At 71.2% G+C, this 57,092-nt stretch carries 47 protein-coding genes and 2 pseudogenes; 24 read left to right on the top strand and 25 right to left on the bottom strand.

The features are described from left to right. Window positions 1–579 (bottom strand): recombinase RecA (gene recA, locus ACGF8B_RS38355; protein WP_392747146.1); only part of this gene is annotated, 579 nt, incomplete at its 3' end. A gap of 480 nt (window positions 580–1,059) precedes the next feature. Here recA and ACGF8B_RS38350 point away from each other — a divergent pair. Further along, window positions 1,060–1,557, top strand: coding sequence for a CarD family transcriptional regulator (locus ACGF8B_RS38350; RefSeq protein ID WP_392747145.1), 498 nt, complete (start codon window positions 1,060–1,062; stop codon window positions 1,555–1,557). Window positions 1,558–1,976: 419 nt separating this feature from the next. Here the strand turns inward: ACGF8B_RS38350 and ACGF8B_RS38345 are convergent, their stop codons facing one another. Further along, window positions 1,977–3,422, bottom strand: coding sequence for an MFS transporter (locus tag ACGF8B_RS38345; RefSeq protein WP_392747143.1), 1,446 nt, complete (start codon window positions 3,420–3,422; stop codon window positions 1,977–1,979). 102 nt (window positions 3,423–3,524) lie between these two features. Between ACGF8B_RS38345 and ACGF8B_RS38340 the strand changes: the two genes are divergently transcribed. Then, window positions 3,525–4,487, top strand: coding sequence for a helix-turn-helix transcriptional regulator (locus tag ACGF8B_RS38340; RefSeq protein WP_392747142.1), 963 nt, complete (start codon window positions 3,525–3,527; stop codon window positions 4,485–4,487). Between the two features lie 361 nt (window positions 4,488–4,848). Here ACGF8B_RS38340 and ACGF8B_RS38335 read toward each other — a convergent pair whose 3' ends face one another. From ACGF8B_RS38335 to ACGF8B_RS38315, 5 genes are all read right to left on the bottom strand, one after another. Continuing rightward, window positions 4,849–5,334, bottom strand: coding sequence for a hypothetical protein (locus tag ACGF8B_RS38335; protein WP_392747140.1), 486 nt, complete (start codon window positions 5,332–5,334; stop codon window positions 4,849–4,851). Between the two features lie 215 nt (window positions 5,335–5,549). Then, window positions 5,550–6,413 carry a DUF3592 domain-containing protein gene (locus ACGF8B_RS38330; protein WP_392747138.1) on the bottom strand — a complete coding sequence of 288 codons (864 nt, stop codon included), beginning with the start codon at window positions 6,411–6,413 and terminating at the stop codon, window positions 5,550–5,552. A gap of 79 nt (window positions 6,414–6,492) precedes the next feature. After that, entirely contained in the window at window positions 6,493–7,587 is a 1,095-nt protein-coding gene (locus ACGF8B_RS38325; RefSeq protein ID WP_392747137.1) for a hypothetical protein, read from the bottom strand. Between the two features lie 1,111 nt (window positions 7,588–8,698). Beyond that, window positions 8,699–9,979, bottom strand: coding sequence for a glycosyltransferase family 39 protein (locus tag ACGF8B_RS38320; protein WP_392747135.1), 1,281 nt, complete (start codon window positions 9,977–9,979; stop codon window positions 8,699–8,701). Next, complete coding sequence (locus ACGF8B_RS38315; protein WP_392747153.1) at window positions 9,976–11,103, bottom strand: glycosyltransferase; 1,128 nt, start codon at window positions 11,101–11,103, stop codon at window positions 9,976–9,978. The genes ACGF8B_RS38320 and ACGF8B_RS38315 overlap by 4 nt, the downstream gene beginning before the upstream one ends. A gap of 176 nt (window positions 11,104–11,279) precedes the next feature. Here ACGF8B_RS38315 and ACGF8B_RS38310 point away from each other — a divergent pair, with 176 nt between their 5' ends. Then, on the top strand, window positions 11,280–11,591 hold the full coding sequence (locus ACGF8B_RS38310; protein ID WP_392747134.1) for a hypothetical protein: 312 nt from the start codon (window positions 11,280–11,282) through the stop codon (window positions 11,589–11,591). 205 nt (window positions 11,592–11,796) lie between these two features. Here the strand turns inward: ACGF8B_RS38310 and ACGF8B_RS38305 are convergent, their stop codons facing one another. Both ACGF8B_RS38305 and ACGF8B_RS38300 read right to left on the bottom strand, forming a co-directional pair. Further along, entirely contained in the window at window positions 11,797–12,303 is a 507-nt protein-coding gene (locus tag ACGF8B_RS38305) for a SigE family RNA polymerase sigma factor (RefSeq protein ID WP_392747132.1), read from the bottom strand. A gap of 272 nt (window positions 12,304–12,575) precedes the next feature. Further along, complete coding sequence (locus ACGF8B_RS38300) at window positions 12,576–12,848, bottom strand: DUF6225 family protein (RefSeq protein ID WP_392747130.1); 273 nt, start codon at window positions 12,846–12,848, stop codon at window positions 12,576–12,578. A gap of 226 nt (window positions 12,849–13,074) precedes the next feature. On the opposite strand from ACGF8B_RS38300, the gene ACGF8B_RS38295 reads away from it, so the two are divergent. Next, a complete protein-coding gene (locus tag ACGF8B_RS38295) occupies window positions 13,075–13,740 on the top strand; it encodes a DUF4232 domain-containing protein (RefSeq protein ID WP_392747129.1) in 666 nt (221 codons plus the stop codon). Window positions 13,741–14,139: 399 nt separating this feature from the next. Here the strand turns inward: ACGF8B_RS38295 and ACGF8B_RS38290 are convergent, their stop codons facing one another. Beyond that, the gene (locus ACGF8B_RS38290) at window positions 14,140–15,102 is read right to left on the bottom strand and encodes a transcriptional regulator (protein ID WP_392747128.1); all 963 of its coding nucleotides are present in this window, start codon (window positions 15,100–15,102) and stop codon (window positions 14,140–14,142) included. Between the two features lie 299 nt (window positions 15,103–15,401). Between ACGF8B_RS38290 and ACGF8B_RS38285 the strand changes: the two genes are divergently transcribed. Next, the gene (locus tag ACGF8B_RS38285; RefSeq protein WP_392747126.1) at window positions 15,402–18,410 is read left to right on the top strand and encodes a S8 family serine peptidase; all 3,009 of its coding nucleotides are present in this window, start codon (window positions 15,402–15,404) and stop codon (window positions 18,408–18,410) included. A gap of 603 nt (window positions 18,411–19,013) precedes the next feature. On the opposite strand, the pseudogene ACGF8B_RS38280 reads toward ACGF8B_RS38285, so the two are convergent. From ACGF8B_RS38280 to ACGF8B_RS38270, 3 genes and pseudogenes are all read right to left on the bottom strand, one after another. After that, window positions 19,014–19,196 (bottom strand): annotated as a pseudogene (locus ACGF8B_RS38280) (ATP-binding protein); the annotation flags it as partial. A gap of 248 nt (window positions 19,197–19,444) precedes the next feature. Then, complete coding sequence (locus ACGF8B_RS38275) at window positions 19,445–20,101, bottom strand: hypothetical protein (RefSeq protein WP_392747125.1); 657 nt, start codon at window positions 20,099–20,101, stop codon at window positions 19,445–19,447. A 116-nt stretch (window positions 20,102–20,217) separates the two neighbouring features. Next, entirely contained in the window at window positions 20,218–20,523 is a 306-nt protein-coding gene (locus ACGF8B_RS38270) for a hypothetical protein (RefSeq protein WP_392747123.1), read from the bottom strand. Window positions 20,524–21,293: 770 nt separating this feature from the next. On the opposite strand from ACGF8B_RS38270, the gene ACGF8B_RS38265 reads away from it, so the two are divergent. Further along, window positions 21,294–22,307 (top strand): S1 family peptidase, encoded by a 1,014-nt coding sequence (locus tag ACGF8B_RS38265; RefSeq protein WP_392747121.1) that lies wholly within the window; start codon window positions 21,294–21,296, stop codon window positions 22,305–22,307. A gap of 31 nt (window positions 22,308–22,338) precedes the next feature. On the opposite strand, the gene ACGF8B_RS38260 is transcribed toward ACGF8B_RS38265, so the two are convergent. Both ACGF8B_RS38260 and ACGF8B_RS38255 read right to left on the bottom strand, forming a co-directional pair. After that, complete coding sequence (locus tag ACGF8B_RS38260) at window positions 22,339–22,824, bottom strand: hypothetical protein (protein ID WP_392747120.1); 486 nt, start codon at window positions 22,822–22,824, stop codon at window positions 22,339–22,341. Between the two features lie 427 nt (window positions 22,825–23,251). Further along, complete coding sequence (locus ACGF8B_RS38255) at window positions 23,252–23,497, bottom strand: hypothetical protein (protein ID WP_392747118.1); 246 nt, start codon at window positions 23,495–23,497, stop codon at window positions 23,252–23,254. A 109-nt stretch (window positions 23,498–23,606) separates the two neighbouring features. On the opposite strand from ACGF8B_RS38255, the gene ACGF8B_RS38250 reads away from it, so the two are divergent. Continuing rightward, window positions 23,607–24,200 carry a TetR/AcrR family transcriptional regulator gene (locus ACGF8B_RS38250; RefSeq protein ID WP_392747116.1) on the top strand — a complete coding sequence of 198 codons (594 nt, stop codon included), beginning with the start codon at window positions 23,607–23,609 and terminating at the stop codon, window positions 24,198–24,200. Between the two features lie 363 nt (window positions 24,201–24,563). Here the strand turns inward: ACGF8B_RS38250 and ACGF8B_RS38245 are convergent, their stop codons facing one another. After that, the gene (locus ACGF8B_RS38245; protein WP_392747114.1) at window positions 24,564–25,325 is read right to left on the bottom strand and encodes a maleylpyruvate isomerase family mycothiol-dependent enzyme; all 762 of its coding nucleotides are present in this window, start codon (window positions 25,323–25,325) and stop codon (window positions 24,564–24,566) included. A gap of 937 nt (window positions 25,326–26,262) precedes the next feature. On the opposite strand from ACGF8B_RS38245, the gene ACGF8B_RS38240 reads away from it, so the two are divergent. Next, the gene (locus tag ACGF8B_RS38240) at window positions 26,263–27,930 is read left to right on the top strand and encodes a GAF domain-containing protein (protein WP_392747113.1); all 1,668 of its coding nucleotides are present in this window, start codon (window positions 26,263–26,265) and stop codon (window positions 27,928–27,930) included. Between the two features lie 27 nt (window positions 27,931–27,957). Here the strand turns inward: ACGF8B_RS38240 and ACGF8B_RS38235 are convergent, their stop codons facing one another. Beyond that, window positions 27,958–28,635 carry a response regulator gene (locus tag ACGF8B_RS38235; protein WP_392747152.1) on the bottom strand — a complete coding sequence of 226 codons (678 nt, stop codon included), beginning with the start codon at window positions 28,633–28,635 and terminating at the stop codon, window positions 27,958–27,960. Between the two features lie 325 nt (window positions 28,636–28,960). Between ACGF8B_RS38235 and ACGF8B_RS38230 the strand changes: the two genes are divergently transcribed. Then, window positions 28,961–30,292, top strand: a complete 1,332-nt coding sequence (locus tag ACGF8B_RS38230; RefSeq protein WP_392747111.1) for a globin domain-containing protein — start codon at window positions 28,961–28,963, stop codon at window positions 30,290–30,292. Here the strand turns inward: ACGF8B_RS38230 and ACGF8B_RS38225 are convergent. Together ACGF8B_RS38225 and ACGF8B_RS38220 are read right to left on the bottom strand one after the other, a co-directional pair. Then, on the bottom strand, window positions 30,243–30,923 hold the full coding sequence (locus ACGF8B_RS38225; RefSeq protein ID WP_392747110.1) for a vitamin K epoxide reductase family protein: 681 nt from the start codon (window positions 30,921–30,923) through the stop codon (window positions 30,243–30,245). The two genes, ACGF8B_RS38230 and ACGF8B_RS38225, sit on opposite strands and share 50 nt — an antisense overlap. Further along, window positions 30,920–31,399, bottom strand: a complete 480-nt coding sequence (locus tag ACGF8B_RS38220) for a hypothetical protein (protein WP_392747109.1) — start codon at window positions 31,397–31,399, stop codon at window positions 30,920–30,922. The genes ACGF8B_RS38225 and ACGF8B_RS38220 overlap by 4 nt, the downstream gene beginning before the upstream one ends. 474 nt (window positions 31,400–31,873) lie before the next feature. Here ACGF8B_RS38220 and ACGF8B_RS38215 point away from each other — a divergent pair, with 474 nt between their 5' ends. The 6 genes from ACGF8B_RS38215 (at window position 31,874) to ACGF8B_RS38190 (ending at window position 45,661) form a co-directional block, all read left to right on the top strand. After that, complete coding sequence (locus tag ACGF8B_RS38215) at window positions 31,874–32,740, top strand: DUF4132 domain-containing protein (RefSeq protein ID WP_392747107.1); 867 nt, start codon at window positions 31,874–31,876, stop codon at window positions 32,738–32,740. Beyond that, window positions 32,737–37,656: a DNA-binding protein gene (locus tag ACGF8B_RS38210; RefSeq protein WP_392747106.1), complete on the top strand. Its 4,920-nt coding sequence runs from the start codon at window positions 32,737–32,739 to the stop codon at window positions 37,654–37,656. The genes ACGF8B_RS38215 and ACGF8B_RS38210 overlap by 4 nt, the downstream gene beginning before the upstream one ends. 138 nt (window positions 37,657–37,794) lie before the next feature. After that, window positions 37,795–38,949 (top strand): AAA family ATPase, encoded by a 1,155-nt coding sequence (locus tag ACGF8B_RS38205; RefSeq protein WP_392747105.1) that lies wholly within the window; start codon window positions 37,795–37,797, stop codon window positions 38,947–38,949. Beyond that, window positions 38,946–42,695, top strand: a complete 3,750-nt coding sequence (locus tag ACGF8B_RS38200; RefSeq protein WP_392747104.1) for a DUF5682 family protein — start codon at window positions 38,946–38,948, stop codon at window positions 42,693–42,695. Before ACGF8B_RS38205 ends, ACGF8B_RS38200 begins: the two co-directional genes overlap by 4 nt. Further along, window positions 42,692–44,563 (top strand): hypothetical protein, encoded by a 1,872-nt coding sequence (locus tag ACGF8B_RS38195; RefSeq protein WP_392747102.1) that lies wholly within the window; start codon window positions 42,692–42,694, stop codon window positions 44,561–44,563. The genes ACGF8B_RS38200 and ACGF8B_RS38195 overlap by 4 nt, the downstream gene beginning before the upstream one ends. A gap of 564 nt (window positions 44,564–45,127) precedes the next feature. Beyond that, window positions 45,128–45,661 carry a helix-turn-helix domain-containing protein gene (locus tag ACGF8B_RS38190; protein ID WP_392747101.1) on the top strand — a complete coding sequence of 178 codons (534 nt, stop codon included), beginning with the start codon at window positions 45,128–45,130 and terminating at the stop codon, window positions 45,659–45,661. Window positions 45,662–45,765: 104 nt separating this feature from the next. Here the strand turns inward: ACGF8B_RS38190 and ACGF8B_RS38185 are convergent, their stop codons facing one another. Beyond that, window positions 45,766–46,200: a DUF6228 family protein gene (locus ACGF8B_RS38185; RefSeq protein ID WP_392747099.1), complete on the bottom strand. Its 435-nt coding sequence runs from the start codon at window positions 46,198–46,200 to the stop codon at window positions 45,766–45,768. A 141-nt stretch (window positions 46,201–46,341) separates the two neighbouring features. On the opposite strand from ACGF8B_RS38185, the gene ACGF8B_RS38180 reads away from it, so the two are divergent. Next, a complete protein-coding gene (locus ACGF8B_RS38180) occupies window positions 46,342–46,656 on the top strand; it encodes a transposase (RefSeq protein ID WP_392747151.1) in 315 nt (104 codons plus the stop codon). Between the two features lie 46 nt (window positions 46,657–46,702). Then, window positions 46,703–47,170: a transposase gene (locus ACGF8B_RS38175; protein ID WP_392747098.1), complete on the top strand. Its 468-nt coding sequence runs from the start codon at window positions 46,703–46,705 to the stop codon at window positions 47,168–47,170. On the opposite strand, the gene ACGF8B_RS38170 is transcribed toward ACGF8B_RS38175, so the two are convergent. Beyond that, a complete protein-coding gene (locus ACGF8B_RS38170; protein WP_392747156.1) occupies window positions 47,092–47,493 on the bottom strand; it encodes a hypothetical protein in 402 nt (133 codons plus the stop codon). The two genes, ACGF8B_RS38175 and ACGF8B_RS38170, sit on opposite strands and share 79 nt — an antisense overlap. A gap of 744 nt (window positions 47,494–48,237) precedes the next feature. Here ACGF8B_RS38170 and ACGF8B_RS38165 point away from each other — a divergent pair. The 4 genes and pseudogenes from ACGF8B_RS38165 to ACGF8B_RS38150 all read left to right on the top strand — a co-directional run. Further along, complete coding sequence (locus ACGF8B_RS38165; protein WP_392747097.1) at window positions 48,238–49,071, top strand: UTRA domain-containing protein; 834 nt, start codon at window positions 48,238–48,240, stop codon at window positions 49,069–49,071. After that, window positions 49,068–49,838 carry a sulfite exporter TauE/SafE family protein gene (locus ACGF8B_RS38160; RefSeq protein ID WP_392747095.1) on the top strand — a complete coding sequence of 257 codons (771 nt, stop codon included), beginning with the start codon at window positions 49,068–49,070 and terminating at the stop codon, window positions 49,836–49,838. Before ACGF8B_RS38165 ends, ACGF8B_RS38160 begins: the two co-directional genes overlap by 4 nt. A 363-nt stretch (window positions 49,839–50,201) precedes the next feature. After that, window positions 50,202–50,393, top strand: coding sequence for a hypothetical protein (locus tag ACGF8B_RS38155; RefSeq protein ID WP_392747093.1), 192 nt, complete (start codon window positions 50,202–50,204; stop codon window positions 50,391–50,393). A 30-nt stretch (window positions 50,394–50,423) separates the two neighbouring features. Further along, window positions 50,424–50,655: pseudogene (locus ACGF8B_RS38150) on the top strand (transcriptional regulator); the annotation flags it as partial. A gap of 227 nt (window positions 50,656–50,882) precedes the next feature. On the opposite strand, the gene ACGF8B_RS38145 reads toward ACGF8B_RS38150, so the two are convergent. Continuing rightward, complete coding sequence (locus ACGF8B_RS38145) at window positions 50,883–51,614, bottom strand: phosphotransferase family protein (RefSeq protein ID WP_392747092.1); 732 nt, start codon at window positions 51,612–51,614, stop codon at window positions 50,883–50,885. 109 nt (window positions 51,615–51,723) lie between these two features. Here ACGF8B_RS38145 and ACGF8B_RS38140 point away from each other — a divergent pair, with 109 nt between their 5' ends. Together ACGF8B_RS38140 and ACGF8B_RS38135 are read left to right on the top strand one after the other, a co-directional pair. Then, the gene (locus ACGF8B_RS38140) at window positions 51,724–51,948 is read left to right on the top strand and encodes a hypothetical protein (RefSeq protein ID WP_392747090.1); all 225 of its coding nucleotides are present in this window, start codon (window positions 51,724–51,726) and stop codon (window positions 51,946–51,948) included. 481 nt (window positions 51,949–52,429) lie between these two features. Continuing rightward, on the top strand, window positions 52,430–52,693 hold the full coding sequence (locus ACGF8B_RS38135) for a hypothetical protein (RefSeq protein ID WP_392747088.1): 264 nt from the start codon (window positions 52,430–52,432) through the stop codon (window positions 52,691–52,693). Between the two features lie 640 nt (window positions 52,694–53,333). Here the strand turns inward: ACGF8B_RS38135 and ACGF8B_RS38130 are convergent. From ACGF8B_RS38130 to ACGF8B_RS38120, 3 genes are read right to left on the bottom strand one after another with little or no spacing between them, the layout of a single operon-like run. After that, on the bottom strand, window positions 53,334–53,756 hold the full coding sequence (locus tag ACGF8B_RS38130) for an arsenate reductase ArsC (protein WP_392747087.1): 423 nt from the start codon (window positions 53,754–53,756) through the stop codon (window positions 53,334–53,336). Continuing rightward, window positions 53,749–54,846: an ACR3 family arsenite efflux transporter gene (gene arsB / locus ACGF8B_RS38125; protein ID WP_392747086.1), complete on the bottom strand. Its 1,098-nt coding sequence runs from the start codon at window positions 54,844–54,846 to the stop codon at window positions 53,749–53,751. Before arsB ends, ACGF8B_RS38130 begins: the two co-directional genes overlap by 8 nt. Then, entirely contained in the window at window positions 54,843–55,250 is a 408-nt protein-coding gene (locus ACGF8B_RS38120) for an ArsR/SmtB family transcription factor (protein WP_392747085.1), read from the bottom strand. Before ACGF8B_RS38120 ends, arsB begins: the two co-directional genes overlap by 4 nt. A 79-nt stretch (window positions 55,251–55,329) precedes the next feature. Between ACGF8B_RS38120 and ACGF8B_RS38115 the strand changes: the two genes are divergently transcribed. Further along, on the top strand, window positions 55,330–55,803 hold the full coding sequence (locus tag ACGF8B_RS38115) for an ArsI/CadI family heavy metal resistance metalloenzyme (protein WP_392747084.1): 474 nt from the start codon (window positions 55,330–55,332) through the stop codon (window positions 55,801–55,803). The last annotated feature ends 1,289 nt before the right edge of the window (window positions 55,804–57,092 follow it).

Below are 57,092 nucleotides of genomic sequence, written 5' to 3'. Positions count from 1 at the left end.
GAGCTGGTTGATGAAGATCGCGGTGGTCTTGGACTGGTTGAGCGCGCTGGTGATCTTGCGGAGCGCCTGGCTCATCAGACGGGCCTGGAGACCCACGTGCGAGTCACCCATCTCGCCCTCGATCTCCGCGCGCGGCACGAGCGCCGCGACGGAGTCGATGACGATCAGGTCGAGGGCGCCGGAGCGGACCAGCATGTCCACGATCTCAAGGGCCTGCTCGCCGTTGTCCGGCTGGGACAGGATGAGGCTGTCGATGTCGACGCCGAGCTTCTTCGCGTACTCGGGGTCCAGGGCGTGCTCCGCGTCGATGAAGGCGACGGAACCGCCGAGCCTCTGCGCGTTCGCCACCGCGTGCAGCGTCAGCGTCGTCTTGCCGGAGGACTCCGGCCCGTACACCTCCACCACACGGCCGCGCGGCAGACCGCCCACACCGAGGGCCACGTCGAGGGCGGTCGACCCGGTGGGAATCACTTCGATGGGCTCGTTCGGCCGCTCACCGAGGCGCATCACCGCGCCCTTGCCGAATTGCCGTTCGATCTGAGCCAATACCAGATCCAGCGCTTTGCCTTTGTCGACCATGTGCAACCCCACTTCTCATTCTGCGGTCCGCGCGACTGCCGCCCGGAGGGTATGACAGCGGGTCCCGACGCAGAGGAGAAAGAGATCGCGCACGCACGTGTGTGCGTGCAGCGAGGCGCATCTCATCGATATGCGTGTCACTTGCATACTATCAATGGGGATTCTTGGGCGACCGCTGCACAGCGCTTCCCATCGAATCGTCGCCGGTGCCTGCAACGTGACTGTGCCGACCTGGCGCACCCACTTCGATGTGACCGGGATCACGTCCAGTGATGCGCATGACGTGATGGAAAATGGAAGAGCTGGTTCGCAGAGGTTTTGCACACTCATCCATATGAATGCGCCGACCCCTGCGCTCCCACACTCGCCGTCCACCGTCCCTCCGCGGCCGGGACCGGCAGTGGGACGGCCGTACGCCCTGCAACACACAAGGGGGCTGGGTCGAGCGCGGCGCCGCACGCACAGGCGAGGGTTGACAACATGCAGTTCTCCGAGGGGCAGACACTCATCCACCCCCAGCACGGTCCGGCCACCGTCACCGAGGTTTTCGACCGCTCGGTCAACGGCGAGAGCAGGCGGTACATCCAGTTCCGAGTCCATGGGACCGACCTGCGCATTGCGGTTCCGGTCGAAAAGGCCGACGCGGTGGGACTGCGATCGGTGTGCACCGCGGCGCAGATCCAAGAACTGCTCGACCTCCTGAGGGCTCCCACATGTGAGGAGGAGGAGACTTGGCCACGCCGCTTCAAGGCCAACAGCGAGCGACTCCGGATCGGCGACCTCCTGCTCACGGCCGGCGTCGTCCGTGACCTGGTGCGACGTCAGGAGAAGCACGGGCTTTCCCCGGGGGAGAAGGACATGCTCAAGCACGCCCGCCCGCCAGTCCTGGCAGAACTCGCACTGGCACTCTCGCTGACCGACGGGGAGACCGAGGAGCTGTTCAACTCGGCCATCCTCGGTGAACGGCAGGTCGCTTGAGGGCTCCGCTGTTCCGGCCGTGACGCAGGGGGCCGGGAGCACCCCTCTCCATTGGCGCTGAGTGCCGACCCGCTTTGACGGCTGCACAGTCCGACGGGCCGCGGTGGTCGTCTCGGGGCCCGTCACCGTGCTCACCGGCTGGCCTCCCGTGCGGCGCCTCGCCGGCGGCAGCAGCCAGGCGCCTACGTTCCCGTTGCTGTCCCGGAGGGCCGCGGCCGCCCTGGAAGAGCCGAAGGATCGCCGCCGAGCGGATACCCGGCTACCCAGGCCGCGGCCCTCCGGTGTGACGGTCGTGTACGGCACCCGCAGCACGGTGTTCCGTACCGTCGGGAGGCGTGGTTGATCACACGAAGCCCGACCCGATGACCAGGTTCCATGGGACACCCAGGCCGTGAGGAACACCCGCGCGTCCGCCTGCGTCAGGCCGCCCCGGCCGGTGCGATACGTGCGGCCAGGAAGGCGAATGCCAGTGCCAGGGCGGCCTGTACGGTCACGGCGACGGCGAAACCGTGGGGCAGTCCGGCGGCGGAACCGCCCGCCGATGCGGTGGCCACGGTGTGGAAGACGCCTCCCAGGAGTGCCACGCCCAGGCCGAGACCGAGCTGCTGCAACGTGGTGAAGAGCCCACCGGCGACACCCGCCGCCCATGTCGGTGTGCGCGACAGGACCGTGCGGAGGACCGGCCCGTACATCAGGGCCTGAGTGACACCGAGCGCGATCAGGAGCGGCTGCAGGGCCGACGGGGACCCGCCGTGGGTGCCGTTCACGGTGAGGGCGAGGCCCAGGAGCACAGCCGCTTGCCCGATGGCCGCACCCGTCATCGTCCAGCGTCCGGTGCGGCGTTCCACGGCCGGCAGGGCGAGGGCGGTGACGACGAACGCCGCGCCGAACCCGAGCAGCAGCACGACGGTGCCCCAGGCGTCCACGCCGAACGCGCCCTGGGAGAGCGCCGAGAACTCGTACAGGAAGGCCCCGTAGCCGGTGAAGAACAGCAGCGTCATGATCAGGCCCTGACGTACGGCCGGGGTACGCAGCACGCTCGGCGGTACGACGGGCAACTCGTCGCGGCGTTCCGCGGCGCGCTGCGAGCGGACGAAGACGGCGAGCACCGCACCGCCCGCGGCCAGCATCGCGAGCACCGGGGCAGGACCGCCCGCGGAGGTGCCGAGTGTCAGGGGCACCACGACGAGGAGCAGGCCCGTACCGAGAAGCGCGGCCCCACGCAGATCGAGCGCGAGCGGCGCCGTCGAGCGCGACTCGGGCACGGTGCGCAGGGCGAACAGCGCGGCCGCTCCTATCGTGCCGGTGAGCACCTGGACGAGCCGCCAGCCCCAGTGGTCACCGACGGTCTGGGCCACGGCGCCCGCGAGGAGCTGTCCGGTGACGGTCGCGATGCCGCTGACGGCGGCGAACAGCGTGACGCCCAGTGCCCGCAGCTTCTCGGGCGCCGTGGACTGGATGGTGGACAGGACCTGCGGGGTGAACAGGCCCGCGGCGACGCCCAGTACGGCGCGCAGCGCGACGAGTGCGACCAGGTTCGGTGCGAGTGCGGCGAGAACGGAGGCCACGCCGAACGCGCCGGCGCCGACCGCGAGCAGCCGGCGCCGTCCGAACCGGTCGCCCAGTCGCCCCGCGACGACGAGGGTCGCGGCGAACGCCGTGGTGTACGCGGACAGCACGAGCTGCCCGCCCGACACGGTCACGCCGAGGTCATCGGTGATCGCGGGTTCGAGCAGGTTGACCGATCCGAATGTCATGTTCACGGGCAGGTAGGCGACGAGCAGGACAGCGAGGCCGACGCCGGTCAGGGCGCGCGCCGGGTGCGACGCCACGGTATGCGCGGTGGGAACGGTCTGTGTGGTCATGACCACGACCCTGCGCCCCTCGTCATCCCGGTACCAGGAGTCCAGCTATAGGGGTACCAGTACCACCTGGCTTCACCGGCCCCGAGCCATGACACTGGGGTGGTGACCTCTTCGACACCTGACCGCAGCACCCTCGGTGCCTTCCTGCGCGCCCGCCGCGCCCGCATCACCCCCGGTGAGGTGGGCCTGCCCGCAGGCGGCCGGCGTCGTACCCCCGGTCTGCGGCGCGAGGAGGTCGCGCAGCTCGCCGGCGTCGGGGTCACCTGGTACACGTGGCTCGAACAGGGGCGGGCCAGGAACGCGTCCGACCAGGTGCTGAACGCGGTGGCGCGCGTGCTGCGCCTGGATGCCGCCGAGCACCGCCACCTGATGGTACTCGCGGGCCGTGGCACGGCCACCGAGCCAGGACCGCCCATGGACCTGCGCCCCGAGCACACCACCGTCCTGGCCAAGCTGCTGCCGTACCCGGCCGCCGTGCAGACCGACTGCTACGACCTGGTCGCGGCCAATCGCACCTACCGGTACCTGTTCGCCGACCTGGACGCGTACCCGGTCGAGGAACGCAACTGCGCCTGGCTGATGTTCACCGAACCGAGCTGGCGCAACAGCCTGGTCGACGAGGACAGCGTCCTTCGCGAAATCACCGCGAGACTCCGCACCCGCCAGCCGGAACACCGCGACGACCCCCGCTGGAACGCGCTGATCACCCGGCTGCGCCAGGAGTCGCCGGACTTCGTACGGCACTGGGAGTCGTACGAAATCGTGGGCGACCGCACCCAGCTGCGCCGCTACCGGTCGCCACGCGTCGGCGCCCTCGACGTCCAGTTCCAGAGCCTCTGGCTGGACCGGGCGCGCGGCGAGCGGATCATCGTCATGACTCCCACCGACCTCGCCACGGCCCAGCGTCTGGAACGCCTCGACTCGCTGGTCGGTGCCGCACCGGCGTGGACCTCCCACGGCGACTCCGCCGAGGGTTCGGCCGCAGGCGGATGGACTCCCGGTGGGGGTGGGCGCGGGAACGGGGCCGGGCCGGGGTGTCGCACGTCGGGCGAGAACCGGTCGTAGCGGCTTTCGGTGGGTCGGCAGGTGTCCTGGACCGGGCGTGTGTCGCGTCCGGTGAGTGCGAGCGGTGGTGTCCGCGTGCAGTTTCTGCGTCCCATGGCAGTGACTGTGTTTTTTGCCGGCAGGGAGGCGCGTGCGGCGAGCCGGGCCCCGCGCGTATCCCGCTGGAGCCGAAGAGGGCGGTGGTGGTGACGTCGATGCCCGTGTACACGAACGTCGCCGCGATGCGTTCGGTGAGGTCTTTGAGTACGTAGGCGGTGCCGGTGCCGGTGGTGGTGCGCGGGTCGAGCCGCTGGTTCTCGGCTTCGAGCAGGCTGACGGCGGGCGGGAAACGAGTGACGTCCGTGCCATGCGCCCCGTCGCGCTACCCGCCCGGCCGGGCAGCCTCCTCAGGTACCCCAAGCCGTTCATGGAGTTCTTCGGCAAAACGTGTCCGGTAGACGCCGTGGACGATGGCCCAGGGGGACTGGTAGCCCTTGTGTTCCGGGTTCGAGACATCCTCGTCCCACGGCGCCGCGCAGTCCGAAGGCAGCCGCACACGGCCCAGATACATCTGCGCGGCTTCTTCCAGCCGCACTTCTCCCGCGATCACCGAGCTCCATAGCCCGCAGCCCTGCCCGACCACCCACATGCACAGATCTTCGGTGCTGTCTTCGGACCAGACGTCCCCCTCCACGCTCACGCCTTCCGAGAAGTCGGCCAGCGAATCAGCCGCGGACTCGTACGCGAGCGCGAAGGCTTCAAGGACTTCCCGCGGCCGGGACTCCAGCCACAACTCAAGGGCGGACAGGCGCGGTCGTGTCGCTGCCAGCACCTCCCAGAACCAATCAGGAACATGATCCGGCCCCATTTCGGCTCCCGTGTCGATGGCTGCGGTACCGCCCGACCGTACAGCGGGATCCTCCCCGGCGGGTGAGCAGTCCGGACCACCTGTACGTGAAGTCCGCGGCCGTCGCCCGGCGCCGTGCTCGGCGTGAGGGGGCCGACTTCGGCTTTGCCCGGCCGGGTGGGGCCCCGATTTGCCCGGCCGGGTGGGGCGCCGATCACGGCAGCCGGGCTCCCGCGTCACAGTGCGACCACCCCCATCACGGCTGCCGTCGCCACGATCAGAACGCCCACGACGTTGACGGCCATGTCCCGCTTCCAGGAACGGCGTTCGGCATCGACGTCCAGGACGAAGTCCGCCGGATCGTCGACGGCGTAGTGGACTGTGACGTCCAGACCCCGTGCCCCGGCGGGGTCCGGCAGCCCGGTCTCGCAGTAGGCCGTGACGGCCCTGCCGTCGAGGGTGGTGAAGGTGAGGACCGGAACCAGGTGTGTGGAGGTGTGGCCGTCATCGGAGTCGACGGTGACGCTCTTGAGCACGGCGACGACACGGCCGGGAACGGCGGCCATGGCGGCCAGCACGTCGATTCGGCGGTTCCTGTCGCGGATGTTCCCGGGCAGGTGGTAGGCGCCGGAGAGGGCCCAGGGCCCGCAGAAGCCGAGCAGCGCCCACGGCCAGCCCCGGTCGATGGCGGCGACGGCGACCAGGCCGGCGTAGGCGAGGAAGAGCGCGAACGTCGGCCGGCCGAGACCGCGGCCGCCTTCGGAGAGGCGGTTGGCGAACCGGAAGGCGTGGGGTCGTCCACGCGGGTAGTGGACGCCGATCTCGCGGCCTGTCCACGCCACGCTGATCCTCTCACCGCGTTCACCGTCGTTGGTGACGGTGAACTCCTGCCCGGTGGCCGGGTCCTGGAAGGAGACGACCACCGATATCCCGTCGTTCGGGGAGCTTCCGTGCCGGGGCTCATCCACCCGCTCGATCCGCCCCTTCGCCCGGACCGTCCGCTGCGCCCGGGTCGTCCCGGCCAGCGACCTCCCGTATCCGACCAGCGCCACCGCGCCGAACACACCACACCACGGCACCAGATATACGTGCCAGCCCATCCGTCTTTCCTCCTGCCACTTCGGGGCACGGCCACCGGGCACTCCCCTTGCCGTCCGGAACAGTGCGGTCCCAGGGCCCTCACTTCGCGGGCGCGCGCCGCACCACCTTCCCCCGACCGTCCGCCTCCAGCGACGCCGTGTCCTCGGCCCCGGTCACCACGACCCTGATGATGAGGGATCCGGTGAGACGGTCGGCGGTGATCTGCCAGGTCCGCGGGGAGCCGGCGCCGAGGGCTGCCGTGGCCTCCTCGACCAGGGCGGGGAAACGGTCGTAGGGCAGCGCACGCGGGGTGAACCCCGGACTTTGCGTGCCGGCGGGCGAGAACACGACCGACAGCAGACGCTCCCGCACGACGACGGTGAGCGCCTGGTGTGTGTCCCGACCCCTGGTGAGCGAGTCGAAGGCCCGGTCCAGCTCGCCCCTGTCGAGAAACGACCGGCCCGGGCCCAGGGCGACCGTTCCGGACGCCGAGGTCACGGCCGTGGTCGACGACGTGGAGGAAACGGACGGTCGCACGGCCGAGGGCGGATTCGCGGTGGCATCCCGGTCGAAGAGGTCGGCGCGGAAAAGCAGGACCACGGCGGCCGCGCCGATCAGCAGACCAAGGAGCACGACGAAGCCGAAGGCACAGCCCTCCGGCGGCGCGGCCACTCTGACCGTCCCAGGCACCGAATCGAGGCGGGACGAGGCTGCCCGGTCCTCCCACTCCGGCGTCGGCCGCTTGACGATGCGCACCCGCCATGGCCGGTCCGGCGGGTACTGGACCACCACGACACCGCGCGGACGGTAGTCGGACAGGTCCACGAGGTTGATGTCCTGCGTGATTCCCACCCTGTACGCAGGCCCGTCGTCCGGCGCGACGGTGAGCTCGAACTGCACCGGTATGTCGCTCGACTCCCCCTCGACGGCCTCCAGACGCTCGATCATCGCGAGCGCTGTGCGGGGCACGACCGCCGCCTCCCGGGCACGCCTCGGCATTCCGGCGAGGAAGAACAGCAGTCCGTAGACCACGGGGAGCGCCAACCCCGTGGCGAACAGCGGCCCGTTCTTGACGATCCCGCCCACGACGAGCGCGGCGAGCGACGTCCCGACCACACCACCGGTCAGCAAGCCCCGGGCGAGCGCGAGGGGCGTGTTGTGCGTGGGCGGCGACGCCCCCGTGTCGATCGTCATACGGGCGATTGTGCTGGGCTCAGGTGACGGCCGGTAGATCTCGGCATCATCTTCCGTCGGGCCACGGTGGGACCGTTCTCCTCGGCCAGGCCCGAGGAACGGGAGCCGATGACGACCCGGCGACGCGGGCACCTCAGCAGGAACCACAAGGGGCCCCAGCGGCCCGCGCGGCGAGACCAGCCGTGCCGGGGCGCATGGACAACAGGACCCGGTCGCGACGGCCCAGGTCGATCCGTACGGCGCCCACCACGCTGAGGCACAGTGCCCGCATCTCACGCCGGCCGGTGAGGACGGCTGCAAGGGCGCCGGGGACCCGCCCATGGCGGTCTGCCGCTCAACCCGGAACGGCTTCGTGAGGTGGGACGGCTCGGCTCGGGCGTCGATGGCACGGGCAGGTCGGCGCCGAACAGCTTGGCGCGGCGTTCCACCGGGCGGAAGGAGCGGTTTCGAGCATGCGATCCAAGTTCTTCGCGACTGCGCGCAGGATTGCGCGGTCGCCCCACCCGACTGAGGTCGCAGGAACGAGCAGCAGCTCCGCGGAACGCCCCGCAGGTTCCTGCTGATTCATGATCCTGCTGTACCTGATGGCAGGGAATCGAGTGCGCGACCTGCTTCCATGAATGGGCAGGCCCGCCAGTTCAGTCGGCCTTGGACAGCTTCTTCTGGAGCTGGCGGGCACTCGACGATCACACGCAGAAGGGTGATGCATCGTGCTCAAACACCGTACCCCTGATCCCGGGACAGGACATCGTGGTCTGTGCGGGTGGCGGGTGGTCCTGGCGGCGGTCTCGGCGTGCGCGAACGTGGCCCGCTTGGTCCGCGAACTGCTGTAGTCGGCGCCGCGCTTCGGGTCATCCGGCCGAGTAGCGTTCCTGGTCGGAAAGTGTGGTCCCGGACTTGCGGGATCTCGCCCCTCCCGCAGCGCGCGGGAGGGGCGGTTTCGTACGGCCGCAGCGGCTGCCAACACCGTCACGCCCCCCTCGTCGGGCGGGGCGAGACGGCCGTCCAGGAGGCGTTCGTGGCCGCGGGATTACGGTGGGCCGGCCTCAAGCCTGGTTGCTCGGCGGTGGGCGGGGTCGTGGTCATCGGGCCCCCTTTCCACGGACATCGGTTACGGGACGCCGAGCTCGAAGAGGCCGTAGCCCGCGTACGAGCCGGAAGCCAGGGCCGCGATGCCGAGGAGCGTGAACTGGTGGGCCGGGCCGAGGCGGCGCAGGGCGAGGGCGAGGGGGAGGAAGAGCGGAAAGAGGGGGAGCAGATAGCGCGAGACGTTGCCGAATATCTGCTGGCTGCCCAGGACGAGGGCGAGAGTGAGAACGGTGTAGACCGTCAGGACGGCTGGGGGATGAAGCCGGATCAGCAGCGGGAGCAGCGCGAGCGCGAGCAGGACGACACCGATGCCGATCAGGTCCGCGAAGGGCCAGGCGGAGAGATAGTCGGAGTGGCCCACCGGGACGGACGTGAGGACGTCGAGGGTGTGTCGGCCATAGTCCCACTCGTGGGCCCAGGCACCCGACTGAAGTCTGAAGTAGCCGCTGTAGTCGCCCATTCGGTGACCCACCCAGCCGAGATAGGCAAGGAGGCCGAGTGGGGCGACGGCCATCGCGGTCGCCGGACGCAGGACGCCGTCCTGGCGGCGGTGGAGCGCGAGCAGGGCCGCGAAGCCGACGGCGGCGATCAGCGCCACGGCGGTGGGGCGGTTGAGCCCTGCTACGCAGGTGAGGAGACCGGCGGTGAGCCAGCGACGGCTCAGAACGGCATGGCAGGCCCAGACGGCCAGGGCCACGTAGAGGGAGTCGGAGTAGACCGCCCACTCCACGCCGGAGCCTGGCCAGACGGCCCAGAGGCCGGCCGCGGCCAGTCCGGCCCGTCTGCCGCCGAGGCGTTCGGTGATGGCGTAGATGCCCAGGGCGGCGGTCAAGGAGGCGACGACGGAGACCAGCAGGCCGGCGCCGTACGGGCCGAGGCCGGTGAGCTCGGAGACCAGCCGCATCAGCGCCGGGTAGAGCGGGAAGAACGCCGCTGAGTTCCCTTCGAGGGTGATCGGGCCGGTGGCGCCGGGTATCGGGACCAGCCGAGGGTCGTACCCGTGCACGGCGATCTGCTGGTACCACCAGCCGTCCCAGCTGGCCAGGACGTCCCACGGATGGGCGCCGCCGCCGAAGCGCGGGTTCTTCGCGCGGTAGTCCCCGGCGGAGTGCAGCAGCCACATGAAGGAGGCGAAGCCGATGAGCTTGAGCGTGCCGTAGACGGCCAGCACGGGGCCGTAGTGCTCGGCTGCGTGGCGCAGCCGGCTCCGGAGACCGGGGCCCGTGGTGGCGGGCCGTTCCGACAACCTCGCGTGCCAGCTCCGCGTGCCGGTCTCGGCCGTACGGGCGGTGGTCCTGATCATATGCGGAACACCCGCGCCCGGAAGAGCGCGAACCGCAGCAGCGTCGCGGCCAGGATGGCGGTGAGGAGTACGGCGAGTTCGGCAGCCTGCCCGGTCGAGGGCATCGCGTGGTGCAGGACGACGAGCGATCCGCCGGTGATCGCGAGGTGGATCAGAAGAACGAACAGGCCCCCGCACCGGTGGCGCAGCACACCGGCGCGGCTGAGGAGGCCGAAGGTGGGTTGCCTGTTCACGACCGTGTTGGATACGGCACAGATCAGCAACGAGAGTGCGTTGGCGGCCTGGGAACCGACCACCGGGCGCAGCATCGTGTAGAGGAGCAGGTACATGAGAGTGCCAACGGCTCCCACGGCGGTGAGACGCAGGAGTTGAGTGGTGATCCCGCCCGGTGCGGCGCCGCCGTCGCGCAGCGGCCAGGCCGGCGGTAGCGTGCCTCGCGCCAGTGCCCCGCTGATCCTGGCGATGCCGCGCAGGTCGGCCAGTGCCGTGGCGAGGATGTCGACCCTGGTGTCGGGATCGTCCACCCAGTCGACCGGCACCTCGTGGATGCGTAGCCCGGCGCGCTCGGCTATCACCAGTAGTTCAGTGTCGAAGAACCACTCCGAGTCCTGTATGAGGGGCAGCAGTCGCTCGGCCACATCGCGTCGCACCGCCTTGAACCCGCACTGCGCGTCGGAGAAGCGTACGGCGAGGACGGAGCGCAGGAGGGCGTTGTAGCAACGAGAGGTGATCTCCCGTTTGGGGCCGCGCACCACCCGGGAACCGGGGGCCAGCCGGGTGCCTATGGCTATGTCGGAGTGGCCGGAGAGCAGCGGGGCCACCAGCGGCAGCAACGCCGTCAGTTCCGTGGACAGGTCCACGTCCATGTACGCGAGTATGGGGGCCGGTGACTGCGACCAGGCGGTACGCAGCGCGCGGCCGCGCCCTTTCTCGGTCAGCCGAAGCCACTGCGCTTCGGGTAGTTCGTCTGCCAGCCGGGCGGCGACCTGCGGGGTGCTGTCCGTGCTGGCGTTGTCGGCGATGGTGATGCGGAACGAGTAGGGGAAGGTCTCGCGCAGGTGCGTGTGGAGCCGCCGCACGCTCGGCTCCAAATCTCTTTCCTCATTGAACACGGGGATGACCATGTCCAGGACGGGCTCCGGATGGTGTGTCACCACCGATGAGCGATGCGGCAGTCGGCTCAGGTCCTTCAGGGCAAGTGAACATTGTTTTCTCACGTTCTATCCTTTTTGTGACTTTGTGCCGGGCAGGCCGAAGCCACTCGGGGCGACGGTGGGTTACGGCGTTGGGGCGTTACGGGGTGACAAGCGAGGACGAGGTGGCCGACGCCTGTTCTTGTACGGTCGCCGTACCCGAGGGCGGGGCCGAGGTCGAGTGCGGCGACGCGCCCTCCGTGCTTCCCGGCGGATTCCCGGTGGCCGTGGCCGTGCTTCCGGTCGTGGCCGGCGGCGCGCTTGTGGCGGTCCCGTCCGGGGGCGCGGGGACGGTGGAGGCTCCCGAGGAAGAGGAAGGTGGGCTCGGGGACGCGTCGGGCATCGCGGGCGGGGCGGAGGTTGGCAGGCTCGTCGTGGGCTGTGGGCCAGGGTGGCTCGGCTCGACCCGGGTCGCATGACCGGGCAGCAGGGACAGGCCGACACTGAGGCCGACGACGGCCAGGACGGAGCCGGCCGCCCTCCGCGCGGCCCGTCTCCGATGACTGACACGCACCCCTGCCCAGAGGCGTTCCCGGTGCTTCCGCTCGAACGGTGCGGGCGCCGCCTCGCTGTCACGCATCATCTGTGCCAGCTGCCGTTCGAAGTGATCCATGGGGTTCTCCTTCACCGCACCGGCTCGCTCACATTGCCCAGGATCTGCCTCAGCCGAGCCACTCCGCGTGCGGCATGGGACCGAGCCGTGCCCACCGGGCACCCGAGCACCTCCGCCACCTGCCCCTCGGGCAGATCCTGGTAATAGCGCAGCACCACCGCCACCCGCTGCTTCGGCGACAACTGGGCCAGCGCGGCCTCCAGCCGGGAACGCTCCACCACGTCCGCTGACACATCGCCGACAACAGCCGACTCGGGCACCTGCTCAACGGGGCGTTCGCCCCACCAACGCCGCTGTCCCGAGCGTGCCGCCGCACGCGTCATCACCTTGCGGACGTACGGCTCCGGTGCTTCGTCCGCGACCTTGGGCCAGGCGAACCAGAGCTTGACCAAGGACTCCTGCAACAAGTCCTCGGCCCGGTGCCGATCGCCTCCGACGAGCAGACGGGCCAAGTGGACCAGCACCGACCATCGGGCAGCCACGAACTCGTCGAACGCACGGGCTCGACTCTGCTCCATCCGCACTGTCCCTGTTCTCGTCGGTCGCCTACACCTTGTAGAAGGCACTGGCAGGGGGCCCGCGATGCACCCGCAGACCATGATCTGGGTCACAGGACATATCGACGACGAGCCCTTCGGTCGCAGGGGCCGTATCTCCAGGTGGGAGGACGGCCCGGTCGCCCACGAAGCGGTGTCGGCAGCAGCTGCCGAGCACGCAGGTACCGGCACGGCTGCGCCGTTGACCCCACCTGACCCCGTACCCGGAGCGAGGCGCCGCTGCGGCCTCCGATTCAGTCCGGACGGTCGTACGCGCCCGGCACCCGGTCGGCGAACAACGTCGATGCCTGCGCTGTCCCGGCACGTTCCGACGCTGTCGAGGTGGCCGGCCACCGGTTCTCCACCTGATGCGCGGCCACAAGGACGAAGTCCTGGCATCCCTCGAAGCCGCCGGGGTCGCCCGGCACGCCGATACGGACGGGCGCGTCATCGGGCAGGTTCTTGAGCGCGTCGCGAAGGCGCGCGGCATTCCGGACCCGCGGGGCGTGCTCGAAGACATCGGGCATGGGCACAGAACGCGGGACCGAACCGCGCTGCCGGCGAGGACACGGCCGCACCCCGGGCCGGAGGGCGAACCCGGGCCGGGCCGACGACCGTACGGTGACGCTTCGGCGCACCGCGGGGTCAACACGCCTGTGACGCAACGAAGACGAAGTGGAGGACCGCCTGTGACTCGGTGCGAGATACAAATACTTCCGACCACATGCGCCGCGCCGCTCCTGGGGGAACACCATGAAGTACACCCGCATCACTGCTCTCGCCGCCCTCGGAGTCGCCGCCACCCTCTCGCTCACCGCCTGCGACGGCGACAGCTCCGGGAAGGACTCGTCCTCCAAGAGCTCCCTGTCCTCGTCTCCTTCCTCCTCGGACGGGGGCTCGAAGCCGGAGGGCGGTTCGGGCTCCGGTGGCCCGGAGGCCGGCAACACGAAGTCGGGTTCCAGTGAGGACACCGAGGCGGAGTCGGCCGCGAACGGCGCGGCCACCGGCGGCAAGGTCACGTTCTGCAAGACGGAGGACCTGGCCATCGACGCCATGGACGCCGCGCCCGACAAGGACTCCGGCAGGATCGACATCACCATGATCAACCGGGGTTCGGTCACCTGCTCGGCAACGGGCTTCGCGGGCGTCGACATCAAGGACGCCGACAACACCTCGAATCCCATCGAGCGCGGCCACGCCCAGCCGCGTATCACTACTCTGAAGCCCGGCGAAGCCGCTGTCTTCGACCTCGCCTACGACATCGACAACACCGGCGACAGCCTCGCGTCCCCGACCAACATCCTGGTGACGCCCCCGAACGAGACCCACACCGTGAGCCTGAAGTGGCCCGCAGGCGCGGGGGAGATCGAGGGCGCCTACACAGACGTCGAGGTCTACCCCACGCACACGACCAACTAGGGATATCGGTCACGAGCGTTGTTGACACGAGGGCCTTGACCAATGGCGAGGCCCTCCCGTGCGACGGAGCTGTCCAGGAACACACCACGCGCAGGCCTTCGTGTCCCACCGTGATGCCCCCCACACCGCCATGGGCTTCCGACGGCGTGCCCAGCTGTTCTTCACCGGCCACGGCATCACCATCGAACGGGTTCTGACCGACAACGGTGCCTGCTACAAGTCCAAGCTCTTCACCCGGACACCGACCGCAGCCGGGATCGGCCCCGAGCGCATCCGGCCCCACCGGCCGCAGACGAACGGCAGGTCGAACACTCCCACCGCACCCTCCTGGAGGAGCGGGCCCACCCGCTGCCCTACACCAGCAACACCGAGCCTGATCCAGACGGCGGGCCCTGGCTGTCACACCCAGCCGCGCTCCCGCGCCTTCACTCCGGCCTGAAACCGAGTCCCCGCGTCCAGCCTCCGCATCAACGCCGCCACCCGACGCGTCGCCGTGCGTACGCTGATCCCCAACTGCCGGGCAATGGCCTGGTCCTTGAATCCCGCGTGGAGCAGGCGGACCAGCATCAGCTCCTCCTCGCTGGGTCCCTCCACCACCCCCAGCCCGTCGGAGAGCAACGGCTCGGCCCGCTCCCAGTACGCCTCGAACAACTCCATCAACCCGTCCAGCAGTCCGGACGGATGGACCACCACGATGGAGTCCTTGCTCCCCCCGGTCAACGGCACCACCGCCACCCGCCGGTCCACGATCCGGGCCTTGAACGGAAGATGCGGCAGCAACCGTGATTTCTCCCCGAGGGCCGCCAGGTTCAGAATCGACTCCAGCCGACCTGGCGGTTCGATCGACTCCAGGCAGTAGACGCCCCGGATGTCCACACCACGCTCCAGCCACTCCGTAGTCGTCGCCGTCTCCCGCTCGTTGTGGTGCGGCTCTCCCACCGGCTCCAGATATGGCGGCTTGTCCAGCGTCCACAGATGCGTGGTGACTGCCCGGCTCAGCTCCTCGACCTTTCGCGCCATCACCTCGTGGCCCGTCAGCACCTCCACCAAGGCGCCGGGATCCGACCGCAACTGCCCGGCCCGGTGCAGGCGCTGCAGATCGGCGAACTCCGTCTCCACCCCCGCGAACACGCTCTCCACCTCCGACCGGCGGCGGTGCAGCAACGAGGAAAGGGCCGAGCGCGGACTCACCGCCTCCCACCGGCCCCGCCCCACCCGCCGCACCAGTCCCAGAGCGGCGAGGCGTTTCAACGCCTGCCCCGTACGGGCCGCGCCGGCGCCCACGCTCTCCGCGAGATCACGTACCGCGCTCTGAGGCCCCGTCAGCACCGCGCGGTACACGCCCTCGTCGAACGCGCTCATGCCCACTGCTTCCAGCACAACCAGGCTCCCCTCTTACACGTGTCGGGTCGCCCGGGGCAGGTGCGAACAGGGCAGGTCACCGGCCGACCGTCCCTCGCAGGTGGCGCTTTTGGTCACCGCGCCAAACACGCCATCAGGTTATCTGGACACCAAGTGATCGCACAGCGTTCACTTCTCTCGAATCGCCTGCCGAGCACCCCGCGTCGACGGCGGTTCGCCACTCAAGTCGCCGACTCACACCCAGGGCGAGTACCCCCGCTCGCCTGTCCGGCTCTGCCCGAACAACCGTGAGGAAACCTGTGACACCCCAGCCACGAAGAGCGTCCCGCATCCGCCGCGGCACCATCGGTGCGCTGCTCACCACCACCCTCGCCGCACTCAGCCTGCCGCTCGCCACCCCCGCCGTCGCGACGGACTCCGCCGGGCACCTGACTGCCGGCAACTACCTCATCACGCTGGCCGACCAGCCCCTCGTCACGTACGACGGCAGCGTCGACGACCTCCCCGCCACCCGCCCCACCGAGGGCCGGAAGTTCGACGTCACCACTTCGAACGCCAAGCGCTACCGCACGCACCTGGTCGCCGAGCAGCGCCAAGTCGCCAAGAAGGTCGGCGCGACCGTCCGCCGGCACTACGCCGTCACCACCAACACCTTCAGCGCCCGGCTCAACGCCGCCCAGCTCGTCCAGCTGGCCCGCACCAAGGGCGTCACCAACATCGCCCCCGACCGGCTTCACCGGGCCACCGACGACAGGAACTCCTCCGACTTCCTCGGCCTCTCCGGCCGCAAGGGTCTGTGGGCCGCCCTCGGCGGTACGGCCGAGGCAGGCCGCGGCATCGTCATCGGCGACATCGACACCGGGATCTGGCCCGAGAGCGCCTCGTTCAAGGCCCCGGCGCTCACGAGCGGGAAGCCCGGCGGCAAGCACGGCAGGAAGCCGTCCAAGGGCGACCTCTACCGGCCCTACCTCGACGGCACCACCACCGTCATGCACAAGGCCGACGGGACCACCTTCACCGGAACCTGCCAGACCGGTGAGAGCTTCGCCGCCGCCGACTGCAACCAGAAGATCGTCAGCGCCCGCTACTTCGCCGACGGCTGGCGACAGCAGGTCCCCGAATCCAACCGGGCCGGCTACATCTCCCCGCGAGACAGCCAGGGTCACGGCACCCACACCGCATCGACCGCGGCCGGTAACGCGGGCGTCCGGGCCACCGTCGACGGCCATGACCTCGGCACCGTCTCCGGCGTCGCCCCCGCCGCCACCGTCGCCGTCTACAAGGCCCTGTGGCAGAGCAAGGACGGCAAGCAGGACGGCGGCCTGACCAGCGACCTCGTCGCCGCCATCGACCAGGCCGTCGCCGATGGTGTGGACGTCATCAACTACTCCCTCGGCGGCATGTTCGAGAGCGGGTACGACGACCCGTCCCAGACCGCGCTCCGTAACGCCGCCGCGGCGGGTGTCTTCGTCGCCACCGCCGGGGGCAACGCCGGCCCCGAGTCCGCCAGCCTCGACAACACGGCTCCCTGGACCACCACCGTAGCCGCCGGAACCATCGCCTCGCACACCGGCACGGTCACGCTCGGCAACGGGAAGAGCTACACCGGCATCAGCACCAGCGTGCACGAAACCGTCGGCTCCACACCGCTCGTCCGTGCCGCCGCCGTCAAGACCGCCGAGGCCGACGCCGCCGATGCCGACCTCTGTACGGCGGGAACGCTGGACCCCGCGCGCACCGCCGGGAAGACGGTCGTCTGCGACCGGGGCGTCACCGCGCGCGTGGACAAGTCCGCCGAGGTCAAGAGGGCCGGCGGCACCGCCATGGTCCTGGTCAACAGGCAGAACGAGAGCAGTGACGGCGACCTGCACTCCATACCGACCGTGCACCTGAGCGGCCCGGAGGCCACCGCCGTACGCGACTACGCCGCCACGGACGGCGCCACCGCCAGCCTCAGCAGCGGCGGCAAGGGCGCCACCTACCCGCAGGTCGCCGGCTTCTCCTCCCGCGGCCCCTCCCTCGCAGGCAAGGGCGATCTCCTCAAGCCCGACATCACCGCGCCCGGCGCCACCATCCTCGCCGCCGTCGCCCCGCCCGGTAACCAGGGCCGCGACTTCGACTACCTCTCCGGCACCTCCATGGCGACCCCGCACATCGCCGGCCTCGCCGCCCTCTATCTCTCCGAGCACCCCACCTGGTCCCCGATGAGCATCAAGTCGGCCATGATGACCACCGCTTCCCCCACCAAGACCGCTGACGGCAAGAACAACGGCGACCTCTTCGCCCAGGGCGCCGGCGAGGTCGAGGCCCGCGCGATGCTGCGGCCGGGGCTCGTCTACGACTCCGACGAGCAGGACTGGCTGGCGTACCTCGAAGGTGTCGGCATCGACACCCGGACCGGAACCGAGGCCATCGACCCCAGCGACCTCAACTACCCCTCCATCGCGATCGGTGAGCTCTTCGGTACCCAGACGGTCACCCGTACCGTCACCGCCACCTCGGCCGGCACCTACCGGGCCAAGGCCGATCTGCCCGGCGTCAAGGCCACCGTCTCGCCTTCCGTCCTGCGCTTCAGTCACGCCGGGCAGAAGCGCACCTTCACGATCAAGTTCGATGTGACCACGGCGCGTTCGGGAATCCTCGACACCGGTTCCCTCACGTGGACCTCCGGCCGCACCACGGTGCGCAGCCCGATCGCCGTCACCCCGCAGAGCGTCCGCGCCCCTGCCGAACTCAAGGGCACCGGCACCAGCGGCGAGACCACCTACTCCGTCACTCCGGCCACCAGCACCCTCACGGCCACCGCACGCGGACCCGTCTCCTCGCCCCTCACCAAGGCCACCCTGACCGGAACCGCTGCTGAGACCTACTACGAGACGAACATCCCGGCCGGCACCAAGGCCGCTCAGATCTCGGTGCACTTCGATCCGGCGGCGGACACCATCGTCGGCGTCGTCTGGGGAGTGATGGTCGACGGCGTTCTGCAGTCAGCCGCGTTCGCCGATCCCGACAGCAACGGCACCTCGACCATCTCCCTGGGGCAGCCGAACGCCGGGACGATCTTCGTGGCCGTGGTCGCACTCGGCAGTACCGATGACACCGTCACCCCGTACACCTACCAGGTGAACAACATCTCCGAGGACAGCCCGGTCACCGGCAAGATCACCGTCACACCCGACCGCGCCCGTGTCACCCCCGGCACGCCGACCGACCTGACCGCCACCTGGTCCGGTGTCCCGGCGGCAGCCCGGTCCACCGTCTGGATCGAATACCCGAACGGTGCGGGCACCTTCCTGACCCTCAACTGACACCGGATGTCGCGCTGACACCTGTCCGGTCGTGAACCGCGAGGTTCGGCCCGCCGGCTCAGCCGGACGCGGTCGGGCAGCACACGAAGCTCCTGGCAGACATGGGTGATCCCGGCCGAGACCCATCTGCCAGGAGCTTCGTCGTGCGGCCCGGTCGCGCCTGTCACCGGCCCGTCCGAACACGTGGATGTACGAGTTCGTTGAGCGGGCTCTGCGGCGGCGCGGGAGTCGGTGAGGGTGGGTGCACCGCCGGCCGCGACGAGGGGAGGGTGACTTGTCGAACTCCTTGAGAGGACCGTCCTGCTCGGCCAACTGCCCCACAGACTGTGCCCGCGGTCGTTGCCGGATCGGCTCACCACGCGACCGACCTCTACTTCCCGGCGTCCCCGCACCCTCGTCGCTCAACCTGCCGCGTGTCCGAGCCGGGCACCTGCCCACCAGCAACAGTCCGCTCACGTTCTCAAGCCGATGGCACTCACTCGCGTCGTCCCGTGGCCGCAGGGACGAACATGACGCCCCCAACCAGATGTTCAGGACGGGCGCGTCGCCGCTGTTCCCTCCTGCTGAGACCCACTCCGGTCCGAGGTCGGCCAACTGCTGCCACTGGGCGATGGCGCCGTCGAAGGTGAGCCGGTCCACGACGACCGCGCAGAGCCGGGGATCGGCGAAGGTCTTCGTCCGGCCGCTGACCGACTCGTTCGAGACGATGGCGACGCTTTTCTCCTTCTCGCGTTCGGTAAGGATCTGGAAGAGGAGTTCGGCGCCGTGGCGGTCGAGTTCCGTGTGTCGGATCGGGGACGGGATGCCGCGCACCGTTTCCGGTGCCGGTTTCCCCGCCCCGCCGGCCGAACCGGACGTGCCCGTTGGCCGAGCATCCGACTCCCCACAGGTCCGAAGTGTCAGGCGACGCTGCCACAGCCAGGCTCAACAGCCTCAGCCACGACCCGGCCCGACGACCGACCCCAGGAATGCCCCGTCGCGACCGCTGCCGGCCTGCTTGAGCGGCTCTCGTGCCCTGTGCGACGGCGGCCGGGTCAGCAGGCGGAGGCATCGGTCGGGGCCTGCAGGTCGTATCGGACGATTCTCGCGTTCTCCTTGAACGAGATCCCCACGTTCCCGAAGGCGCCGCTCCCCTCGTACTGCGACCAGCTGATGGTCTTGATGTCGCCGGGCCCCACCTGCTTGCCGAGCGACACGACCATCAGACGCCCGGTGCATGGGAAGGAAGAACCACCGCCGTCCGAGGGCGGGTTCGCCTTGATCAGTGCTGAGCCGTCGACGGTGAAGTGCTGCCGGTCGACCGTTTCCACCGTGTATCCTCGCTTCGGCTTCGCCCCGTCCGTGACGGTGGTGAAGAACACGTCGAAATAGCCCACGTGGACGGTCACGGGGTCACAGAGCTTCGGTGGTCCGCCGAACTCGATGGGCAGGTAGCCGGTCACGCTGCGCCCACGCAGATTGCTGTCCAGCCAGTCCTTGTCACCCCGGACACAGGAAGGCGTGGGGGACGGAGACACCGCGGGGGTCGCCGCGACGGAGAACGACGGACTCGCCGACGTGGCCGAGGAGGCCACCGGGGCACCGGCGTCGCCGCTGTCACCGCTGCTGCAGGCGGAGAGGGTGAGTGTTCCCGCCAGAACGGCGAGCAGAGCGATGCCCCGTAACGGTGATGGTCCTGCCCGGTCTGTCACCGGGCCATGTTGACCGAACGGCACAAGTGAGTCAACGGCCCATCGGCGTACACGTGAACGTGGTGCCGGCCGGATCTTCGTAGCCGGAGACCGCCGTGACTTGGGTGTCGCCCCGATCACGTTCGCTTGAGGTGATACAGGTTGGGAGCGTCCGGGTCCCCGGCAAGGTAGTAGGGCTGAAGCCCTTTCTTGGTCCGCTCCATGCGCGGCAGGGGTGCAGTGGCCATTTCCACGCGCTGGTAGTGGCCGAGGCAGTCCTGGATCTGGAGATCCTCGTGCAGGATCTTGGCGCTGTGCTGCCCTTCGTCCCAGCGTTGCCGCGGGTGGTCGAGGTAGTGGTCCAGGGCGCAGGGTCCGCGGCCGGGCGGGCGGCGACGGCCGTATCCCGGTCGTGGCGACGACGCCGGATCTGCTGTGCGCACCTGGGCCGGCCGGGCCCGCGTCCCGGCGATTCGGCCGCGATCACCGCTTGCCGCTGCTGGAGGCGATCGGTATCTCCCGCCGGGACGCCTGTCCCGCCCGCAGCAGGCAAGCCGTCCGGGAAGAGCTACCGCTCGGCGCCCAGGAGGAAGCCCGCGTGGCGGGAAGCGCGGCGGCCGGTGTGTACAAGGACGTGGGCAGGAGTTCACCGACGACCGCCGCAAGGGGGCCGAATTCACGCGGGGCTGGAGCAGGTGCCAGTCGCACCCGCACCTGTACGGGGACCGCCGGACCCGGACCGTCACAGCCGAGCAGCAGACCGAGGGCCGAGGCGAGGAACACGAGTGCCAGGAGCGGGAAGGGGAGCGCCTGCGCCAGGCGGGGGAGGGCCGGGCCGCCGCGCGGAAGGCCGGCAACCAATTCCCCCGCTTCCGCATCTGACCGGCAGGCCGCGGCGACCGACCACGTGGAAGCAAAGGCAGTTGAAGAAGCGGCCCGCCGGGGCGCCGGGCAGGGCAATGTCGCGCTCGATGGCGATCCGCGCCACGCTCTCTCCCGCATCGGCGGGGGTGGGATGCCGTGCTCCGCGGCGGGCGTCACCGCGACGCCTGACCGCTCGCCCACGCGAGGCGGGCGCCGGCCCCCCGAGCTGTCCTCAGGGCAGAGAGGGGGCTAGCTGCACCATTGACCGACCCGTTGCCCGGATGGTGCGGCAGGTTTCAGGCAACGAGGCTGAATGCATACAGATTCACCAAGCAAAAGGGAACCCTCTGTGTTCAGCTTCAAGTCGTCGCGCCGCCGTACCACCCGCATCGCTGCAGCCGGTGCTCTCGCGGCCGCGGCCTGCGTGACTGTCATGGCCGGAAGCGCCGGGGCCATCGTCAACGGGTCGGACTCCACGGCGAGCTACCCGTTCATGGCGACCATCCCGGAGTCGGCCCCGGACCAGGGTCTGGTCGGCGGGAACTGCGGGGCATCGCTGATCGATCGGCAGTGGGTGCTGACGGCCGCTCACTGTCTGAAGGTCGAGGGCATCAAGCTGGACGGCATCGTGCGGGTCGGCAGTGACCACCGCAAGTCCGGCGGCACCGTCCGTAAGATCGACCGGACGTTCGTCCATCCCGGCTATGTGAACGGCGACAACAAGGTCGCCAACAAGAACGACATCGCGCTGGTACGCCTGGACCGCCCGGTCGCCCAGCAACCCATCAAGATCGCCGAGCAGGCAGGGAAGCCCGGTACGCCGACCCGGCTTCTGGGCTTCGGCACCACCGTCGACACCGAGTTCAAGTTCCCGGACCGGCTGCAGGAGCTGAACACCCGCAGGGGCGCCGAGTCCGAGTGCGCGCCCGGCTACGCGGACCGGACCCGGCTGTGCACCATCACCACCGTGCCCAAGGCCATGGCGTGCTTCGGGGACTCCGGCGGACCGCAGGTCCAAAAGGGCCGGGGCGGCCGTTGGGAACTGATCGGCGTCACCTCCGGGCCCGGCGCCCCGAACGTGCCGTGCTCGCAGGGCCCCGGCCTTTACACCAGCGCGCCCGCCTACGCGGGCTGGATCAACAAGACCATGAAGACCCACAGCACTCCGTCGGCAGCGGCCAAGGGCGCCAACCTCGCCGAGACCAACAGCACTCGGTCGGTAGCGGCCAAGAGCTCCGATCTCGCCGAGACCGGCACGAACGACAACACCGCCGCGAATGCCGGCGTGGCCGTCGCGCTGGTCGCCGCCGGTGGCGGCACCGCCCTCGCAGTACGCCGCCACAGGGCCCGCCACGCCGCCTGAGCGAAACCGCCGCAACCCCTTGGCGGCCCCCTCACCACGGGGCAGTACCTCGCCCGGACCGGCGAACGAGGTGCCGAGGGCCGCTCGCTCGCGAGCGGTGCACACTGTTCGGCAGGGCGGGTGATCCCGGTCGGTACGCCCGCCCGGATAGTGCGTCGGCCAGTCGATGCGCGGAGGGCTGACATGCAGCCAGGGGGCATGCCGCACGATGTCCCGCACCGCGAGCGCGATCTCCGACCGTATTCTCGGACACGCCCGTCGCGGGCGGGTAGAAGATCGCGTATTCCAGGGTCGTCCGGTCGGGGACGAGCGCGAGGTTGCGGCTGCCGTGCACGCCGCCATCGACCACGTTCAGGCCGATGGCGAACCGGCCCGTTTCAAACAGCGGGTCCGTCCGGCTGTCGAGCCGCTCGGCCTCCAGCCGACGCAGCCTGTTGTGGATCCGCACCGCGGCGTCGATCGCGCCGGCGGCGACGGGATCGGCGGGGTGCTCCTCGGCCAGCGCCCGGGGGCGCATGCGCGAGCACCTCGACGCGAGCGCGCCGCGCCCTGTCACCGCGGACCGCATGGTCAGCACGCCGGGAGTGGCCGGCATGAACGTCGACGGCCGGTCGGCGCCGGTGGGCTCGGCGATGATCGCCCCGTCGGCGGTGAATCCCCGGCCCAGGACTGCGGGGGCCCCAGGTGGTGTTCGAGGTTCTCCTCGCCGGCCACGCCCTGCAGATGACGAGGGTGATGAGCGTGGGTCGCCGAGTCCGGGGTCCAGCGATCAGGCAGACGCCGTTCGTCCGGATCCCGTCCAGATCCCGTACGGATCCCGTCTTGAACGGCGCGGGAACCAGTGCGGCTCACCGACCGGAGTGCACATGATCCATTCGCCGGTGGTGTATTCGCGGCCCTGGCCCGGATGCGCGCCACGATGTCCGTGTGATCGACGGCGCCCGTCAGGTCGACGAGTCCGCCCGCCACCGTCCCGAAATGCACGACATGCGGTGGGTGTCGATCAGGCCGGGCATCACGATGCCGCCTCCGGCATCGACCTGATGGGCGTCGGGTCCTGCCGCTGCCGCCATGGCATCCCGGTCGCCCACGGAGATCACACGCCCGCCCGACAACACCAGCGCCTCGGCCTCGGGTGCGCTCGGGTCGAGTGTGCGTACTCGCCCTCCTGTGATGATCGTACTGTTCATGGCTTCCCTCGCTCCGTGGCTGACGGTGGTGTCCGGCGGACACGTCGTAACGCAGTGTTCCTCCATGGGGAGAAACGCATTCGGGGCCCGCGCCGGTACGATGAACTCTGTGACAAGCCCCATGCGCGAGCCGCAGATGGCCCGAGGGGCCGCTCGCCGCGAAGCTCTCCTGGACGCCGCGACCCGATTGCTGGCGCGGGAAGGCGCTCGCGCCTTGACGCACCGGGCCATCGCCGCGGAGGCGGGTACCACCCACGGCATCGCCCGTTACTACTTCGGCACCCTCGACCAGTTGCTCGACGAAGCCCTGCGACGACTGGCCAACCAACAGGTCGAGGAGGTGCGCGTACTCTTCCACGAATTGCCGGACGTCGATGTCCCGCAGCGGATCACCCGCATCGTGCAGTACGTGACCGGATCGCTGGCCCGTGACCGGGACTCCGGCATCGCCCGGTACGAGTTCTTCCTGGAAGTCGCTCGCCGAGGCACACTGCAGACCAGCCTCAACGAATGGGGAGTTGCGCAGCGGGCGGCCTTCGCCGGCGAACTGCGCGGGGCCGGATCCGCGGACCCCGAAACCGACGCTGCGGATCTGCTGACCCTCATCAACGGTCTGCTCCTGGAACAACTCGCGCTGCCCACAGACGACTTCGAAACCGCCCGGCTGCGACCGGCCATCGGGCGTTTCTTTCCGGAGGGCTGAACAACAGCGTCGACGCCACGACGGAGGACGCGGATGAGGCCCCCGCCTCGCATCTCGGTCGGTTGGACGGGCGCCGCAGCCGCCGCTTCCGGCACGCATCGAAGGTGCTCGAATGCTCGATGGGCCTCCCGGGCCGCGGGCGATGTGCTCATCAAGGGCAAAGAGGGCCACGTTGCTCGGCAACGGGGAGAGGGATCGACCCTTGCGGGGTTCCGGCGCTGGTTCCCTCGGCAGTGTTGTGGGAGGCGCTCGGGCCCGATCTGTACGAGGCCGTACTGGCCGTCCGCCGCGCGGAGGCGGAGCTGTTCGCGATGTTCACCGACGAGGACGTCATCGAGGACGTCCGTCGACGGTGTCGACTGGCTACTCCTCGGGCTCCCAGGCGATCAGCTGCTCGAACACTCGCTGGTCGCCCTCGATCTTCAGGTCGCTCAGCGTGAGGCGGCCCCAGACGAAGAGGAGCAGTTCCTCGGCCGTGCCCGTGGCCGAGGCGGAGGCGGGTGCGGCGTCATCCGTAAGGGGTGCGGGCCAGGCACCGGTGCCGTCCAGCGCGAGGAGCCAGGAGCGGCCCTCGGTGGCGTGGTAGTGGACGGTGGCGGCCTCGTGCGGCCAGGCCGCCGGGGTGGAGTTGCAGGTGTCGAGGAACTCGGCCACGCCGTCGATCGCGACGTCCGCCGGCATCGGCAGCACGGCGGCTGCGGCGAGCTGGGCGTCGTAGGTGTGCACCAGCAGCTCGTGCACTCGGCGCCGGGCAACGCCCCAGGCGTTCGCCGGCGACACACCGGCGCCCCACCACGTCCAGCACTCGCGCTCCGGGCCGGCCTCGCGCAGCGCACTCATGAGCAGCTCGTTCGACTCGGCGTACCAGGCCAGCAGCGCTTCGAGCTCGCGCGGCACCTCCGCGACGTCCTTGGCCGGCGCTGTCTCGGCCGGGCCCGCGGCGACGATCGCGGCCCACCAGCGCTGGCCCGTACCCAGGTGCCGCACAAGATCGAACAACGTCCACTCGGGGCAGGAAGGCACCGGCGCGTCAAGGCCGGACCCGGCGGCAACCGCACTCCGGAACGCGGCCGACCGCTCGTCGATCAGTCGCAGCAGGGCGGAATACTCAAGACTGTCTGTCACATCGCTTACCTATCACCCCAGCTCAGCCGACAGCACCCTATTTTCCAGACCGTCAGCTGCGGGAGTCGGAGCACCTGACGGAAAGCCTGGGCGTAGCCGTATTCCCTTCCTGGCCGCCCCGTTGAACGAGTCACGGGGAAGGGGAACGGTCCTCCGCGGAGGGTGTCGGATGACCTGTGGGGGAGGATCGGGCCGTTGCCGCCGGTCAGGCAGCGGCGTCCGCGTCGATCCAGGGCGGCAACCGTGGTTGCCTGCAGGGGCTCCTGTTCGCCTGTCACGGTGTGCTCCAGGCTCTCCCCGATTCCGCAGGGCTGCTGGACTCGTCCACCGGTCGCGAGTTGCTCACGCCTTGCGAGGGCTTCGGTGAAGTGCTCCGCACAACGATGCGGTGGCTCCGCACGACGGGTCACTGGCGATCGCGTCGTAAGCAGGATGACGAATGCGGCGGCCGTGATGGACGGGGTGGTTCGGATCGGAGGACGGCTACGGGCGGCGCTGGGTCAGTCCGGCCGGTCGGGGATCCGAGCACCACCTCGCCCGGCCGTACGGGCGGTGGTGAGCGGCCGGAAAGGTCCGGCGAATAACACGGGGACGGACCGGACCTTTCCGGTCGCACCATGCTGGCCGCGCCCCTCGAAGCCCTCCAGGGACCGACGGGGTACGTTCTGCCGGGCCGACCGGCCCTACTTGCCAGGGCGCAGGGGAGCCGACCGGCCCCACCGGGCCGACGGCGCACGGCCGGAACCGTCCTGCGGCTGCCGTAGGCTGACCGTCCGTGGACCGGTCCCGGACCTGCGGCGATCCGGTGAGCGATTCCCGGTATACGGCACACGGATCCTGAGAGCGGCGCCCGATGACAGAGACCACCCCCAGGGCGTTGCCCGACTCGCTGTGTGCCGGCCCTGCGGCCTGGCCCCAGCCCAGCCGGCCGGACAGAATGCGCAGTCTGCTGGATGCCGTGATGAGCCTGGGGCGGGGCCTGGAACTGCCCGAGGTGCTCCGCGGCATCGTGAAGGCCGCGGTGACCCTGACCGACGCGGAGTACGGGGCACTTGGCATCGTCGGGGACGGGCAGAAACTGCTGGAGTTCCTGCCGGTCGGCATATCGGATCAGCTCGCCGCCGCGATCGGCCGGACACCGTGCGGACAGGGCATCCTCGGTGAGCTGATCCGGCACCCGGAACCGCTGCGCCTCACCGATCTCAGCGACCATCCGCGCAGCTTCGGATTCCCGCCCCACCATCCCCCGATGCGTACCTTCCTCGGCGTGCCGGTGCGAGTGCGGGACGAGGTGTTCGGCAACCTCTATCTCACCGAGAAGCGGGGCGGGGTGAGTTTCGACGCCGACGACGAGGCGGTGCTGACCACCCTGTCGATCGCGGCCGGGGTCGCCATCGACAACGCCCGCATGTATGACGAGAGCCGTCGCCGGGAGCGGCGGCTGGAGGCGCTGGGCGAGATCACCCGCACCCTGCTCTCGGGAACGGACGCCGACGAGGTGCTGCATCTGATTGCCGAGCGGGCGATGGAAGTGGCCGGGGCCGATCGGGCCGCGATCCTGCTGCCGGAAGCCCCCACGCCCCGCTCCCGGGCTTCGGAGGCCGCCGAAGCCCAGGCACGTCTGACCGTTGCCGTGGCCCACGGCAGGGACTCCGAGCGCGTCACGGGGCTGTCCCTGCCCGCGCGGGGTTCACTGGCCGGACTCGCCGCCCGTACCGGGACCCCGGTGCACTGCGCCGATGTGCGTACCGATCCCCGGGCCCACCCGTTCGCCGACGGTGCCGAGGACGGCCTGGGCCCGGTGGTGACGGTGCCTCTGCGGGTCGACGCGCAGACCAGGGGTGCCCTGCGCCTGGGGCGGCCGGCGGGCCGCCCGCCGTTCGACGACACCGAGGTGGCGCTCGTCTCGGGCTTCGCCGACCAGGCTGCCATCGCTCTGGAACTGGCCCACAGGCGGGCAGAGTCCGAGGAACTCGCCGTCATGCACGACCGGGACCGGATCGCCCGCGATCTGCACGATCTGGCGATTCAGCGTCTCTTCGCGACCGGGATGACCCTGCAGAGCACCACGCGTGCCATCGCCGACCGGCCGGACGCGGCCGAGCGGGTCAGCCGGGCGGTGGACGATCTGGACACCACGATCCGGATCATCCGGTCCACCATCTTCGATCTGCGGACGGCGGACGGTCCGGGGTGCGGCGGGCTGCGGCAGCGTATGGCGGAGACCGCTCGCACGGCGGCCCACGCCCTCGGTTTCCGGCCCTCTCTGCAGATCGACGGGCCGGTGGACACCACGGTCCCGGACGAGGTGGCCGAGCATGTGGTGGCGGTCGCCGCCGAGGCGGTGTCCAACGCCTCCCGCCATGCCCGCGCCACGCGTATCGGCATCGTGCTGTCGGCCGACGACGCGGTGACCCTGACCGTCACCGACAACGGCATCGGGATCCGGGACGGTGCCACGACCACGACCGGGACCACGACCGAGCGCCCCGGAGGGCTGACCAACATGCGTACGCGGGCGGAACTGTGCGGCGGCACCCTGGCCGTCGAGCGGCCGTCGGACGGCGGAACCCGGATCACCTGGCGCGCACCGCTCCACGACTGACGCCCGGGACCGGCATCCGAGTACCCGTCAGCCCCTCGGGGCCTGGGGCCACCGCTGGCGGTCCTTGACCCGGCCGACGAGCATCGCGGCCTGGATCCGGCGCCCCACGCCCAGCTTGGCGAGGATCGAGGAGATGCGGTTCTTGACGGTCTTCTCGGCGAGGAACAGTCGTTCCGCGATCTCGCGGTTGGTGAGTCCCTCGCCGATGAGATCGAGGATCTGCCGTTCCCTGGGCGTGAGTCCGTCCAGTTCCGATCCCTCCGACGCCTCGGCCGGGGGCCGTTCACCGCCCCGCAGTCGCTCCATCACCCGGGCGGTCGTCCGCGGATCGAGCATCGAGGTGCCCGACGCGACCCTCCGTACGGCGGTGATCAGATCGGCTCCGTTGATCTGCTTGAGCACGTACCCTGCGGCGCCCGCCATGATGGCGTCGAACAGTGCCTCGTCGTCGTCGAACGATGTCAGCATCAGGCAGGCGAGTTCGGGCATCAGCGCACGTAGTTCCCGGCACACCTCGATGCCGGCGCGATCACCGCCCCGGTCGTCACCGAGGCGTACGTCCAGCACGGCGACCTGCGGTCTGCTGGCCGGTACCCGGGCCAGCGCCTCACGGGCGTCGGACGCCTCGCCGACGACCTCGATGTCGCCCTCGGCCTCCAGAAGATCGCGTACGCCACGCCGGACGACCTCGTGGTCGTCGAGGATGAAGACGCGTACGGGGGCCGCGGACCGGAGTGGTTCCGTACGCGTCGGGGTCGTGCTCGACGGGGTGTTCGCGAACTCATTCACCACATGCTCGATCGGTTCGGGGAGAGGGGCGCAAACAGTATGTGCCCGTCCGCGGAGCTGCTTCCGCCGGGGTGCGACAGCATGGAAAGCGGTGCCTGAACAGGGCCGAAAGGCCCTGTGGCCAGGGGCCGGTCAGCGGGTGGGGCGCGGTGCCATACTGACGCCGCCAAGATCGTCCAGGCGCCCCGGACATCTTCCTTCCCGGCCACCCCACTGTGCTGCAACGAGGAGCAAACGGCCCATGAACACCCCGAGCGAGGACTACCACGCACTGCTCGCACGGCATGACGCGATGCGGCTTCGGCGACGCATCCTGGCCCCGTCCGGCAGCCGTGCCGGGGAGTGGAGCGCACAGGCCCCGCAGGCGTACGACGGAACGGCCGACCAACTGCTGATCGGAGACTCGCTGCCCCTGGTGAACCCGCTGGAGCAGCTGATCGCCGAGCTGTACCGGATCCTGTTCGAGCGGCACCCGTATCTGCGGTCGCTGTTCCCCGAGTCGATGGCCTTCCAACAGGCCCATCTCGCCGGGATCTTCCGCTACCTGATCGGCAATCTGCACCGCACGGGCGAAATGATCGGCGTCTTCGAGCAGTTGGGGCGCGATCACCGCAAGCTCGGTGTGCGCCCCGCGCACTTCGAGGCCTTCGAGGCGGCACTGATCGAGGCGCTGCGTGTGCGCGCCGGCACTCGGTGGACCCACGAGCTGGAGCAGGCCTGGCTGAGGATGCTGCGGCTGGCAGTTTCGGCGATGGTCAGGGGCGCGGACGAGGCGATCGCCGAACCACCCAGCTGGGAGGCGACGGTGACCTCGCACGAACTGCGCACCCCCGATCTCGCGGTACTGCGGGTGCGGCCCCACCAGCCGTACGCCTTCGAGGCCGGGCAGTACGCGTCGCTGGAGTCGCCGCTGCTGGAGCAGGCCTGGCGTCCGTACTACCTGGCCCGTGCTCCGCATCCGGACGGTGAACTGGAGTTCCACGTGAGGGCCCGGGGCGCCGGAGGGGTGAGCGATGCTCTGGTGCACGGTACGCGGGAGGGCCGCACCGTCCGGCTCAGCGCCCCGCGCGGCGCACTGGCCCTGCCGGACCACCTTCCGGCCGGGGACCTCCTGATGATCGCCTCCGGTACGGGCTGGGCCCCGATGAAGGCGCTGCTCCAGCGGATCGACGACGAACACGCCCGCGCACGCCGGGTACGGCTGCTGCTGGATCCCGCAGGGGAGACGGCGACGGCCGGGGAGATGTACGACGCGGCGTACCTGGAAGCGTTCCGGCGCAAGCGCCCCTGGCTGACCGTCATCGCGGCCGACACGGCGCACCCCCGATTCGCGGATGCCGGCCTGCGGGCCCTGAACGGGATCCTGCCTCCGCAGCCCGGGGCAGCCGCCCGTCAGCACGCCTGTCTGGCTCTTGTTCCCGAGGCCGCCACGACCGGGCGGGCGCAGGCCCTCGCCGCTCGGCTGGCCGCCGCGGGAGTCCCGGCCGAGCAGATCCGTCATGACGCCACCGGCGTGGTCGCGGTCACAGAAATGTCTGCCAGTACGACCAGAACCGGATTGCTATCAGCATGACGATGGCCAGACACCAGGTCACCGGCACCACGAGGGGGAACTCCAGTACCGCCGCGACCAGGGCGCGCGGCGCGGGCAGAACGCCATGGCGCAGATTGTGCGCCGTGGTGTGCCAGAACATGACGACGGTGGCCACCCACACGAGCACGCACCACAGACACAACGCGCCGATCTCGAACAACGCCTGGGTCATCAGCCACATGCAGAAGCCGGCACCGAACAGCGTGCCGACGTTCAGTCCCAGCCAGTACCAGCGCCGGTAGCGCGCACCCGCGAGCAGCCCCGCGCCGGTCCCCAGCACCGTCCCGAAGGCGACCAGCCCGATGAGCGGGTTGGGAAAGCCGAACGCCGACGCCTGCTCGCTGCGCATCACACTGGTGCAGGACACCACGGGGCTCAGCGAGCAGGCGGGCACGAAGCCCGGGTCGGCGAGCAGTGCGAACTTGTCGATCGTGATGACGAACGAGCCGAGCAGCCCGAGCGCGGCGGTGACGACCAGCAGCCACCCGAACCCCCGCCTCGCCCCGGCGCACTCCCGTTCGTCGCCCGTCGCGGACACACCGGCGCATTGCGGCTCGCCGGCCTCGGGGCCGCCCGCCACCCTCCCCGTACCGCGCTCCGGAAGTCTCATGCCCGCCCCCGCACGGAACCGTCCGGCCGGACGACCTCCACCCGGATTCCTCGTGCACGCGCGAAGGCGACCAGATACGCGGTGGCGTCCCGGCCGTCCGACGGCGGTCCGTCCCACCCGGCGAGCACGGTCCGGCAGGTCGCCACCAGGCGTTCATCGGCGCCGACACACGCGTTGCGGTCCGCCGGATCGATGGGCGGCAGCCGTACGTGCTCGGCCGGCACCAGCAATTCGCCCGCGGCCGAACGGTCCCGCTCGGGCAGCACGGCGGGGACCGCGCCCTGGGCCGGCAACAGCACCGTCGGCTTCCGCCCGGCCTCCCCGGCGGTCCGCCCGAACACCAACGGCAGCCCCGCCCCGGCCCGTACCAGGGCGGCGGCACCTTCAGCCGAGCGGTCCAGCCGCGCTCTCGGTTCGGCTTCCACCGGCTCCACGGTTCTGCTGCCGAGGTCCCTGTGCCCGACGACTGCGATCACGATGTTCCCCTCCTCGCGCACCCGCGGCGTGCGATGCATCGCAGTGAACCCATCGGAGGCCGTGCACCACTAGGGCCGATCGGCCCTGGAGGGGTGCGGTCGCCGTCGGGGCGGAACTCCCGGGCGCCCAGGACCGGCATGGGGTCGGCATCGTCTTCGTACCGGCCGTCGACGTGGAGAGTGTGCCGCGAAGCCGGCCAGCCGTACGGAGGCACCGCTCGGCCGACGTCCTGATCCCTTCCGGGCGGCGCACTGCTGACGTCCCGTCGGCCGCGCTGCCTCCCACCGTCGTTGGTGCCGCCTGCCGTACCCGCCAGTACCAAGATGCCTGTTGGGTCGTCGTGAGGGCACCGCGGACCGATCCGCGTTGTCAGTGGCCCTCGTTAGGCTCCCCACATATCGCAGCTCAGGGGCTTCGTGACCCTTGGTTCCGGCTGCGCTGACATCTGATGGACAGGCGGAGGGGCACGGCTGATGGCGTGGCTGGCAGCGGGTGAGGGGTACGAGATCACTCTTGAGGACGGGCGTGTGGTCGCACGGCGGGGTGGGGGACGGCAGTTGAAGACGCTGCCGAAGGCGTTGCGCGACAGTCCCGAGGTCGACCGGCTGAGGCAGCTGGCCGAGTGGCTGGACCGGCACGCGGCCTCGTGCGTGACTCAGGTGGATGCCTGGATGGTGTCGTCGCTTCCGGTTCCGACCGAGCTGATCGCGCGGGTGTGGCCGGACGAGGCGTGGCAGGCGGCGCTGCGCGACATGGCCGTCGTGGGCGACGATCCGGACGAGGTCGGCTTCCTGCGGGACGTCACCGGAGACGGGGAGCTCAAGGTGGTCGATCTCGACGGTGAGACCGTGCGGCTGTCGCCGCGCACGGTGACGCTTCCCCACCCCGTGCTCCTGCCGGACCTGGACGACGTACGGGACTTCGCGGCCGACCTCGGCATCACCCAGAAGGTGGAGCAGATCCACCGGGCGACCTGGACCGGGCCGGACGGGCCGGATGCCGGGCGTCCGGCGACGGCGACGGAGATACGGGACTACGCGGGCGGGAAGTTCGCCTCGCGGTTCGGCCTCGCGGCGCGCGCCACAGGCCTCGGCTACCGGGTGTCCGGTGGCTACGCCACGTGCAAAGTGCGCGACGGGGGCCGCAGCACGGAGGCGTCGGTGTGGATCGGCGAGCCGTACTGGGACGGGGAGTCGGAGACCGGCGGACTGAGCTGGCACGACGAGGACGGCCGCGCGGTGCGGCTGACCGAGGTCGGGCCGGTGGCCTGGTCCGAGGGGATGCGCATGGCCGCTGCGCTGTACGCCGGCCGCACGATCGAAGAGGGTGGGGACGCGTGACCGGGACGGTTGGGAACGACAACAAGGAGCTGCTGGCGGCGGGCGCGGTCCTCCCGGCCGACGCGCGGGGTGCGGGCCCCTCGGCGGTCGAGCTGACCGCGCGCGCCTATCGCCACCCGGTGCTCGGCGGGGATCGGGTCGTCGTGCGGCTGGCCGCGGCCGAACTGGGCCCCGCCGAGGACCTCGCCGCCGGCTTCCTCGGACTTGAGCCGCAGGGCGAGCCGGCCGTGGTCGGTCTCGGCCGGCGCCAGGAACTCGGCTTCCCCGAGTGGGTGCTGGTGCACCACCCCGAGGACGGGCACCACGCCCTGGCGGTCGTGCCGGAGCTGGACCGGCTGGCCCGGCAGGCCAAGACCAAGCCCAAGGCCGCCCTGGACGCCTGCCACGAGCTGGCCGGGCGGCTCGCCGCGGCCGTCCCCCACTTCCTGCCCGTCTTCTACGAGCAGGCCGCGCGGGTCTTCCTCGGCGTCGAGAACAGCACGTACGCCGGCCAGCTGTTCGGCCGTGCCCGCACGAGCGAGGCGCAGCACGGGCTGACGGTCGACGAGGACCGGCTCGACGCCCTGTTCCTGGAGTTCGCCCTGGCCGGCGCGCTGCCGGTGAAGGTACTGACCGGGTACGGCAAGGACCTGTCGGCCCGGCTCGCGCCCGTCGAGGCGTACGAGAGGTTCCGGCGGCTGTGCGTGCGCCGGACCGCCGGCGGTCTCGCGCCGTCCGCCCAGGCCGCGGCGGAGCTGAAGCGGCTCGCCCGCGCCGCGGCCCTGTCCGGCAACGAGGCGGAGCAGGACCATCTCGCCGAGCTCCTTCCGCTGCCGGCCACCTTGCGTGCCGCCGCCGGCTGGTGGAAGTCGCACCGTGGCGCGCTGGTCGCGCTGGCCCGCCGCGTTCCGTCCGTGCGGGGCACGCTGCTGTCGATGACCCCGCCCGGGGACAACGGGGACATGACCGAGCTGTGGCTGGGAATCATGGCGGAGTCGGGGGCCGACGCCGGTCTCGCGGACGCCGGCCTGCCGCAGGAGGAGCAGTGCTCCGACGGCGCGGCGGGCTGGCTGGAGCGCTTTCACCACGCTCGGCACCGCGGTTGGGGGCCGCGCCCGACGCCGCCCGCCCTCCTGGGGCTGGTCGAGCGGGCGGCCGGCCGGCTGCGTGCCGACCTGGCGGCGCGGCCCGAGGGCGAGCGGTTCCTGCGGATCGGTGTCGAGGACGTGAACCTGCTGGACCTCCTGCTCTCGCTGGAGATCGCGGTCGCCGACCCCGAGGGGAAGTCCGCCCACCACCGGCAGGGCAGCGCCCTGAGCCTGTCCGACTGGGCCCGCGGCGAGGAACCGCGGGACCTGGTCGCGCTGGCGGCCGACCCGCGCTTCCGGCCCGCCTTCGGGCGCGGGGCGAACAGCTACAACAGCGCGTCCTCCGGTGCGGACGTGATGCGGCGGCTGGCCGCCTCGCCCGGCGGCCGCCCGATGCTCACCGAGTGGATGCGTGAGGTGGCCGCCTCGTCGGTGGCGGCCGGGCTGCCCGGACTTCCGCAGGCGATCGAGCGGCTTTCGTGGCTGCCCTCCGAGGCTCTCGCGCTCGCGCCGCAGGAGGTCGCGACCGCAGCCGGTGCCGATCTCGGCGAGGCCCTGGCGCGCACGCTACGAGGCGGCCTGTGGGAGGAGCTGCGCTGGCCGGTGTGGGAGGAGACACTCACGGAGCTGGCACCGGGCCACCACACCACCGAAGGACTGACGGTCGTCGAGGCATGGCCGTATCTGATCGTGGCCAACGCGACACAGGTGCGCGTCATCGACGCCGACTCCACCGTTCTCGTGCACGATCTGAGGCTGCCCACCACGTCCGTGTGGCGGACGGGCTTCCACTACGTGGACGGTGCGTTGCTGGTGTTCTGGAACACGTACGGTCGCGGCGAGCCGCAAGGCTACTGGCACACCGCGCCCGACACGGTGTTCGCTCTCGCCGGCATCGGCACCGGCTCCTGGGCCATGCGTTCGGACCACCTCAGCCTGCAGCTGCCCGGCGGCGGCCGCACCACCGGCGGCGGGGTCCTCCACAGCGGCGACACGAAGCTGCCCGCGGAGCGCGCGCTGCTGTCCGACGGCACGTCGTACTGGGTGTGGCAGGACAAGGACGGGGAGGACAGGGGCGGCTGGCTCGAATACGACCCCGCGGGCGGTGCGTACGGCCGGCGCTCGCAGCCCGGCTTCCTCGCCGACGCGCTGCTGCGGCACGCCCCGGGCGCCGAGCTGGCGGCCGGCTCGTGCCGGCTGCGGCCCGCCCCGGCGGTGGCGGGTTCGGCCCAGGGGACGTCCGCGGACGGACTCCTCGGCTGGCGTGTCGTGCGGCTGTCCGACGGCAGCCACCACGGCGAGGACACCACCGGACGGGTCGTCACCCTTCCGAAGGGAGCCGACAGGCCGGTCGCCGCGCTGACGTTCCCCGGCGACGACCGACCGCGGGCGCTGACCCAGCAGTGGCGCGAGCTGCTGCTGAGCGACCCGGAGGGCACGGTCACGATGTCGGCCGAATGCGACCACCGCCACGAGCTGTACGGGACCGCGGCTCAGGCCCTGCCCCCGCTGCCGTACCTGCACATGCTGCGCGCGAGAGATCCGCAGGGGTCGGCGGCGCTGCGGGGCGCCGACGCGGAGCGGGCCGGTGTCCTGCTGAAGGCGGCTGCGCTCGCGGAGCGGGTGGCGGACCTGCCCGAGTTGGTGAGCGCCGCGCTGCCGCAGGTCTCGGCGCCCGAGCTGGTCGCCGGCGTGGTGAAGGTGCTGCGCTTCGCGGTGCGGCAGCAGAAGGCCCTGGACGCCGTGGCCGCACGGCTCGACCCCGCCGCCGGGCCCACGGAGGTCCGGGTCCAGGGACCGAGCGACCACGTGCTCGCCAAGGCGCTGCACGGCATCGTCAACACCGGCTACTACCGCTACGGCGCGGACACCGACGTGACCTTCCGATACCTGGAGACTCTGGCGTCCGTGCGTGCGGACACCGCCGCCACGGCGCTGCCGGGCCGGCTGCACTTCGATCTCCCGTCGCTGCCCTACTCGGGACTGCCGTTCGTCTCGCTCCTCGACGAGCCGGCCGCGATCGCCTACCGGGCCGTCGCGCCCGGCAGCGAACCTGCACACCGGGCAGCCCTGCTCGAAGTCCTCGGCCGGGTGGACGCGCTGGGGCTGGCCGCGACGGCGGCCCCGGCCGGTCACTGGCGCCGGGTCCTGGTCCGTCTGCCGACGCCCCACCTGCACACGCCGGACGGCCAGCGGCGCAACGTAACGCACCGCAGTGTGCTGCCCCTGGGCGGCGGTGCTCTGCTCGGCATCACCGAGCACAACTCCAGTGTCGACGACGGGTGGGAGTTCGGCGCGCTGCTCCACGATCCGAGCGGTTGTGCCGAGGTGCCCGGCCCGTACACCGTGCGCAGTGACGCGCCGGTGGGCGACCGGGTGCGCCCTGCCGACTGGCTGACCGGCTTCCTCGGGGAGGCGCAGTCCCGTGAGGCGGTGCCCTTCCTGCCGGAGGCCGCCGACGAGTTCAGCCGACTCACCGGTGTGTCCCGGGCGCTGGCCCGGATCGTTCTCGTGGGCATGCCCGACGTGGACAGCTGGGAGAACAACTTCCTGCCGACCGAGCTGCGCAAGACACTCGGGCTGAAGGTGGCCGAGGCGGGACACGCCCGTGACGAGCTGCGCGCGCTTCCGGTCGAGGTACGCCGGGCGGTGCTCGCGGCGCTCCTGCCCGACGACCCGGCCCGGCTGTGGAGCGAGGGCCCGGACGTGGCGTCGGCGGCCGTCGTGTGGAACGAGAAGGTGGGACGGCGCCGGCAGGTGCCCGACTGGCTGGCGGCGGAGGCCGCGCGCGCCGCGCGCAGCGGCTGGCCCGTGCACCGGGCGCTCCCGGCGCTGCTGGAACCGGCGTCGTCGCCGGAGCTCGGCGTCGACGTCCCGTGGCACATCGAGGGCGATCACCCGGCGACGGCATCCCCCGCCGATGCGCCGTTCACCTCGGCGGTGCTGGTCGGCTCGATGAGCCTGATGGCCTGGCTGGCCCACCGGCTGCCCGCCGGCGACCCGGTACGGGCGGCGCTGCCGAGTGCGCTGACCGCCGTGCGGCAGCGTCTTGCGGCACCCGGACTACTGCTCTCCGCCGGGCACTACACGAGCCTCGCGGACTTCCGGAAGGTGGCCGGCGCCCCGACAAAGACGGCACCGGACCACGAGCAGTACGGTGCGGTGCTCATGGCCACGCAGGACGACCGGCCCCAGCCGGCCGTACGACCCGCCCTGCTGGACTCCACCGGCTCCGACCCGTACCTGGTGGCATTGCGCGGCGCCGACCAGCAGCCGACCGAGGTCGAGACGGCCCTGCGGTGGGCGTACGACCCGGCGTTCGCACGGCTGTTGGCCGACCCGGGCGTGCCCGTGGCCGGCACGGCGGACGACGAGGGCCTGTGGTGGCCGCAGGATCCGTCCCGTTCGGTGCCCGAGCGGGTGGCCGAGGTCGCCGAGGCACACGGTCTGACCGCCGACGCGGCGACGCTGTACCTGATGCTGCTGGCCATGCCCGACCCGACGGACCGCAACACCGCGCGATGGACGGGGTGGAAACCGGCCCGTCTCAAGACGGCGCGGGCCGAACTGGCCGAGACCGACCTGGTGGTGTCGGGCGTACGGGCCCGGGCAGGACGCTCGCTGGTCCTGCCGGGCGCCTGGGCGGAGCAGTCGGCGCCCGTCCTGCCCGTCGAGCAGTGGAAGCTGCCGATGTACGGGGTGGCCACGGGCGGCAGGCCGGTGCTGGGCACCCTGGTGCCGACCGAACCGGCTGCGGAGCTGTTCGCCAGGGCCTGGCAGCGGATCCTCGACGGCGACCTCCCGCGCTTCGAGGAGCTGAAGGTGCGGCGCACCAGGCGCCGCCGCTGAGGCGCCGCCGGACGGCACCTGAGCCGCAGCTGACCGGCCGCCCGTCGTCAGCACGGCGCGGCGCGCCCGCCCCCGGGTGCGCCGCGCCGGTCCCCGACCCGTAAGAACACCTGACGAACCTTGACGAAGGAAACCCGCATGACCGCCACCGAACAGAGCGCACCCGTCCGGCAGGGCCAGCCGGCCGAGGAGCGCCACGCCGTCGAACTCGCCTTCCTGGCCGCCCAGGACCCCGGGCCGCGGCCGCCCGGCTGGGCGCTCACCCCTCGCGCGGTGGTCACGTTCGTCTGCGGCAGCGACGGCATGGAGCTGGCCCTGCCAGGACGTCGCGCCGGTCTGCCGTCGAAGCTGGTGATCGCCCCGAAGTTCGTCGGCGAGCGCGCGCTGGTCGAACGCTGTGTGGTCACCCTCGCCGGAGAGCGCGGACTGCTGCTCACCGGTGAGCCCGGTACCGCCAAGTCGATGCTGTCGGAGCTGCTCGCGGCCGCTGTCAGCGGGACCAGCGCCCTTACGGTGCAGGGCACGGCGGGCACCACCGAGGACGCGTTCCGCTACGGATGGAACTACGCCCTGCTGCTCGCCCAGGGCCCCACCCCGCAGGCCCTGGTGGACTCCCCGGTCCTCGCCGCCATGCGGGCCGGCCTGGTGGTGCGGGTCGAGGAGATCACCCGCTGTCTGCCCGAGGTCCAGGACGCCCTCGTCTCCATCCTGTCGGACCGGCGGATCACAGTGCCCGAGCTGACCTCCACCGAGGACGCGGTCGTCCGCGCCGCCCCCGGCTTCACCGTCATCGCCACCGCCAACCTGCGCGACCGGGGCGTCTCCGAGATGTCGGCCGCGCTGAAGCGCCGATTCAACTTCGAGACCGTCGACCCGATCGCCGACGCCGACGCCGAGGCGGTCCTGATACGCCGCCAGGCCGTCGCCGCCGTGCAGCGGGCGGGCGCGGCCTTCGCCGTCGATGACGCGGTCCTCGACGCCCTCGTCACCGTCTTCCGCGACCTGCGCTCCGGCCGCTCCGACGAGGGCTGGGACGTGGAGCGGCCGGGCACGGTCATGTCCACCGCCGAGGCCGTCCAGGTGGCGGCGTCGCTGGGGGTCGCGGCCGCCTACCTGCCCCCCGAGGACGTGCTCGATCTGCTTCCGGGCCATCTGCTCGGTGTGGTCCGCAAGGACGACCCCGCCGACCACGCACGGCTGCTGGGCTACTGGGACGGCCCGGTGCGCCGCCGCGCCGAGAACGGCTCGGCGATGTGGCGCCGGCTCTGGGACCTGCGCGGGAGCCTGCGTTGACGACCGTCGATCCACGGACGGCCGTGGACGCACTGGCCGCGTCGCGTGAGCCGTACCTGCTGGGAGTGCGCCACCACAGTCCGGCGCTGGCCGCCGTGGTACCCGCCCTGCTGGAAGAGGCGCGGGCCGAGGTGGTCTGCGTCGAGCTGCCGAGCGACTTCCAGCCCTGGCTGGAACACCTGGCGGACCCCGAAACCGTCGCCCCCGTCGCCCTGGCCGGAACGGGTGGGGGAGGACGGCTTTCGTTCTACCCGTTCGCGGACTTCTCACCGGAGCTCGCCGCGGTCCGCTGGGCCAGGAACCGCGGGACGGAGGTCGTGTGCTGCGACCTTCCCCTCGGCGACCCGCGCTGGTCGGCGGGGGCACTCGGGCCGGTGCGCGAGCATGACGGGAGTGAGGCGGCACGCCCGGAGGCCGGTGCGCCCCCGGGAGCCACGGGTGCGCTCGACACCGGCCCCGACCCTGCTCCCGGAGACGGGACGTCGCGGGTGCGGCGTTCGTACGCCGAGGCGCTCGCCGCCGCCGGGACCGGCCGGGACGGCGACGATCTGTGGGACCGCGCGGTGGAGGTGCTGGCTCCGGGGTGCGCCCCGGATGCGGTGCGCCGAGCCGCACTGGGCGTGGGCTGGGCCCTGCGCGCCGACGCTGCCGTACCCGCCGCCGACCTGGCGCGGGAGGAACGGATGCGGCAGGTGATCGCCTCTGCCTCGGCGGACGGGCGCCGGGTGGCAGCCGTGATCGGCGCCTTCCACGCACCCGCGCTTCTCACGTCCACGAACGCGGAGACCGGGGCCGGGACAGCGGACGCCTTCGGCGCGACGGGGCGGGCGGCCGTCCCGTCCGGGGCCGCCCTGCGCGGTGCGGGGCCCCGCACGTGGGGGGCCGATACGGACACGGCAGCGGTCCGGGCGGCAGGCAGGGCCGGGGGAGAGGGCACCGAAGCGACCGACGGCTCGGCGGTGACCTCGCTCGTGCCGTACTCCTTCGACCTGCTCGACTCCCGGTCCGGCTACCCGGCTGGAATCCGCGACCCGCTGTGGCAGCAGGCGGTGCTCACCGCCGGCGGCGATCCGGAGCGGATCCGGGAGGCGGCTGCCGACGCGGTGACCGGCCTGTGCCGCGAAATGCGCCGCAACGGTCACACCGCGGGGACCGGCGAAGGTGCCGAGACGCTGCGGCTGGCCTGCGACCTGGCCGCCCTGCGCGGACTGCCCGCGCCCGGACGCGGCGAACTCCTGGAGGCCGTCGCCACTGTCCTCGGCCAGGGCGAACCGCTCGGCCGGGGCCGGGCCCTGGCCCGCGCGCTGCAGGCCGTGTTCGTCGGCACCGCACGCGGCCGGATCAGCCCGCACGCGCCCCGGTCCGGTCTCGGCCCCTCGGTCGAGACCGAACTCGCGGAACTGCGGCTGCCCCGACCGGACGACCCCGACCGCCGCGACCTGCGCCTCGACCCGCTCCGCTCACCACTGGACGGCCGCCGCGAAGTGCTGCTCCAGCGGCTGCTGGTGATCGGCGCCTCGTACGGCGAACCCCTGGACGTGGCGGGGACGGGCGACGGCACCGCGCTCGGCACCAGATGGCGTCTGACGTGGACGCCGTCCGTGCCCGCACGCCTCGACCTCGCGGGCGTGCGCGGGGTGACCGCGGCCCAGGCCGCCGCCGGTACGCTCGCCGCGGCCGCGCGCCACGAGGCCGCCGAGGGCGGCCCCACCCCGGCCCAGATCCTCACCGGACTGACCGCCGCCGCGCGCTGCGGCCTGCCCGAACTGGTCGACGCACGCCTGCACGAGGCCTCCGTGGTGCTGCCCGGCAGCGCCGGCCTGCCCGAGCTCCTCCAGGCCCTGGACCTGTTGGAGGGACTGCGGCGCGGCCACTACCCCGGCACGAAGCAGGGCGCCCGCACCACGGCCGGCGCCCTCACGGAGGAACTCCTCGACGCCGCGGTCCGGGCCCTGCCCGGCCTCGCCGGAAGCGACAGCGGAGCCGATGCCGGGGCGCTGGTGGCGCTGGCGGACCGGACGGCCTCCCGTCATCTGGGCCTGCGACTGGACCGGGCACTCACCGAGCTGGCGGCCGAGGGATCCCCGCTCATCCAGGGCGCGGCCCTGGCCGTACGCGTGCTGCTCGACCTGGACGACGCGGCCGCACTCGGCGAGCGTACGGCCGGCTGGATCGACGGGGCCACGGCTCCGGACACGCGCCGGGCGCTGGCGAAGCGTCTTGCCGGGCTGCTCACAGCCGCCGGGCCCCTGCTCCAGGCGTCGCCGGACGCGCTCGTCGCGCTCATGGACCGGATCGACTCGCTGACCGACCAGGACTTCCTCGACCGGCTCCCGGCCCTGCGCGGCGGCTTCGACACGCTGGCCCCGGCCGCGCGCGACAGGCTGCTCACCACGGTGACGGAGCGGCTCGGCGACCGGCTCGATCTGTCACTCGACGCCCCGCCCGAGCTGCTCGCCCTGTGGGCGGCGGCCGACGCGGCCGGATCGGCAGCGCTGAAGGCCCTTGGCCTGCCGGCCGCGGACACCGACTCAGGAACGGCCCCGGGCCCGGCCTCGGCCGGCAACCCCCGGCCCGTACCCCCGCCCGCAGCGGACAGCGCCGCCGCGGACGACGCGGACCGACGGCTCGGCCGTGCCGACCGCTGGCGGCTGCTGCTCGGCCGCCACAAGGAACGGCTCACCCGCGACGCGCGCCGCTACGCCCACGCCCTGGACGAGCTCTACGGCAGCGGGCGCGGCGAAGGCGCCCAGGACCTGGCCGGCGGCGCACCAGGTCAAGGCGGCGGTCAGGACCCGTCCTTCCCCACCGCGCGGGAGTGGGCGCAGGAACTGGAGGCACTCTTCGGCACCGACGTACGTGAGGAGGTCCTCGCGGAGGCCGCCGACGCGGGTCGCACCGACGTGCTGGCGCAGCTCGATCCGGCGTCGGTACGCCCGTCGGTGGAGCTGCTCGGTTCGGTGCTGTCCCTGGCGGGAGGCATGCCCGAGGCCCAACTCGCCCGGCTGCGTCCGCTGGTGAAGCGGCTCGTCGACGAGCTGTCCCGGGAGCTGGCCACCCGCCTGCGCCCGGCGCTCACCGGTCTGGCCACTCCGCGCCCGACCCGACGGCCCGGCGGACGCCTCGACCTCGCCCGTACCCTGCGGGCCAATCTCGCCCACACCCGGCGGACCAAGGACGGCCGGCTCGTCGTCGTACCGGAGCGTCCGCTGTTCAGCACGAGGGCGAGCAAGGAGGCGGACTGGCGCCTGGTCCTCGTCGTCGATGTCTCCGGCTCGATGGAGGCATCGGTGATCTGGTCGGCGCTGACGGCCGCGGTCCTCGGCGGGGTTCCGACCTTGTCCACGCACTTCCTGGCCTTCTCCACGCAGGTGATCGACCTGACCGACCGGGTCGAGGACCCGCTGTCGCTGCTGCTGGAAGTCAGGGTGGGCGGTGGTACGCACATCGCGGCCGGTCTCGCGCACGCGCGTTCGCTGATCACAGTGCCGAGCCGCACGCTGGTCGTCGTGGTCAGCGACTTCGAGGAGGGCGCACCGCTCGGCGGGCTGCTGGGCGAGGTGCGTGCCCTGGCGTCCTCCGGTGCCCACCTGCTGGGCTGCGCGGCGCTCGACGACACCGGCACGCCGCGCTACTCGGTGTCCGTGGCGCGCCGACTCGTCGCGGCCGGTATGCCGGTGGCCGCTCTCAGCCCGCTCGAACTCGCCCGCTGGGTGGGCGACCGCCTCCGTGGAGAACCCCGTTGAGCACCGAACTCCTGCCTCCCGTCGCCCCCGACGTCCTCGCCGCTGCCGTGGAGCAGCTCAGCGCACGGCTGCGCAAGAAACTCGACGCGGCGATCTCCGGCTGCGCCGACCGGGCCTCCGCCACGGCCGACGGGACGGTCGAGGTCCACTTCGGCGAGGACGCCACGGTCACGCTGCGCCCGGGCCCGTCCGGCACGGTCGCGAACGCGGAACAGGCCGTGTGCACCTGCCTGTTGGCCCCGCGCTGCCTGCACCGGGCAGCGGCCCTGGGCGCGGCACCCATCGTCGGCGGGGAGGACAGCGTGGGCGGGGAGGACGACTCGGGTACGAGTGGTGCCGTAGACCCGGGCACAGCCTCCGACCCGGGTACGGGCCCCGAGGAGCCCGCACCCGACACCCCCGCCACCGGCGTTGCGGCCACGGTGGTCAAACCGGCCGCCCTCACCGAGGCACAGGTCCAGGCCGCCACGGCGCTGTGGGACGCCGCCGCCGAAGCCCTGTCCGCCGGTGTCACGGCGGGCGGCGCCGTGGTGCAGGCCGAGCTGCTCCGCGCCGCCCACACCGCGCGGCTGGCCGGGCTGCCGCGCGCCGAAGGGGCCGCGCTGCGCGTCGTACGGAGCCTGAGGGCCGCGCGGGAGCGGAGCCAGGGACAGAGCCTCGCCGACCTCACCGGAGCCTTCCGTGAGCTGCTGGCCGGCGCCGCCCTCCTCGCCTCCGGGCAGGCCGGCCCGGAGGCGGCCGGCTCCGTGCGCCGGACCTACGAACAGGGCGGCAGCCTGCGGGTGTACGGCCTGTGCAGGGAGCCGGTGCTGTCCGCGACGGGGTACGGCGGAGTGACCACGCACCTGGTCGGTTCGGACGGCGCCGGATACACGGTGTCCGACGTGCGCCCCGGTGGCCTCGCCCGCGTGAAGGGCGCGGGGTCCGCGTCCGTGGCGCTCGGCGGTGCCGTCCTCGACCACGCCGGGCTGGCACGTGGAGGTCTGCGGATCGTCGGCGCGACCGTCTCCGCGGACGGACGGCTCGGGGCAGGGCGGGGGGTCGGCGCGACGCCAATGCGCGGGGTGGACTGGTCCGAGGAACCTGCCGTCGCCCTCTTCGTCCGGCCGGTGCGGGAGGCGATGGCCGCTGTGCTCGCCGACGGCGCGTCCGGAACGGGCGGGCCCGTCAGGGCAGCGCCGAGTCTGCTGGGCTGCGACGTCGAGGTGATCGGTGCGGTCGGCGACTCTGCCGTCGTCCGCGTCGCCGGTGAGGGACCACTGCTGCGGCTCCGCCCCGCACACCCCCACCCGGAGCTGCCGCACGCCGCCAACCTGCGCCGGATCGCCGAACACCCGGGGCTCGTTCTGCGCGTGCTCGGCCGTCCCGACCTGGACCGGGCGGCGACACTCCGGCCGTTGGCAGTCGGGCCGGTGCCGGGAGCGTCCGCCACGCTGCGGCTGCCGGACGCGTGGAAGGGCCGTGCGGACCTGGGCTACGACCGGCTCCAGGGAGAGCACTTTCCCCGCGAAACGACAGGACCCGCGGACCGCGGGCCGGTCACGGCAGGCCCCGACCCGCTGGCGGAGGCACCGCTGTGGCGTGTCCGGCGCCTGCTGGAGACAGGCGTCGCGGGCGGTCGCCGTGCTGTGGCCGAGGCGGGCCGCGGGACGGACGCGGCCTCGCTCTCCGCCCGCCTGACCCGGGCGGAACTCGGCGCGGCGGCCCACCTCGCACAGGCCCTGACAACGGAGGCGGGCCGCCGCCCCCGCAACACCTTCGGCCGCCTGACCGACCCCTCGGCCGATGCCTACGCGAGGGCCTGGCTCGCCTCGGCCGTGCACCTGGCGGCCGCGGAACGCTCGCTGGTGGCCGCGTCCTGGTCGTGACCTACCACTGAGCCCACCGGGCCGCCTCGGCCGCCCGGTGGGCTCAGACGGCCCCGGACCCCGGTTCTTCCGGCGTTGCGTACCGCCACGGGGGCAGCCTGTCCGTGAGATCTTCCACCGAGCCGCTTCCGAACCACCGGTCTCTGCTCCCCGTATTCGACACCCTGGACGCGTCGAGGGCCGGCGGCACGGCACGGCACGGCCCCTGGCCCGGTACGGCATCGGTGTCACCCACGGGAGCGACACCTTCTCCCCGACCGCGACCGCGACCGCGATCTTGACGGCGGCTGCGGTCGCGGCGGCGGTCGCCGGTCAGGCAGGGCTGACGTATCGCTGGGGGAGCCCCGATCCTCTCCGTTCCGTCAGACCGTTCAGCACCAAGTCCGTCATGCGCTCCGGGAGGCCCGGCTCGGTCGGGCGGTGGGCCGAGCAGGGAGCGGGTCCGGAACGGGGAGCAGAACAGTTGCAGCGCCGGGGCCGCGTCGTGCCCGCCGGGAGTTCCACGCGTTCGGTGGCCCGACCGATGATGGCGCCGGGCCGATCGAAGCGGGACTTCCGGAAGGTGTGCCAAGCCTCGGCCAGGTCGGGGTCCTCGGCGTCGAGCGGGGCCCGACCAGCCCCGACATCACCCGCCTGACCATGAACATGCCCCGCGCCGCCGTGGCCAAGCTCCTCGGCCTCTGCCGCAACACCGGCACCGCACACCTCAATCGCACCGAAGCCTCCCTTGGCCTCGACCTCACCGAAATCCGCTGCCGCGCCGCCTTCCACCTTGCCCTCGTCCTCAGCAGTTCCCACTTTGCCCCCGAACCCCACTGCGGCCAACCACTCTCCACCCTGGACGACCTCACCGAACGCGCCGCTGCCTGGGCACAGCCACCCTCCGTTTCACGCTCGGCACCGCCCGCTCTCCGGGCATGGGCCGACGCCAATACCGACGCCCAGGAGGCTGCCCGCGCCCTGGGCGTCAGCCGAAACACGATCCGTACACACCTGCGCGCGTCCGAGTCCGTCCTGAGCCTCGATCTGCTCACCGCCGGCACCGGCATCCACGACATCGTCCACGCAGTCCACATCGCCAACACCCGGGCCTCGTGAGCACCGTGCACAACCTGCACCCGACATCGGCACCGCGGACCGCTGATCCAGGAAGACCGCGCCTTCCAACGTCTTGGAGGCTGTCCCACGTGGTGGTTCTTCAGCTACGCGGTCGTGCTCATCAGAAACGTGTGGAGCTCGGCGGCGAGATTTCGCATGTCCTCGCCGGCCGCGTGCACGGTGGTGGTCTCGAAGTGCCACGCCTCGGACGGAGGCCGGCCGTGGATGCCCCATGTCAGGTGGACGTAGCCTCCAGCGCGGTGTTCCGCCGAGATGGTCAGGTCGCGTTCCAGGGAGCACCAGGTGCGCGCTCCTTCCCAGCCGCGAAAGTCCTCGGCCAACGAGGAGAGGAAGGTGTCGAGGCCATCGCCGTCCCACGTCCGCACCAGGGTCTCGATGCTCACCCATTGCCCGCGAGCTTTCACGAGGAAGTCGAGTGTGGGGTCGTCCCCGAATGGTCTTGTCGGCCCGGAGAAGAGCAGGTGGACCGGCCGTGGTCCGGTGTCTCCCAGGCGCACCGCGGGGTCATCTTCGATCATTTGAGGAGGTTAGAAGCCGTGGGAATCGATGGCCAGCTGCTATCCCCACACTGCCCCCGAGTACGGGCCGCAGGCGCCACTTGGGGCACGATCGTCCGCTATGGCTGTGGATCTCGCGCGGGATCTGGTCCCCGATGAGCTCTGAGGACTGCCGTACCGTACATACCGCCGTTCCGGCACGGACAACAGGGTGGCGGGAGGGTGCCGGTGGCAGATCGGAAGGTGTTCACGGCGGTGGTGTACGTGCTGACCGGCAAAGGCGCTTGGAGGTATTTGCCACCAACGTTCGGCACCTCGCCTGCCACCGCGTATCACCGGTTCGGGGCGTGGACCACGGCCGGTCTGTGGCGCCGACTGCACCGGGCGGTCCGGACGAACCCGGTGCCAGGGGTGAGCTGGGCCGGACCTCAGCGATCACCGACGCCGCGTCAGTCCGTACGAAAGGGGGCTCGATGACCTGACCGAACCCGGTCGATCGCAGCAAGAAGGGCAGCAGCTGCATGTGCTGTCCGAAGCACAGGGCATCGCGGTGTCCTGTGCCAACGTGCAGGACAGCCAGGCATCCAGACCGCTGCTCCTGGGCCTCCCCGCCATACCCTCCCGACGCGGGCCACGACGACGGCGACCGGTCAAGGTCCGCGCCATCGAGGCGTACTTTTCCACCGAACACCTCGCCTGGCTCCGTTCACGAGGGCTCGTCCCACGCATCGCACGCCCGGGCACCGACCCTGGCGAGCGGCTCGGCCGGCACCGCTGGAAGATCGAGAGATCGATCGCCTGGCTGTTCGGCTACCGCCGTCCCACCGTCCACTGTGAACGCAAGGGGCAGCCATTTCCTTGCCCTGCTGGACCTCGCCCCAGCTCTCATCTGCTACAAGAATCTCGCGAGACTCACCGCATGAGACGACCTCTACAGCAGAACGTCGTTTCATTGGGCGGGTCGTGGATGTGCTTCGGGCGCGAGGTGTGAGGCGGCTGGTGCAGCCGGTGCCAGTAGGAGGGGGCCTCTGTTGCACTGAGCAACGGCAGAATCCGGTCCAGGTCTCTGATGCGGCGGTGCAGGATCCTGTGACGCTCTCCATCGAGAGAACCGTTGTTGCTTCGCCGACTGGACACGCACCCGGCGATGCCGGTGTCGAGGAGTACCAGGTCGATGCCCGCTCGCTCGGCGCCGGCCGGTCCGGCAGGAAACGGCGCGCGTGTGTTCTTGGGACTTACCTCTGTAGGCGGCACCACTCGCCGAAACAGCACCCACAACTCCTCCGGAACCAACCGTTCCATCAGATCGGTCATACACGGAAATGCGGAACGATCACACCAACGGAAAAGCGGAACGATCACACCAAAGGAAACGACTTCTTGTCCGGGCCTGCGGGCGCTTCTGACGCTTTTCTCGACTCATACCCGGTCAACGCGATGACCGGGCGGCCCGGTACTGGGCCGCCCGTTCTCGCGCCCTCCGCGTGTCGCCGAAGCGTAGCCGTCCGTCGGGCCCGGCCTGGTCCGGCTGGGTCAGGGTGCGTGAGGTCCGGGTGGCCAGGGTCAGGGCGAACGCCCGGGTACCCACGGTGGTTTTGGCCCTGCGGAGCTTCTTGTCCGAGACGGTTCTCGGGACCCGTGCGCTGAGCCTGGGCCGTACCTTCCTGCTGAACGTGGACAGGAACGGGCCGTCCTCGCGGGGCACGATGGACGAGACGGAGACCGGGGTGGGTTCCCGGGCCGTGATGGCCTCTCACCACTGGTGCGATGCCGCGAGTCCTCATGTGCGTGCTGGCGTCGTACTTCGTCGCCCAGTACGTCCGCCATCGCGCGCGAGCAGGCAAGAGCCAAAGCCGCAGTCCCGTCGGCTGCGTCCGTTGCGCGGTGGGAACCCCGCTCCCGGCGTTGCCCCCTCCACCGCCCGGATTGCCGCAGGTCAGACGTACTCGCAGGTCAGGAGGGGTGGCGTAACTCCGGCGTAACGAGACGAAGGTAGCGTCGCCCCTCACATTTCCGGACAGGTCGTGAACGGCCGGAGGGCAGGAGGCGAGCGGTGTCATGAGACCGCCAGAGAACGGGCAGGGCAACCACGGCGATCACGGCAGCCACGACGGGCAGGGCGATCACAACAGCCATGGCCGCCACCGGAGCCACGTCTCCTCCGATTCCCGTGCGCAACGCGCCCGCCGACTGGCCGACCTGTTGCGCCATCAGATTGTCGACGGCGCGTTCGACGACGGCCGCCTCCCCGACGAGAGAGCACTGGCACGAAGCCTGGACAGCTCGCGCAACGCCGTCCGCGAAGCCCTCGACCTGCTCCGCGGCGAAGGGCTGATCACCCGGCGCCGCGGGGTGGGCACCCAGGTCGTGACCGTCAAGTACGGCCACCCGCTCGACCGGCTCACGGGCCTGGCCCAGACCCTGACCGACCACGGCGACATCCGCAACGAGGTGCGAGTGGCACGCCTCGTGCCCGCACCGCCGGCATCCGCCCTCGAACGGCTCCGCCTCGCCCACGACAGCCCCGCGGTACACCTGGAGCGGCTGCGCCGTCTGAACGGCGAACCGCTCTCGGTCGACACGACGTGGCTGGCCCCGGACATCGGGACGGCCCTGCTCGACGAGGACCTCGCGGGCCGCGACGTGTTCGATCTCATCGAGGAAACCACCGGCACCCCCTTGGGGTACGCGGAAATCACCGTCCACGCGATCACCGCCGACCAGGACACCGCGACCCTGCTCGGCATACCGGTCGGCGCACCGCTCTTCGCGATCGACCGGCTCACGCATCTGACCGACGGACGCCCGGTCGACGCCGAGTCGTTGCGCATCCGCGCCGACCGGCTGACTCTGGGCACGGTCCTGAACCGGGAGCCTCGATGGACTGGATGACACAGACGGATGCGTACACGGCACTGGCCCTGTCCCTCTTCGGGCTGGCGGGCGGCATCGGCATCACCGCCGTCGGCCCGGGAGGCGTCCTGCCCACCATCGGCATGTTCCTGTTCGCCGGCCTCTCTCCCGCCGGTGTGGCCGGCACGGCCATCGCCACCCACGTCGCCACCGGCCTCGTGGGCACCACCGCCTACGTCCGGTCGGGGCAACTGGCCGACCCCGGTACGCGTCGGACGGCGACTCTGCTCGCCGCCACCGCGCTCGTAGGCACCCCTGCGGGCGTCCTGCTCAACCACATGGTCGACGGCCGGGGATTCGGCGTCCTGCTAGCCCTCGCGGTCACTGTCACCGGCGTCCTCGTATGGGTGCGCGAGCGCCGCGCCGGAGCGGCCGCGGCTGTCTCGACACACCTGACCACGGCACGCGCGGTACCCCTGGGCCTTGCCGTCTCGGCCGCCGCGGGGCTCTTCGGACTCGGTGGCCCGATGCTGAGCGTGCCGCTCCTGGTGGTCTGCGGCGTCCCGGTCCTGTCGGCGCTCGCCGCCGCACAGGCCCAGTCCGTGGTCGTCGCCTCGGTCGGCACAGTCGGTTACGTGCTGGCCGACGCGGTCGACTGGCCGCTCGTCGTGATTGTGGGCGTTCCGGAGCTGGCTGGGGTGCTGATCGGCTGGAAGATCGCCCATGCGGTCCCCGCCCGCCACCTCAAGACGATCCTCGTCTGCACGCTCTTCCTGCTCGCCCCGTACCTTGCGTTCCACTCGTGACCCCGGCCCTGCGGAGAGGCCCTGCCTGCCGGGCCGCCCCGAGCGGCGTGGGAGGCGGGGCAGCTGCACTACGGCCCGACGGATGAGTCCGCCCTGCGGAACGTGCGAAGTGGCAGGTGCTCCTCCCCGGCCCCACCGCCGCCATCCGGCACCGGGGGAGCGGACCCCCACCCGGGGACCGGACCGGCAGACCGCAACCACCCCCGAGGGGGATCAGGCCCCGTTACGGTGACAGGCATGTCTGACGCCGGCCTCTGGACCTGCCTCCCGATCGAGCCGACGGTCCGGGTGACGAGGCGCTCCCGGTGCCGTGCGGGCAGGAACTCCGAGATGTAGGGGGCGATCAGCGTCGTCTCCGCCCCGATGCCGGCACCGGACAGGCCCGCCAGACGAATATCCCGGCCGTTCCGGAGCCGGTCGTCCGACCCGGGCCGGAGCGACGAGGAGAACCTCCGGGCGATCCCCGGTGAACTCACCGACACCGAAGTCGGCCGCGCCTCCGGCCGGGTCCCGAAGGCGTGGAACGACCTCGACCTCATGGACGACCAGCCGTAGCCCCAGTACATGTGATCCGGGCGCTGGGCGATCCGCCCGAAGATCGCGACTCGGCCGGCGCGCGAGAGGCTCTGTACGACGCACCTGGTTGAGGAGACAGGGGCCGAGCAGACCAGCCAACCTGTCCAACCACACGAAAGTGCTGCGCTAGGCCGGGCTGGTGGGGACCGAGCCGTGCAGCAGGTTCATCCACTACAAGCCGAGGCCCGAGGCCCTGGCCGGGCCGTCCGAGCAGTTCGCCGCGCCGGCCGAGTCCGCCCGCAGGCATCGGCCACGACGTCATCACCATGACCGGCAAGAAGGTCACGATGGCTCGCACTCCGGACTGTGCCGAAGTGCGAACACCGAACCCACCCCGGCCGGGCAACAACGTACCCCCGGCCACCAGTCCAGGAACTGGGTCCGCGAGCGCGCCCGGGAACCCTGGCACGGGCTGCGGGCAGGTCAGTGCCGAGCGCCGTGCGGTCCTGCGCTTCTTTGTCCGGGGTGTCAGTCCAGGGCTGCGTCGAAGGTCGCGCGGTTGGCCGACGTGTAGGCGTGTTCCCGCTCGGACCATCGGATCCGGCCGGTGATCTCGTGGTCGTCGGCGACGCGCGGGGACGGGCGCGCGAGATGGCTGCGCCACCACTGGGCGTTGCGAACCTGGCGGTCCAGCGCGGCATCGATGAGGCTGGAGCGGGAGGTGGCGTCGAGCCCGTACACGTCGGCGAGGATGCGTAGCTGTGAGGCCTGGACGGCAGCGGGCGGAGCATCGGGCTTGGAGGAGATGCACCAGGTCCACGCCATGTAGCCGAGGTCTTCGAGCGGATCGCCGGGGGCAGCGGTGTCGAAGTCGATGAAGGCGGCCGGGACGTCGTCTGCGAAGACCGTGTTGTTCGGCCCCGGGTCGTGGTGGCAGACCACGGGGTGCCGACCGGTCAGGCGGCCGGCGCGGGTGGCGTCGTGGAAGGCGCGGAGCAGGGAACCGGCAGCGGCCACCTGGAGGTCGGTCCAGCGCTGGAAGCGGGCGGGCACGCGGCCGGGGAGGTAGCTGAGGATCTCGCGACCGGCCATGTCGAACCCGAGGTGACGCGGGGCGCCGGTAAAGCCCTGCTGCCGAAGGTCACCGAGCAGCTCGGCGACGAACAAGGACGACGCGGTGGCCGGCCGACGGACGGTGTTGCCGACCCTGACCACGCCCGTGGTGATGCGCCCGCCGGACAACGGTACTTCGTTCTCCATGGCTACATCCTGCATCGCGGACCATCGGTGAGTCTTCACATGAGGTGGGTCGGCTCGTGGTTCCCGGGGTGCAGATCTCCCTCAGCGGCTCGCAGAGGTGCCAGGCGCGGTGCAGGGCCTCGGCGGCTTTCGCGCAGCCGGCCGGTACTCGGTGGCCGCCGTGTACTGCTCGCCCGGGATCAACGATGCCTGTGGTGACCCGGAGTGGGCGATGTGGCACCTTCCTCCGGGAGCCGAACGGGACTTGGGCTGCCTGATCACGCGCATCGATGAAGAACTGGAGCGCCGTACCTCGCCGGAGCCGAACCACATCGAGCTGTCGACGTTCGGTTGATGGTGGACCCGAATGCGAGAACGGCACAGCGCTCGCTGCGGCGTCGGCACCGCGAGCTGTACTCGAAACGGGCGAGCGCGGGGCCTGCCCGGCCCGGTCGAATGCGTTGTCGAGGCAGTAGCCTGCTGTCAAGATCGTTTGGTGAACATGCCACAGCACCAGAACGCCCCGTCCATACGCCCCCTCACCGACGCCGAGGTTCTCACGGCGGCCGATACTCTCGCCCGGGCCTTCGCCGACTACCCCTTCACACGGTGATCGCGGCGGACGGTCATGAGGAGCGGATCCGGCGCTACCAGGAGCCGTGCCTGACCGTATCGGCATGGTGAACGGCCGCGTCCGGGTCGCCGGCAAAGGCCTCGCGGTGGCCGTCTGGGCCGTTCCCGGCCAGGATCCCTAGCCCGCCTCCGCCGAACTCGGGCCGATCCTCGGCGAACTCAGCGGCGACCGGGCCGCCGTTTCTGAGACGGCGGACGCGGCCATGGCCCCGTACCGGCCCAAGGAGCAGGGACGGTTCCTGGAGACCGTGGCCACCGCCCACGAGGCCCAGGGGAAGGGCCTCGGCAGCGGCGTACTGATTCCCGGTATTCAAGAAGGCCGAGCGCACTGGGTATCCGGCGTTCCCGGAGGCATCCAGCGAGGCGACGTGCGGTTCTACGAACGCCTCGGCTTCCAGGTCACCGCCGATGTCCAACTCCCCGACAACGACCCCCCGCACCCGGTGCTTGCGCAGGAACCCCGCTGAGAGTCAGAAAATCTGCCCCCGGGCCGTGCCCAGACTGTCTCGTCGCCCTCGTCGCCCTCGTCGCCCTCGTCGCCCTCGTCGCCCTCGTCGCCCTCGTCGCCCTCGTCGCCCTCGTCGCCCTCGTCGAGCCCGCCCGCAGCCGGGTCGCGCAGCGGGCGCAGAGCACCGACGACCGCTTCCGGCGGCCCGAACCGCTCCCCACTCAGGTCCCGGTTCTCGAAGCACCGCTACAGGTGCCGGAGGGCACAGTCCGTCCGTTCACTCAAGGGGCTCTAGCGCGGACCGCGTAATGATCTGAACCAGAACGCGATCGCGGCTGTGCCCGTCAACAACTACGGCGGAGCCGATGCCCTCGACCGCGCCCACTGTCGTGTCTCATGAGACACATCGAAGTCTGGAGAAGGACGGCCACAGAACAGTGCTGCGCCGCACTGACGAGACCGTCGTGCGCTCCGTACGGTCCGGCAGAGTCGTCACCCGGCACTGGATGGACCTGGCCGTCGCCGCCATGGCGCTGTGCCCCGGCACGGTCCTGGACGGCGAGGCGGTGATCTGGCGGGACGGCCGGCTCGGCTTCGCAGTGGGCATCGACGGCATGCTGCGGGTCGCAGTGGTCCAACACGAACGTCCTGGGTGCCGGTCATGCGCGGGCCGTCGGTGCGATGTCGTCGATCAGGGCGAGGATGCGTTGTTCGATCTCGTCGCGGATGGGGCGGACGGCGTCGACGCCTTGGCCTGCCGGGTCGGAGAGTTGCCAGTCGAGGTAGCGCTTGCCCGGGAAGGCGGGGCAGGTGTCGCCGCAGCCCATGGTGATGACGACGTCGGAGGCCTGGACGGCTTCCACAGTGAGGACCTTGGGCACCTCGGCGGAGATGTCGATGCCGATCTCACCGAGCGCCTCGACCACGGCCGGATTGACCGTGTCCGCCGGGGCGGATCCGGCGGACCGGACCTGGACGCGGTTCCCGGCGAGGTGGGTGAGGAAGGCGGCCGCCATCTGCGAGCGCCCGGCGTTGTGGACGCAGACGAACAGCACTGACGGTTGCTGCGGGGTGTCAGACATGGGTGGGCTCTTCCTGCGGTGCGGGGGCAGTCGGGGTTGTGAAACAGCGGCGCGCATACAAGGCCACGTAGACCAGGCCGATCAGTACGGGAACCTCGATGAGCGGGCCGACGACCCCGGCGAGTGCCTGTCCTGAGGAGGCGCCGAAGGTGGCGATGGCCACGGCGATGGCCAGCTCGAAGTTGTTGCCTGCGGCGGTGAAGGCGAGCGTGGTGGTACGGGGGTGGTCGAGGCCGACGGCCTTGCCCAGCAGCATCGATCCGGTCCACATGAGCGCGAAGTAGACCAGCAGTGGCAGCGCAATACGGAGCACGTCCAGCGGCCGGCTGGTGATGGCGTCGCCCTGGAGGGCGAAGAGGACGACGATCGTGAACAGCAGACCGTACAGGGCGAACGGGCCGATGCGCGGGATCAGCTTCGCCTCGTACCAGGCGCGGCCCTTGGCCTTCTCACCCAGGCGGCGGGTCAGGTAACCGGCCGCGAGCGGGATCCCGAGGAAGATCAGGACGCTGCGGGCGATCTCCCACACGGACACGTCGAGTCCGGTCTGTTCCAGGCCGAGCCAGCCGGGCAGCACCCGGAGGTAGAACCAGCCGAGCGCGGAAAACGCGATCACCTGGAACATCGAGTTGAGCGCGACCAGGACAGCAGCCGCTTCCCGGTGTCCGCAGGCCAGGTCGTTCCAGATAATGACCATGGCGATGCAGCGGGCCAGGCCCACGATGATCAGGCCGGTGCGATACTCGGGCAGGTCCGGCAGGAACAGCCAGGCCAGCGCGAACATCAGGGCCGGGCCGATGATCCAGTTCAGCAGCAGCGAGAGCAGCAGCAGGCGCCGGTCGCGGGTCACGGTGTCGAGCCGGTCGTAACGGACCTTGGCCAGCACCGGATACATCATCACAAGCAGGCCCAGCGCGATCGGCAGGGATACCCCGCTCACCGTCACGGTGGCCAACGCGTCCCCGAGCCCAGGGACCAGGCGCCCCAGGCCGAGGCCCGCGGCCATCGCGGCGAGGATCCACACGGCCAGATAGCGGTCCAGGAACGACAGCCGTCCGGTCACGCTCTTCTCGGGCGCGGCAGCGCTCACGAGGCAGCACCGGCCGTCTCGCCCCGGTCGGGCAGCGGAGTGCCGGCGGGGCGGGTCAGGATGCCCGCGAGGCGATCGGTCATCTCCGGCAGCAGCCAGTAGTAGACCCACGTGCCGCGCCGCTCGCAGTCGATCAGACCGGCCTGCCGCAGCAGCTTGAGATGGTGCGAGATGGTTGGCTGGGAGAGGTCGAAGGCAGGGGTCAGGTCGCATACGCAGACCTCACCGCCCGCCTGCGAGGCGATCATCGACAACAGCCGCAACCGCACCGGGTCACCAAGCGCCTTGAAGACTTTCGCCAGGTCAACGGCTTGTTCCTCGTCCAGTGGGGCAGACAGGAGTGCCGGGCAGCACGCGTCGGCCCCACCGGTCTGCCCCAACACCACGAACTTTTGATTCGACATACTTCTATGTTGACACTCTTCGATTCAGGGCGCAATGTTGCATCGACAGACATCAATGCAGTCGAATGGGAGTACCGCCATGTCCCGCGCTCAGCTCGCCCTGCGTGTCAGCGATCTGGAAGCGTCGATCACCTTCTACTCGAAGCTGTTCGGCACCGAACCGGCCAAACGGCGCGAGGGCTACGCCAACTTCGCCATCACCGAGCCCCCGCTCAAGCTCGTCCTCATCGAGGGCGAGCCCGGGCAGGACACCCGCCTGGATCACCTTGGCGTCGAGGTCGAGTCCACCGACCAGGTCACCGCGGCCACCGGCCGCCTCAAGGACGCAGGCCTGGCGACATTCGAGGAGAACGACACCTCCTGCTGCTACGCCCTCCAGGACAAGGTCTGGGTCCACGGTCCCGGCCGGGAGCCGTGGGAGGTGTACGTGGTCAAGGCCGACGCCGACACCCTCGGCAAGAGCTCCCAGGCCGGCGCAAGCGATGACGCTTGCTGCGCCGGCGAGCTCTCCGGACCAGTTCGGGCCACGACCAACTGCGCCTGCGGCAACTGACCCGTACGAGCACCACCGCACCGTCCTGGAAGGGCTGTTCACCGAGCATGGTCCGATGCCGCCGCGGAGGCTGTGCCCGATGACGACCGACCCGGCCGTCGCGCAGGAGCGGCCGGCCTCATGGGCCGAGGTCCAAGGCGTGCACGGCCTCATGTACAAGGGGCTCGGGCAGACCTGCGGACCGGGCGCCGGAGGGTGTTCAAGGTCCCCGTCGACAGACCACTGAAGCCCCGATCGGCGGTGTCACCGGCACCCTCACCCGTCCGCAGTTGCTCGTGGCGGGCCGGATCGGCGCCGACGAACGCCTGCGCGCGCGGTCGGCCGCACCACACCCCTGAAACCGGACGCCGCCCGCCGGGTCGCTCGGCACCTCACCCGGGCGGGCCCCGGCCACCCATGGACCGGCGTACGGTTCAGTGCCGCGTGGGGCAGCCGGGACACCCTCGATCCGATCCTGGTCGCACTCGACCAGGTGGCGGAAGATCGGCGCAGACACCGCCATCGACCGCGGGGCCCGGCGCCACCCGCTGCGTTTCGTCCGGCCCCGCATGGACGTCATGGCGGCCGATGTGCCGTTCTTCGGAGAAGGCGCGGTACCTACTGCTGGGTGAAGGCGGCGACAGCGGGGCGGCTGCGGTGAGCACGCCAGGGTTCAGGGGTGTCGCCGACCCATTCCCTCCGGCCGGGAGTGTCCGGGCGTGCTTCGTGCCCGGCGCGGCCACCAGGCCGTGTCCATGCCCTGATTCGCGATAGGCATGGTCCCGGTGGCCCGTTCCGCGGGTGCGGCCAACCAGCACGGCCTACCGGGCACTCGGCCGCCCAGCGCAGCGCCTGAGCGGGAGTGGGGCGGTGCTCAGGGCAGTCGGCCCGCTCGGTCCGCGGTCCGACGCCCCCGCACGGAGCCCTGGGGCAGATGCGCGAGAGGTAGGGCCCACCGAGCGTTGTCACGCCGCCGTGCCGCACGTGCCCGCTGGCCTCCATGACCGCCTGCACGTCACGTACGTCCCTGTTCACGTCGGTCTGTGCCATGTGCCCACGGTCTGACAGGCCGGACGCACCCGGGGGCGGCTTTTGCCCGACCCACCGGAGTGCGTACCCGCTAAGGGGTGTTGCGAGGTACGCCTCCCGTTCTCTCGGAGCCGATCACCGACCAGAGCGCCGGCGGCGCGGCCTCAGCCATCCCGCTCTTTCACCGACTGCTGCTGGCCCGGGTACTTCGCCACCGGCGGGCGTCGGGCAAGGGCCTCCGAGGACCATTCCCGCTGCCGGCCGCCGTCCCGGCCGGCACG

Origin of the sequence: Streptomyces sp. NPDC047917, from assembly GCF_043204345.1 — a bacterium.
Lineage (GTDB): Bacteria > Actinomycetota > Actinomycetes > Streptomycetales > Streptomycetaceae > Streptomyces > Streptomyces sanglieri.
This window is presented reverse-complemented; position numbering and strand designations above follow the sequence as displayed.

Excerpts from the sequence above, each read along its gene's own strand:
- ACGF8B_RS38325 (WP_392747137.1), bottom strand. The coding sequence starts at position 7,587 with ATGACGATCGACACGGGGGCGTCGCCGCCCACGCACAACACGCCCCTC.
- ACGF8B_RS38255 (WP_392747118.1), bottom strand. The coding sequence starts at position 23,497 with ATGAACAGTACGATCATCACAGGAGGGCGAGTACGCACACTCGACCCG.
- ACGF8B_RS38130 (WP_392747087.1), bottom strand. The coding sequence starts at position 53,756 with ATGTCTGACACCCCGCAGCAACCGTCAGTGCTGTTCGTCTGCGTCCAC.
- ACGF8B_RS38160 (WP_392747095.1), top strand. The coding sequence starts at position 49,068 with ATGACACAGACGGATGCGTACACGGCACTGGCCCTGTCCCTCTTCGGG.
- ACGF8B_RS38295 (WP_392747129.1), top strand. The coding sequence starts at position 13,075 with ATGAAGTACACCCGCATCACTGCTCTCGCCGCCCTCGGAGTCGCCGCC.
- ACGF8B_RS38290 (WP_392747128.1), bottom strand. The coding sequence starts at position 15,102 with ATGAGCGCGTTCGACGAGGGCGTGTACCGCGCGGTGCTGACGGGGCCT.
- ACGF8B_RS38240 (WP_392747113.1), top strand. The coding sequence starts at position 26,263 with ATGCGCAGTCTGCTGGATGCCGTGATGAGCCTGGGGCGGGGCCTGGAA.
- ACGF8B_RS38215 (WP_392747107.1), top strand. The coding sequence starts at position 31,874 with ATGGCGTGGCTGGCAGCGGGTGAGGGGTACGAGATCACTCTTGAGGAC.
- ACGF8B_RS38305 (WP_392747132.1), bottom strand. The coding sequence starts at position 12,303 with ATGGAGCAGAGTCGAGCCCGTGCGTTCGACGAGTTCGTGGCTGCCCGA.
- ACGF8B_RS38170 (WP_392747156.1), bottom strand. The coding sequence starts at position 47,493 with ATGACCGATCTGATGGAACGGTTGGTTCCGGAGGAGTTGTGGGTGCTG.
- ACGF8B_RS38120 (WP_392747085.1), bottom strand. The coding sequence starts at position 55,250 with ATGTCGAATCAAAAGTTCGTGGTGTTGGGGCAGACCGGTGGGGCCGAC.
- ACGF8B_RS38185 (WP_392747099.1), bottom strand. The coding sequence starts at position 46,200 with ATGATCGAAGATGACCCCGCGGTGCGCCTGGGAGACACCGGACCACGG.
- ACGF8B_RS38315 (WP_392747153.1), bottom strand. The coding sequence starts at position 11,103 with ATGGTCATCCCCGTGTTCAATGAGGAAAGAGATTTGGAGCCGAGCGTG.
- ACGF8B_RS38145 (WP_392747092.1), bottom strand. The coding sequence starts at position 51,614 with ATGGAGAACGAAGTACCGTTGTCCGGCGGGCGCATCACCACGGGCGTG.
- ACGF8B_RS38350 (WP_392747145.1), top strand. The coding sequence starts at position 1,060 with ATGCAGTTCTCCGAGGGGCAGACACTCATCCACCCCCAGCACGGTCCG.
- ACGF8B_RS38205 (WP_392747105.1), top strand. The coding sequence starts at position 37,795 with ATGACCGCCACCGAACAGAGCGCACCCGTCCGGCAGGGCCAGCCGGCC.
- ACGF8B_RS38225 (WP_392747110.1), bottom strand. The coding sequence starts at position 30,923 with ATGAGACTTCCGGAGCGCGGTACGGGGAGGGTGGCGGGCGGCCCCGAG.
- ACGF8B_RS38335 (WP_392747140.1), bottom strand. The coding sequence starts at position 5,334 with ATGGGGCCGGATCATGTTCCTGATTGGTTCTGGGAGGTGCTGGCAGCG.
- ACGF8B_RS38260 (WP_392747120.1), bottom strand. The coding sequence starts at position 22,824 with ATGCGCCCCCGGGCGCTGGCCGAGGAGCACCCCGCCGATCCCGTCGCC.
- ACGF8B_RS38300 (WP_392747130.1), bottom strand. The coding sequence starts at position 12,848 with ATGCCCGATGTCTTCGAGCACGCCCCGCGGGTCCGGAATGCCGCGCGC.
- ACGF8B_RS38155 (WP_392747093.1), top strand. The coding sequence starts at position 50,202 with ATGCCGGCACCGGACAGGCCCGCCAGACGAATATCCCGGCCGTTCCGG.
- ACGF8B_RS38135 (WP_392747088.1), top strand. The coding sequence starts at position 52,430 with ATGGCCCCGTACCGGCCCAAGGAGCAGGGACGGTTCCTGGAGACCGTG.
- ACGF8B_RS38165 (WP_392747097.1), top strand. The coding sequence starts at position 48,238 with ATGAGACCGCCAGAGAACGGGCAGGGCAACCACGGCGATCACGGCAGC.
- ACGF8B_RS38330 (WP_392747138.1), bottom strand. The coding sequence starts at position 6,413 with ATGGGCTGGCACGTATATCTGGTGCCGTGGTGTGGTGTGTTCGGCGCG.
- ACGF8B_RS38320 (WP_392747135.1), bottom strand. The coding sequence starts at position 9,979 with ATGATCAGGACCACCGCCCGTACGGCCGAGACCGGCACGCGGAGCTGG.
- ACGF8B_RS38115 (WP_392747084.1), top strand. The coding sequence starts at position 55,330 with ATGTCCCGCGCTCAGCTCGCCCTGCGTGTCAGCGATCTGGAAGCGTCG.
- ACGF8B_RS38230 (WP_392747111.1), top strand. The coding sequence starts at position 28,961 with ATGAACACCCCGAGCGAGGACTACCACGCACTGCTCGCACGGCATGAC.
- ACGF8B_RS38345 (WP_392747143.1), bottom strand. The coding sequence starts at position 3,422 with ATGACCACACAGACCGTTCCCACCGCGCATACCGTGGCGTCGCACCCG.